Genomic DNA, 57,671 nt, shown 5'->3' with positions numbered 1-57,671 from the left:
ATCTGCATTTCCCACACCGTCCATCGTATATTCTCCAAAGCGTTTTACACTGGCACCGGCAATTCCGTTTAGTTCCGGTAACCTTCCGGCTTTGGCCTTTCGCAAGTCCGCATGGGCTATTTTGATTCGCTCCAGCGTTTTTTGGACCTCTTGGTTGTTTTCCAGGGCGATTTGGATCAGGTGCCGGAGTTTTTCGTCCTCAAAAAACAATTCCCAGTTGGTCGATGCCAGGCTATTGCTGGTGTCGGCATCCACCGTGAAATGCCGGGGCAAATCCAACGTTTGGTTTTCTTGCGTCACTTTACTTGACTTACATGCATTCAAGCCCACAAGGGTCATCAAGCAAAGTATGAATAGTTTGTTATATTTTCTATGTTTTGTCTTCATCATTGGGCCATCTCAGGTTTGGGTTCTTTTTTGTTTTTCAGGTAATCCGACAGGGACTCGAAGGCTACATACAAGCCCGGTATCAAAATAACCCCGATGAGTGTTCCGATTAGCATGCCTCCGGCTGCGGCTGTTCCGATGGTCCGGTTACCGATGGCTCCTGCACCTGAAGCGATGGTTAAGGGAATCAGTCCACAGATAAAAGCAAAGGAAGTCATTAAGATCGGACGGAGCCGCTCTACCCCTGCATGGGTGGCAGATTCCACGATACCCATGCCTTTGTCTCTGTTTTGAATGGCAATTTCAATAATCAGAATGGCATTTTTCCCGAGTAGTCCGATGAGCATGACCAGTGATACCTGGGCGAAAATATTGTTTTCTAACCCTAGCAACTTTAAGAATAGAAAAGAGCCAAATATTCCGGCCGGCAAGGAAAGGATCACCGGTAACGGCAAGAAGTAACTCTCGTATTGGGCCGCCAAGATTAAATACACAAAAAAGAGACAAACCAAGAAGATATAAATCGCCTGATTACCCGATTCGATTTGTTCACGGGTCATACCCGACCATTCAATCTGGTATCCCCGGGGCAAAACTTTCAGGGCTGTTTCCTCTACGGCTGCAATGGCATCCCCACTACTGAATCCTTCAGCGGCTTCCCCATTGATCATGGCTGAAGTAAACATATTGTACCGGGTCAACTGCTCCGGGCCGTAAACCCGTTCTAAATGCACAAAGTTGGAGTAGGGAACCATGTCGCCCGAATTACTTTTGGCATACATACTCAATAAAGATTCGGGATGTGCCCGGTAATGAGGAGCAGCCTGTACCATGACTTTGTACATTTGCCCGTAACGGATAAAGTTAGAAGCATAGAAACTTCCGATATAGCTTTGAAGCGTTTGCATGGCTACATCCACCGCAATCCCTAATTTGGCGGCTTTGTCGTGATCTACATGCAGAATGTATTGAGGGAAGTTCGGGTTAAAGTTGGTAAAAACTTCCTTGAGCTCTTCCCGTTCATTCAGGGCTTTTACAAACTCCTGGGTGGTTTGTGCGGTAAGTTCCAGGTTACCTCCGGTTTTGTCTTGCAGGCGTAGTTCAAAACCGCTGGCATTACCAAATCCGGGAACCGTAGGCGGAGAGAAAAATTGAATTTCCGCATCCGAAATATGAGCTACCTTCTCTTGGTATTTTTGAATCAATTGTTCCACACTTTCTTCCCGGCTTCCCCAATTGACCAAGTTGATCATCCCCATGCCATAGGAAGCGCCTGCGGTTTCCGTTAAAAGACTATATCCTGCCAAAGTGGAAACCGTTTCGACTTCTTCGTAAGGCAATAAAGCACTTTGAACTTCATCCAACACCGTTTTGGTTCGCTCTACGGTGGCTCCGGGAGGGGTAGTGACATTTACATAAATCATCCCTTGGTCTTCCGTTGGAATAAAGCCCGTAGGCAAAATGTAGGAAATACCATAGGTTCCGAAAAAGAATACGCCCAGTATTCCGAAAGTAACGGCTTTTCGTCCGACAATCTTTTTTAAGATTCTGGCATACCTGAATGACAGGTTATCATACCAATTGTTAAAGCCATCAAAGAATCTCTGAATAAAGCTCTTTTTCCCTCCTGTATGGTGGGGAGGCTTTAGCATGATGCTACAAAGTGCCGGAGATAAGGTGAGTGCATTGACTCCCGAAATGACAATGGCGATGGCCAGGGTCAAGGAGAATTGGCGATAGAAAATCCCTACGGGGCCTGACAAAAAACTCACCGGAACAAATACTGCTGACATGACCAAGGTAATGGCGATAATGGCTCCGCCAATTTCTTTCATGGCTGCCAAAGTTGCTTCTTTGGCTCCCATTTTTAAGTCGTGCATTTTCACATGCACTGCTTCTACCACCACAATGGCATTGTCCACTACGATTCCAATGGCCAATACCAAGGCAAACAGCGTGAGCAAGTTGATAGAGAAGCCAAAGAGCTGCATAAAGAAAAATGTACCGATCAATGAAACGGGTACCGCAATGGCCGGTATCAAGGTGGACCTGAAGTCTTGTAAGAAGATAAAAACCACAATGGATACCAGTATAAAGGCTTCGAGCAGGGTTTTTAAAACCTCGTAAATAGAAGCATCCAAAAAGCGGGAAACGTCATACGAAATATTGTACTCCATGCCGGGAGGAAAAGAGGTCCTCTCTAATTCTTCCATTTTGGATTTGATGTTGGAGATTACTTCTCTGGCATTGGAGCCTGGCCGCTGTTTGATCATGATCGAAGCGGAGGGCTTACCATCGGTGATGGACACCATGTTGTAATCTTCCGAATCAAACTCTACCGTGGCAACATCTTTAATTTTGAGCAAGGAACCATCAGGCAATGCTTTGATGGTAATGTTTTCGTAATCCTCTTCCGCATTGAATTTACCCGTATAGCGCAGTACATATTGCAGCATTTGAGGGGATTGGTCAGAACTGATTCCCGACTTCCCCGGAGCGGCTTCTACGTTTTGCCGGTTGATGGCTTCGATGATGTCCTGAGGAGAAAGGTTATAAGCAGCCAAGCGGTTAGGGTTGAGCCAGACCCGCATGGCGTAATCCCTCGAACCCATGATTTCCGCAAATCCAACCCCGTCAATCCGTTTGAGTTCTTTAAGGATATTGATATCGGAAAAGTTGTATACAAACTTCTCATCCTGGGTACTGTCGCTACTCATCAGGTTGAGGTAGAGCAACATACTGTTTACCTCCTTTTCCGTCATCACCCCGGCCCGGATTACCTCTTCGGGTAGTTCGTCCACGACCATGGCTACCCGGTTCTGTACGTTTACGGCTGCCTGATCAGGATCCGTGCCTACCTGGAAAACCACCGTAATGACCATGACCCCGTCATTGGTGTTGACCGATGACATATAAGTCATCCCCGGCACACCATTGATGGCCCGTTCCAATGGAGTGGCCACACTTTTGGCCAATACTTCGGCATTCGCTCCCCTGTACTGGGCCGTAACGGTAACAGAAGGTGGAACAATTTCAGGAAATTGGGTAATAGGTAAAGAGGTCAGAGCCAGGATACCTATAAAGGTGATTAATACGGATATTACAGTGGATAATATGGGTCTCTTTATAAATAACTCAAGCATGATAGATCAGTCGGTTCAATGTGGTTTTGATTGTGTTTAGCTAAATTGTCATAGGCTTCTTCATCCGTGACCGGAGTAGGGTTTACCTCAACTCCGTCTCTGACTTGTTGGATGCCTTCAAAGATGATCCGGTCACCGGACTGGAATCCATCGACCACATAGTACACATCAAACCGCTTGATAGGTTTAAAGCTTTCTACCTTTACTTTATTCTCATTATTTAAGAGATATACATAATTGTAATCCTGTACTTCAAAAGTAGATTTTTGAGGGATCAGGAATACATCTTTCAATTCATTGGTCATTTCTATCTTACCGGTTGCCCCGTGTTTGAGCAGGCCGTTAGGGTTGGGAAAACGCACCCTGAAGGCAATAGAGCCCGTTCCTCTTTCGAAATCGGCTTCCATGGTTTCCAGCACGCCCTTAAAGGGATAGTACTTTCCATCCGACAAAATCAGGCTCAACTCGGTGATATCTTTGTCTTCCCCCCCTTTATCGATCTTTTCCCTCATATAGCGCAGGTACTCGTTTTCATTTACTTTGTAATAAGCAAATACTTCAGAGATGTCTGTAATATTGGTCATCAAATCACCTGCGGTCACCAAACTTCCGGTTTTGAAAGGAATCCGGTCCACAATACCGTCAAAAGGAGCTTTGATCGTGGTATAAGAGAGCATGTTTTGGGCATTCTTCAACAAAGACTCTGTCTCAGTAATATTGGCTTCTGCCACGGCAAGTTTTGATTTGGCCAATTCCAGTTCCGAAGATGTGATGATATCTTTATCCACCAATACCTTGAGGCGTTCTACTTCCAGGCTGGCTGCTTTGGCTTCGGCTTTGGCCTGATACAGGGTGGCATTGGCCCGGTTCACCATTTCTTTCAGTTCGAATGAACTTAATTGAAATAACGCTTGGCCTTTTTTAACAAATTGGCCTTCGTCTACAAAAATATTGTCCACATAGCCTTCCACTTTGGCCCGTACTTCTACAAACTGTACTGCCTGAATATCGCAGATGTACGTTTGAGGAAGGTGGATGGATTTGCTTTTTAATTGGAGAACAGGTACCGTTACAGGTTTACTGTTATCGGTGATATTTTTACGGCCCTCTTCATTACAAGATGTCAATATACTCGTAATGACCAGAGAGAAATACAATAGAATAAGCCGGTAGTTAATCATTGATAGTTTACGTTAAATCATTTAATAAATTTACTTAAAAGAGGATTGAAATTTTGACTTGGAAAATGAGCAATGAACCTGAAGTATTGTTAAAATCCAGTACTTCAAAGGGTTGCATCTCACTAAGTAACCAGTAGCTCAACTAATATGTTTTGATGTTGTTTTTCCTTCTGTAAGTGGCTTTTACAAAGAAGATCAACTGAAAACGTAGTTGTTTTGGAGAACATCTCTTTCAACGAAATATCCTTGTGTGGCAAAATGTACTGATGAATTACTTAGTATGTACCGTTACGTCAAAATGTATTTGAATTTGAAAAGGTGATATCAGAAAATCAAGGGGCATTCGGGCACGCGATAAAACGCCTTTTGATCAAAAGCAATGGATATACATTGTTAATGTTTGCTGTGGAACAAGAGGAAGGATGCATACTTGAAACGTACACACCATGATGCCCGGAAAGCATAAACTTGAATTGGAGTCTATGTATTCTACGGGAAATAACAACAGGTTCTGCGCGTAGGCTGTTAGAAATAAAATCTAGGGAATCATTGGTAAAGACCAACTCTTCATCATTGAGTGGCCCAGGGGAATTTATTTCTATGTTGCTAGTAAAAATAGATAGTACTAATAAAGTATATAAATATACCATGTGCATTAACAAGTTCTCAAGGAAATAGCGATTCAGTTATAAGTTCTAGCCCTAAAGTTATATAAAAATTATAAATTTCTTAATCGACTTTTTGCTTGAAAATTTGATTTTTCTTTGACTCATTATGAGGAACTAAGCGGTAAAAGGTAGGGGGGAGGAAGATAGAAAGCCCCGAAGTATGTCTGAACATACCCCAGGGCGTATTTTTTATACTGAAATTACGACTTTGCCTACGGTGCGGCCACTTTCGATTTGCCGGTGGGCTTCTGCCATTTCTTCGAAAGCAAAACTATTAGAAACATGCGCTTTGATAATTCCTTTTTCCAAAAGATGCGCAATCACGTTCATATCCTTGCCGTTGGAATACACCGCCATAAAAAAGCAAGCTTTGATATTTTTGCGTTTGGATTTTTCTTTGGCTGTTTCGCTTAAGCCGGATGGCAAATTGATAATGGTTCCGAAAGGTCTGACCACTTCAACCGTCCGCTCAAAGTTTTCTCCACCTATCGACTCCAAACAGAAATCGATCTCTGATAATACATCTTCAAACCGTTGTTTTCTGTAATCTACATGTTCATCGGCTCCAAGTCCCAACACAAATTCTTTGTTTTGTGCGGAAGAGGTACCGATTACATAAGCTTTTAAATATTTGGCGATTTGTACGGCAAAATGACCCACACCACCTGAAGCAGCATGAATCAGTACTTTGTCGCCAGCTTTCAAATGTCCGAATTCCGTAAAGGCTTGCCAGGCAGTTAATGCCGCAAGCGTACTGGCCGCAGCTTCTTCATGGCTAATGTTGGACGGCTTACGGGCTATCTGTGAGGCCGGTACCGCAACGTACTCTGCATAGGCTTTGCCATGACCCACAAAATTCACCATGCCGAATACATCTTCTCCTACAGAAAAATCCGTTACCTGATGGCCCGTTTTTTCGATGGTTCCAGAGATATCCCAACCCAAGACCAGTGGGTCGTGCTTTTTCAACTTGTTGGCCAAGGCTTCCCCTTTCCTGGTTTTGATATCCACAGGGTTAATACTGATGGCTTTTACTTTTATCAGTACCTCATCTTCTGAAATAGAGGGAATAGGTAGTTCTTTGATTTGGAGGTTTTCGACATCTCCAAATTGGTTTAATACAATAGTTTTCATGTTTAGTTTTTTTTGGATTACTAAGTAAAGGCCCCAAAGGTATAGAGCAACGGTTAAAAAAAAGAAAGAACAAACAGGCCTTTCCTACCACTGTTCCCTCTTGTGATATTGGCCTTTCATCCCCATTATTTTATGCGCTTGGCAATAGTAATGATACACTCCGGCTTCTTTAAAAGTAGATGTGAAAACTTCCCCTTTTTGTAGAATTTTGCTTTTGAACCTTCCGGTTTTTTGACACTACATCGTGTATGCCGTTACTTTCATTGATCCATTTTACTGTGCTCCCCACTTCCACATTCAATGACTTTGGGATGAAACTGCATCCCTTTCATCTTTACAATACTGAAAGATGTCTCTTGTATGTTGGAGTGAAAACTTGATGTGAAAATGAAAACAATGCTAAATGCCATGATAATTTTTGCTATATAGTTGGGTTCAGTTGATTTTAAAAGGTATTTTGTTATCAGCTCGGTCAACGGATGAGGATCAACGAAGCCTTGGCAAGCCCTGAGGAGGGTATTTCAAAGTGGGTGCATGAGTGCTTAAACAAGCAATAGCGACTAAAATGATCGTGATGATAGAGGCGATGGTCCGTAGGGTGTTTAATTGATTCCAAGAACCTTCGAATGCGAGCCTTCACTAGGGAAGAATGATGGAGTGAAGGAAGGCGTGAAAAGAGTTTTTCTTCTTCTCACTCTTCAGGAAGTACTTACTTATCTGCAACGTACTCTTTTGTGGTTTTTACAGTTGCATAGTAGTAGTTTAATGCCGCTAAAAAGGAGTTATGTACATCTTGAGCCTGTATAAGTTGGCCCTGTATTTTAAGGCTTTTTGTGGCACAGGCATCAGCAATAACTGTACAGGCAAAGCCAAAATCTTTGGCGGCCCGGGTGGTGGAATCCACACACATATGCGTCATCATCCCACATATGACCAAATCTGTAATTCTGGATTCTTGTAAATAGGTCAATAATTCAGTTCCTTGAAAGCTGTTGGGAGAATGCTTGACAATAATTTTTTCATTGGCTCCGGGTTGTACGTTCCGATGGATTTCCGCTCCGGATGTACCGGGTAAGAAAAAACCGGCTTCCGGCCGGGTGGCGATATGTTGAATATGCACAATGGGTAGGCTTTCTTTTCTGAATTGCTGTAGGAGTTGTTGGGCTTTTTCGCTTGCTTTTTCCGCATGAGCCAATTCCATTGCTCCTCCTTCAAAATAGTCATTTTGAAGGTCAATAAGGATTAGTGCTTTCATATTTAGTTTTCCTGTTTTTGTAAAGGATAATAGCAGACTTAACGTATTTTGCGTGGGAGTTTGTTTCATTTTTTAAGCGGGAAAAAATGAAGTGGTTTACACTTATAGTTTTTGATTCCATTTTTTAGGAAAAAGAAAAAGTTAACTCACTCTATATCTGTCAAGTTTCCCCGGATAAAATTGAAAGGGCATCACGTCTTCTTTTTCCGTATTTCACTTAAATACTCAGGAGTAAACCCTAAAAAAGAGGCTAGCATATATTGCGGAACCCGTTGAACAAACTCCGGGAAAGAAGTGCTGAAGTGGTGATAGAGCTCTTCGCGTGACAAGTTGTACATATGCATGATCCGGTATTGGGAGGCGGCATTTGCCCTTTGGGAAACCAATCGAAAATACCGTTCTAATTGTGGCAGTTTTGCAAACAGCTCGTTCTGTGAGTGATGAAATAGGCAATAGACCGTAGACTTTTCAATGGCCTGGATATAAAAGGAAGAAGGAGCTTGGTGAAGAAAACTCATATAATCAGCCATCCACCAGTTTTCGATAGCAAAATCCGTAATTTGTTCCGTGCCTTTTTCATTTATAAAAAACATCCGTAAACAGCCTTTTTCCACAAAAAAGTTGGATTTACAAACCTGTCCTTCTTGCAACAAAAAATCTTTCTTTTTGGCTGCCAAAGGCTTAATGTAGTCCCATAAAATATCCGTTTCCGCTTCCCGGATATTCACATACTTTCGGATATGTTGGATGAGATTCGGATGCATTGTTGTAGAAAGTTTACTTGTTATGTCATTCGATTAACCAAGAAGCAATCCCCACCGGATCATTTGTCGGGGTTCGGATTAATGTGTCGCTTTCAATGCCATGTGTAATAACGGATAAGGTTTTCCCGCTCCATCCAACTCCGAACGGCCAACCGTCTGAAAACCCATATGTTCATAAAAACCAATGGCTTGTCCGTTGTCCTCATTGACATCCACCTTGGTTACTTGCATTTGTCTGATGGCATGTTGAGTGAGGGTTTTTCCAATGCCTTTCCCCCGGGCATCCGGATGAATAAACAACATTTCGAGATTGCCCTCGGCTACCCCCATAAACCCTAGAATTTTGCCGGATTGATTGCGAATGCATGCCAGATCAACGGCTTTCAAATATTCCTTCAAAATCAAAGGTTTGAAAAATAGAATATCTTCTTCTTTCAAGAAATGATGTGTTGCCCGTACAGAGGCTTCCCAGACTTCCACTACTTCAGGAAATTCGACCGGATCTATTTTATCGATTGTATTTATCATGATATTGATTGTCCTGTTACTACATTTCAAAATTATCAAATTCCTTATGGATCGCACAAAGAATAAATTTAATTCAAGGGGAGAATCGTTTTGCTGTCTCGATAACCTTGCTTAACGTTTGTAGTCCTAACAATAAAATAATTTTCCTATACAAACGGATTAAAGCCATAGGCAAGTTGGTTGTGTTGCTGAATAGAAAATTAACCGGTTATTGGGATAATATGCCGATCTGTATATCTTTAAACTATATTAATATTTTATGGAGAATGATCAGACTGTATACTAACCAAGACCGGGAGGCACTCATTGAGCTATTGCGGCTTAATACACCTGAGTTTTTTGATGCTTCGGAAGAGAAGGATTTTATAGAATACCTTGAATTGTATTCCCGACATTATTTTGTGATGGAAGAAGGGAGGAAGATTGTAGGAGCAGGCGGAGTCAATTATATGGACGATGGCAAAACTGCCAGGATCTCCTGGGATATGGTGCACCCGGAGGCGATGGGTAAGGGCCTGGGTAGCCGGCTTACCCGATACAGAATCGAGCAAATAAAGAAACATCCGGAGATTCAAGTGATTGCCGTAAGAACTTCTCAGTTTGCATTTCAATTTTATCAAAAATTTAACTTCAGATTGATTGAAATTGTAGAGGACTTTTGGGCGGAGGGGATTGATTTATACCACATGGAATTACCTTTAAAGTAAGGCTACATACGAGTGACATAAAAATGTTTCTTGCCCGATTTACTTGGCAGTTAAAACTCTATATTGAACCAGAATGAATATACTAATTGTACTTGGCCACCCTGACAGTGGCAGTTTCAACCATGCTATTGCGGAAGCTTGTAAAGAACGCTTACTGGAAAACGGACATACGGTAATCTTTCATGATCTGCATAAGGAAACGTTCGATCCCATCTTGGAAAAGGAAGAAATTTCCAGAGACGGATTGGCGGATCCGGTAATCAAAAGACATTGCGAAGAATTGCTGAGTAGTGATGGAATCATTGTGATTCATCCGAATTGGTGGGGACAACCTCCTGCCATTCTGAAAGGATGGATTGACAGGGTAATCCGGCCGGGGATTGCCTATAAATTTGAAGAAGGAGATAGTGGGGAAGGTGTACCTGTTGGCTTGTTAAAAGCGAAAACCGGACTGGTATTTAATACTTCCAATACGAATGCGGAAAGGGAAAACTTACTATTTAAAGATCCTCTGGAAACGATTTGGAAGAATTGTATTTTTGACTTCTGTGGAGTGAAACAATTTGACAGAAGAATGTTCCGGATCATCGTGACGAGCGATTTACAACAAAGGAAAATCTGGTTAGAAGAAGTAAAAGAGATGATGGACCAGTATTTTCCGAAAGCTGTAAAAGAAGGTATACCTGAAGGGAAATTGTTTGAGTAAAACACCTCCTCTGTGTTTCTTTTTTCAACAATAGCTTTGGCTACTCTCTTCAATAAGTGTCTTGATGAGCCGGTTTTTGATTCCATTTTCGGTCAAAACTATAAGTTTAAACCACTTCTTTATTTATTATCGATCGTACCGGATGAAAATGAAAGAAATAAAAAATGTGACCATAGAAAAGCTGGATGGTCATGAACTGGACAAGTTCGAAGCCTTGATCAAGGTATTTGAAGAGGTTTTTGAAATGCAGAACTTTTCAATTCCCAGTCGGAAACATTTACAAGGGGTTTTGGAAAAGGACGGGTTTATGGTTTTCGTAGCACGTTGGAAAGGAAATGTGATTGGTGGACTAACGGCATATAAAATGGATCAATATTACTCCGAAAAACCACTGGCCTATATTTTTGATCTGGCTGTTTTGAGGTCATTTCAACGACAGGGGCTTGGTAAGCAACTGATTCAAGCCATTACAGAGTATTGTCAAGAAAACGGGTTTGAAGAAGCATATGTCCAAGCGGACAAAGTAGATGACCATGCCTTGGACTTTTACCGTTCAACCCCAATTACAACTGAAGAACAAGTGGTACATTTTAGCTATACAATGGAAAACAAACACCGGTGATGGAAGCAGTAAAAACAAATTAGGGAAGAGGGAATCAGAAGAAATATGTAGCGTTCAATTGTTTCAATCCGGGAAGAAAGCCGAAGCTTTCGAATATGAAAAAGACCTTAAGAGGACCTCCCTTTGAAGGTCTTTTTTATTGCTATAAAACAGATTCTTTCTATTTCATAATATTCGCTTTGAATAGCATAACTGTAGAAATGGTGAAAGCGCTAATTTAGCTTTTATCGAAGTTGGCCAAACTTAAACGACTGAATGTAATACAGAGGCTTCATAATGAGTGAGGTATGGCAATAAATAGACTGCGGACTTCCACTTCTTACTTATAATCTGATGGTGCTTTGCTCACTTAAAGTATCAGTTGATTTTCAATACATGCACCTTGGAAAAACATTCCGAAAAATCATTATCTCATTTAAAAATTGTGTCAAAAATGCGGTTTCAATTGCTATTATTAAGTTGTGTAGCACTGTTAAACATAGATGGGCTAGCACAACAAATTACCCATGGATTTGCCATGCCGGAAAGTGTGATCTCGGATGGCAAGCGCTTTTTTGTTTCCAATCAGGGACAAGATCCTTTTAACAAAGATGGTGATGGTTTTATCAGTGAAATTTCAGTGGAAGGGAAACTGTTGACAAGAAAGTTTCTTCCTTTAAAAGGGAAATTGCATGCCCCCAAAGGAATGGCTATCACCAACAATATTCTCTATGTGGCCGATTTGGATCGGGTGTTGGGCTATGACCTTGATTCAAGAAAAACCGTTTTTGAGTTAAGCATTCCGAAAACAAAAGTTTTGAATGATATATGCCTTTTGGAAAAGGGATATATTGCCGTCACCGAAACCGTATTCGGTGATATCTATAAAGTGGATATCCGGAATAAATCTTTTGATATCATTGGAAACATTCCTACTGTCAATGGCATTTCTTTCAATGAAAAAACCGGACAATTAGTAGCTTGTTCGAATGGCAAAACCTTTGGAGAAGGTTCGGTATACTTACAGTCCGGGAAAGGAACCTTTTCCAAATTGCCTAATATTGGCAGCGGTTTTTTTGACGGTGTCGAATGGATGGATGATGAACATTTGCTAATTTCTGACTGGGTCACTTTTCCTGTAAAAGACTTTGGAAAATTGTGGATATACGATCTGGCATCCAATCAAACCGAATCGTTGTTTACCGGAGAAAGTGTCGCCGATATATATTATGACCGCTCGAGCCAGAAGATCTATTTGCCCCAGATGTTTCACAACAAGGTTATTATCACCAATAGAGCGGAGCTGGAAAAAGCCCCCCATGACAAGTACAATAAACTATATAACTATGGCGTAATTGATGCTTTTATCAGCGGTTTGTACAGAGGGACGCTACCGGTCCGTGAGGTTAAGTTTAAAGGAGATTTTGGCATAGGTGCTCCCGATATGCTGGATGGCGAACTGACCATGTTGGGAGGGAAATTTTATCAGACCAAAGTCACCGGGGAAACCGTAGAAGTGGATAACGCGCATAAAACATCTTTTGCTACGGTTACTTTTTTCAAAGCCGATACCACTTTGTACCTTCAAGAAAAAGTGAATAAAGAGAAGGCTTTGGAAAGGGTTCGAAGCTATTTATCAAGTCTAAATGAACCGTATGCTATTAAAATTTCCGGATCGTTTCAGTCTATGAAAACAAGAGCCTTTCCTCCCTTTCAAAAAGAACCCTTTCCTCCCTTGACATCGATTATGGACCGGCAACAGATATTTGAATATTCTCAAACTAAAGGAACTTTGGTGGGCTATCATTTGCCAGAGTATTTGAATGGGATTAATATGAAGGGGTTTCATTTCCACTTCTTGTCAAAAGATAAAAAGCAAGGAGGGCATGTATTGGACTTTAACGGTGAAAATCTAAAAATTGAAATTGCCCGCTTGAAAAGTTTTGAATTGGAAGTACCGACTGATGCCCCCTTTCGAAATTTTAAATTTGAGGAGCTGGAAAGTGAAGCTTTGGAAAGGGTAGAACAAGGGAAGTAAGGATATTGAAATCAAGGGTAAATAGCGAAACCGAAAACGGTTTGAGTGTTCACTCAAGCCGTTTTTTATTATTTTGTGAGGAATGGGAACAGAATTGTTTCGTAACAGTACTTGTTGGTCAATCTTTGTTCAGTTTTTTGAATGCAAATAAGATGTTGCTACATTTGCGCTTATACGTTATATTATTGATAAGTAATTCGATTTAAAAAAATAATGATGGAGGTTTCAAAGTACGTTACGGCAAATTTTAAATCCATATTAAGAGCCAAGCTTTATAACTTTTTTCAAAGAAGTTTGTGGAGATACATCCTTGCGGTGATGATTATTGCTTATGTGATCCCCGAAACTTTTGGCTCCTTTGTTCAAACGTTTATGGGTTTGTTGAGCATATTGCTCTCTGTGGTGTTCTTATTGATCGTTATCAGCAGTAAGATCTTTTCAAAAAAGATGTATTTCGATGCGGTGATTGTCTTTACAGAGACTTCGATTATTTTGAACCATCAAAATTCTTCAAAAGAAAAGGAGGAAAAAGATTGGAGTTGGATCAAAAAAATCAGCGAAAACGCCAAGCATTTTTGGCTTAAAACCAACGAATATCCTCCGTTTTATATATATCTGGACAAGGAGAAGCTGACTGATCAGGAAATCGAATTTTTCAAGTCAAAAGCCTGACTTTTAATACCGGAAGTTAGCTTTTTATGTTTATAATAATCCATTAAGTTTTTTAAACATAGGTGAAAAATGAAAAAAATAATTTATGTCATTATTTCTCTGATTAGCTTAATTTCCTGCCAACCCGATTCACAAAAGTCTGAAGGAGAAAGAAAAGAACTTGTGACAGCCAAGAAAGAAACCCAACCCAACTTGCCCGATGAGCAAGTTTCCGGAACTGCCGGCTTGTATAAGGTGGAGTTATTCCATCCGGTGAGTGAGGAGATCTATGACACCACAGTTACTTTGAGTTATTTAGAGGAACATCTTTATACTTTTGCAAAGTTTAATTATCCAAAATTGACTTCCCGAATTGAGGAGGAAAAGACATTGATTCTTTCAAAAAATAAAATTCAATTCAAGATGGACGTTTTGGCATTTGATTCCTCAAGCCACGAATTAACCTACTCCACAGGTGGGTTTTTGGAAAAAATTGATGGGAAAAGCTTTTGGGGAACGGATGGAAACATACCGGAAAAAGCAATTTCCAAAATGGTGTTGACGATAGAGGGAGAGTCGAAGGGAATCCCTAAAGAGTATTATAGAGATTTATTCGAACCCACGATTGATTGCCATTCATCAGGTGACGGAACGTTTTGCTATACCAATGGCTACCTTACAGACAAAAATGAAATCATCGTTACGATGTTGAATGGAGACGGTGCAGGTGCTTATATCGCCATTATGATTTTTGATCAAAAGAAGGGATTTAAAGAAAGAATAATAGGCTTGGGATTTTAAAAAGAAGAACCGGACTCAACTGGATAACATATTCATCGTATCCAATCCGTTAGTTAATCATAAGTACAAATACGTTTAACCATACATACTATCTATGAAAGTACAGCTATTTCTTTTACTATTTTCTCTATTCGTTTCTGCATGTACAGATCAAAAGACGTCTTCCGGCACAGAACAGCCCTCTGAACAAATATCCGCATTGTCAACTGAAGTGGAACAGGAGGGGAAGGTGGATGAGAAACCTATCGAACAAGTTGAGGCATTGGAAGAGGAGGATGCTGATAGGCAACCAGTAACCCCTGATGAGTTGGATCTGCCAAGGCTTGACGAAGGTTCCGGAGTGAATATTTTACCTGTCGGACTATTTCACGAAGACGAAGTACAGCCCGATGCTGATCAAAAAGAATGGGTGGGTCTTTTTCAAAAAGGAGATAGTACTTATCTAAAACGGGTTCAGGTCAACCTTTCCAGGGAAAACGATCCGATTTTAGACGAAGAGGGCCAAAAAACCGGCTGGTATGTTTCTGTGGAAAATGAAGAAGATTGTATTTTATTAATTTCCGGGGTAGAGCTAAGCAAAGGTGAGGTCCCATCATTGGAATTTAGCAAAAAGTCTCCGGTTCCTGGCGATACCCTTACGTTTACATTTGGCTCCAAACAGATGAATATTTATGTAACAGGAACAAAGGAGAAAGTCTCTGATGACTGGTATGAGGTGGAAAATTACAAAATGATAGTAGCCTCTGAAGTGAATGAAAAAACAATCGAGCAAACGATTGTGGCCAAGGCGAATTTTGAGGATGCGATCATCACGATGCTATGGGCAGGAGATTTGGATGGAGACAATCAAATGGATTTCATAATTGATACTTCCCGGCACTATAATATGAGTGTTCCTACATTGTTTTTATCCTCCGGGGCAAAGGAAGGGAACTTAGTGGAGTGTGTCGCCAAACACGTATCTGTGGGATGTTAAAAAAGAGTTGGCCCATTTTGCACTGAACATTGGTAAAAGCATGAAGGAAAGAAAACAACATTAACAATGAAATTACCGACAAGAATTAATAAGATATCTCCGGCTTATGACTTGGAAGTCGGGGTGTATCCACCCAGTGGATTTTTGCAGTTTGATGAGGCTAATCTGGGGAATGGGGATTATTTTGGTCTCTATTGGGAGTTTGGAAAAGAGATGCAAGAACCTGTTGTCTGTGAAATGATTCACGATGAAGGACGCATAGTTCCTTGTTTTTCCAGTCTTGATAAGTTTTTAGAGTGGTATGAATTAAACGATTTTGACTGGGGAGAAAAAGAAATTGTAGACCAGGACTTTGTGTATCATTACATCAATAAAGGAAATGACTATCTCAAGCAAAATAAACCTGAACAGGCAATCGAAAAATATAAGAAAAGTGTACAAAGCTTAGGAGAAATTAGTGAAAACTGGTTCAAACTGGCAACCCAACAAAAACGAATAGGGAATGAGGTAGACTTCCAACAGAGTATTCTCAATGCTATTTTATCAAATTGGGCAATTGAGTTCCCCTCTCAAAATGCCATTAGATTGTTCAAGGGTTTAAAACCGGTGAGTGAGTTAAATGACCATCCTTTGATTAGAAACCGGGAAAAACTGGAATTTAGTTTTGGTGGCAAAAAGGAAAACAATGATTACCGGGTTTTGAGAGACATCATCGATGAGTTAGGTGAAAGGGAAGATTTTAGAAGCACATTATTGCTGGAGCAAAACTATGCTACGATGATGTATTGGGAGACTTCTGCTTTTCAGGAGAGATATGGTTTTCACTTGGAAGAATGGAAAGCGAAGTTTAAATCCGATACAGAAGAAAGGCTCAATAGGAAGTTGGTGTAGATCAGTCGAATTAAGAAAGTTGATATGGCCATAAATGAAATAAAAGTTCGCAAGGATACACAAGACAGAGATAGCCTTGCTTGGAACAAATTATTACATTTAATTGAAGAAGCAATTGCCGATGGTCGCGAAGAATTCCATCCGGCAAAAGCGCTTGGGCTTGAATATTGGAAGGATATCAGGACGTTGCCTAAGGAAATTAGCGGGCTAAAAAAAGTCAAACACCTGATGTTGTATGGCAGTAACCTGACTAGACTTCCTCAGGAAATAGGCGAAATGGAATCTCTGGAAAAGTTTACCCCTTACACCTCTTACGGATTAAGATGGTTTCCATATGAATTGATGTATTGTGAAAAATTAAGAGAAAGCACCGTTAGTACAAGAGCACTCTTTGGAAATTTTAAAAATAAAAAACCTTTTCCCGACTTAGAAAAGAACCCTGTAAAGTATTATGCTGGTAATAAGTGTAGTGTATGTGGCAAAGCAGAAAATCAGGTAAGTTTTGAACAGTATTGGATTTCAGTAAAGGTTGCTACCGATGTACTTCCGTTATTGGCGATTGTCTGTTCAAAGGAATGTTTAGAGGAGTTACCTGAACCGGCACAAAACTATTATCCCAAAGCCCATAAGGGAGGAGTCTTTGGTTGACATATGAAAACTTCTGACCTGACCAAACAAAAAAGCCCTCGAAATTCGAATTTCAAGGGCTTTTTTAACGATTATGTGGAGTCGCAGGAATTGTAACTGTTGATTTGTAATTGTACTTTATAAATGCTAAATGTATCATAGAGGGTAAATATTTGGGTTTTAAGTTGTATTTAAGTATTGTTAAATTTTATAAAAGTGTATAAACTTGCCCTTAATTATGCCTATATATAGGCAATTAATTTACCTCTAATAATGATACATCCACCATGAAAATTAATTATTACCTGAACACTCCTAATAAAAAGGATCAGGCCAAAATAGCTCTAGTAATTACCTTAGAAGGCCAACGTTTAAGAATGTCCACAAAGTTAGATGCTAATATCAAAGCATGGGACAAAAAGAAACAAAGGGAAAGGGGCAATATTCCCTTAAATAAAATTCTGACTGACTTAGAAAAGAAAGTTTTAGATGTGTATTATAAGCATTACAAAATAGGTGTTTTTTATGATATAGACACATTTGAGGAAGAAGTAAGAGGGTTATTCCAACCTGTAAAGAAAAAGGGCTTTTTTGAGGTACTAGAAAGTTTTATTGATGATCAAGGGAAAACAGCAAGTAGAGCACAAGTAAAAAAATTTGAAGCACTTAGAAACAAACTAAAAAAATTTCAACAAGAAACAGGTTTTAAGATAGAGTTTAAGACAATGGGTTTGGAGTTTGGGGATAAGTTTAAATCCTATATGATTGAAAAGGGTTATCTTAATTCTTCTATCACTAAAGAAATAAAATTTCTAAAAACGTTTCTTTTGTATGCTTATGATCGGGACTACCACAAAAACGAAAAGTTTAAGTTAATCAAAACCCTACCTGCACCCAAAAACAAACCCATAGCCCTTACAGAAGTAGAGTTATTGAACATCTACAATTATCCATTTGAAAAAGGTGGTAGGCTTGATAAGGCAAGGGACTTGTTTTGTTTTGCTTGTTTCACCGGGCAAAGATATTCGGACATTAAGAAGTTTGATAAGAAGCAATTGCGGATAATGCAAGATGGTGGGTATATATGGGCATTCCAAGCGCAAAAAACCAAGAAGGAAACAGAAGTACCATTAATAGGTGAGTTTGCGGAACATGCCTTAAGAATTTTGCAAAAGTATGATTACAAACTGCCTATTATCAGTTCACAAAAGCTGGTAGATTATGCTAAAGAGGTGTGCAAAGCTGCTGAGGTAGACCAATATATAAAACAAGTAAAGATGTCCGGAAGTAATGAGGTGGTGATTGAAGGGCCGAAATATGAGTTTATAGGCACGCATACCGGAAGGCGTACATGTGCAACCTTGTTGGTCATCAAAGGGGTTCCCCTGCCAGTAGTACAAGAAATAACTAAACATTCCTCTATTCCTCAACTTATGGACTATATAGACATTCCCAAAGAGGATATTAAGAAATATTACCAGGCGATTGATTTTGGTAATACAGGTTTAAAGGTTGGACATAAAAAAGAAGCGTAAATTTGTAATGCAAAATATTGAAATTCATTACCACTACTGGAAGGCCATAGAGGAAGTTTTAGAGGATAAAGGAAGGATAAGTATAAAAGACCTTAAAAGGCTTTATTTACAAGATGGTACATTGTATAGGAAAATTATACATGCAATCTTAGAAGAGGATAAAGAGGCTTATATATATACTGTAATAAACAATAGATTATGCTCTGATGTATTGATATTGGATGGAGAACAAAAGGTAAAACGGGTGTTTTTTATGCCTTTTTTGTCTGAAAGTAAAAAGGTTACTTATTATATATCCGGGATAAAAAACAAACCGGAAGCCATTGCAGAAGTAGAGGACGAAACCGCAAATAAGTTACTGGCTTTAGAGTCTGAAATGATAAACCAAATGTATCAAGCAAGGTATATAAAAAATTGGGAATCTGAAGAAGTGAAAAAGCGGATAAAAGAAATGCAGAACACTTTTTATAAATATCAATACTGTATGTTTTTTGAGGTGTTTATGGGTGAGGAAATTATAGGGAGTATTGAGAGATTTGCTTTACACTTCAACTATCAAATTGTCAAAACAAAAATAGCCTGTTCTGAGCATTCAATAAGGTTAAATGACTTCCTAAATAAAAAAAACTTTATTCCGCCTAATGAGAAGGATATTATTAATCATTGGATCTTAGAAAAAAAAGGGCTTAAAAGGGTAGAAGAAGGAATACCCACATACAAAAGAATGGAAGAGACTGATTATCTGAAGTTGGCAAAAGTGAAAACAGAACTAATAGAAAAAGAGTTAGAGGAAACCACAACTAACGGATTGATTACTAACTTTACTATTAATGATTATTTGACCCCGGAATTTGGAACAGTGGATATTTACGGAGTATTGAGAGAAGAGGGAATAATTGATCATACTAACGAAGTTATTGACCCCCGCAAGTACCCAAAGGAGTTTTTTAGAGGTGTGTTAGATGAATTAAAGGGAGATATAATAAAAGCGAAATTGAAAGAAGTAGAAGGCAAGTTTTATTTATCTATTGGATATTCAGAATATAAAGTAACTCCTAATGCTAAATCTAGCAAGCATGGAAAGAAATCGAGTTTTGAATTAGGAAAGGAGTTTGTAAAAGAACATATCAAAAAAATTACATAGGGTAAAGTGGCACTTGTAATAAATTGAATATAACCCACAAAGGGAGTGTTTTTTTGAATGAAATTCTCATAGTTATTTTATTGTTGAATAGAGTCTTAAATGGCCTTTTTGATACCTAAACAAAACCCACAAAGCCCAGCTTAAACCGCTGGGTTTTGTGGGTTACATTTCATGCAAGCTTAGTTATCAATCAACCTCAACTTTTAAGTCTTTGATATGATAGGAACTGTCCTGTTCATTATATTCAAAGGTTGTTAAACATCTCATTCCTTGTATGATTTCAAACCCATCAAATGAATTAATACAAGGGTTTTCATCTTCATTAAAGAAACTAAAAACCCTTTCATGAAACTCATGTTCTACTGTTTTTTCAAAACTATACTCTTCTCCCAGTAAAGTGATTTCATAAATGGGCTTCTCATTACTTTGCCACATCATTATTCTATAATTTGATCCCAGCCCATTTATCTCCAAAAGATAAATGTCATGCCCCTTTTTAAAGGTTAAGTTTTCCTTAGATATAACCTCCAACACTCTCTTCCTATACTCGTAATGTTGAATACCAGCTAAAGGAGAAGTTAGGTTGGGTAAAGAAGGACATTTTGAAAAAGCTTTATATGTAAGATTATCCCATTCTTGTACATTATGATAGGTAAAAGGTACAGGCGGTTGTGTACAGCCTTGGGAAAAGGCTATTACAAGCAAAGTAATAATTGCAAAGAGCATTGCATTTTTATAAGAAGCTTTCAATTTTATCTAATTATAGCTTTTATGCTTTTGATATGATAGGAATCACTCTTATCATCATATTCAAAGGTTGTCAAACAACTCATACCCTTTATAATTTCTACACCGTCATTGTCATTAGTACAAGGGTTTTTATTCTCATAAAGTGAAAGTAACTGACTATGAAATTCGGGATCTAGTACCTTTTCAAAATCAGCTTTCTCACCAAATAAAGAGATTTTATAATAATGATCTTCATTTTTTTGCCACATTTTTATTCTATAGTGGGTACCCATTCCATCTATTTCCAATACATAAACATTGCTTCCTTTTTTAAATGCCAAATTCTTATTGGCTATAACTTCCAATACTTTTTCTCTACTTTCTTCATCACGTATATCAAGAAAAGGGATAAATAAATTGGGAGGGCCAGAACATTTTTTTAAAACTTGAACTGTGGTACTATCCCACTCCTGAAAATTCTGATAGGTAAAAGGTATAGATGGTTGTGTACAGCCTTGGGAAAAGGCTATTACAAGCAAAGTAATAATTGTAAAGAGTATTCTATTTATATGATTGTTTTTCATCGTCATTTTATCTTTGAATAGAGTCTTAAATATCCATGTTTTTCATTAGTTATATCTTCTCCTCTAAATCCAAAAGTCTTGTTCGTTTTATACTTAGCAAGCTTTATTCCTGAGTGTTCAAACCATAAACCCACCTCACTGGTTTTATTTTCCCCATTTTGAAGGTTGTTTTCCAGGCTTAAAACGGTATTGTTTTCGGCCTCTTTCATATAATCATAAGGTTTGGTAGGAGTCAAAAGATACCCGTTTCTTCCAATGGTTTGTATTCGGCCATATCTTTTTATTTTTTTTGTAAAAGTTTTCTCTTGATTTGACACCTTTCTATTGAAAACATACACTCCGTAATAATGTGTTCTTAATTTATCTTCCCCAAATCCTGATTCTGCTCGTACAATGTTTTCATAATGTACTGCATTTGTTTCCGAACCAGGGACAGTATTTGCTATATAATTAGTGATCCCTGTATCAGAATCATATTGTTCTCTTATCGGTTTATCTGTATTAATAAAGTCCTTATATTCTTTTCCATTACAATAATCTATAAAGTGATTTAACTCATGGGCCATAGAAATATAGAGAGGATGTTCTAACCTTGCTGTTCCTCCTCTAGCATTTGAAGGTTCTAACTCTTGTTTAGCGTCAAGATTAAAAATCATTCGGGCCTTTGGGCCAGTCCTTTTGCCAACTTCATTATTTTCATTTGGAAAAGCTGTAATAACTAATAGAAAATCGGACTCAATGGCTTCCTTCAGTAGTTTTCTTCCTGTTTTCGATTTACTGGCTAATGTGTAAATCACATCCAAAACTCCATTTTGATATGCTTCATCCCCTACGATAACAAGCCCTCCATAAGGGTCTTTTTCTCGCTCTTCTTCCTTCTTTTCAACCTCCGAATCTTCCACTGCCGGCCCCAATATATTTCCGGCTCCTGCGGTCAAATTATCGTAGGAATCGGTTAAAGGAGTCGGCTCCGTCTTCACGCTCAAATCCGTTTCTTTCCAATAGTGTTCCAGGATTTTCACCCCTCCATCGTAGAGAATGGCCGGAGAGAGTTTGACTTGGGTGGTCATGGGTTCCCCGTTCACTCCGTTGAAGTGGTTTTTGAAAAAGACACAGTGTACATCGTAGAGTTCAAACACCCGGCTTTTGCTGTCCTGTGTCACCGGGGAGACGACAATCTTTACCTTTTTCACCATATCCATGCCCACCGACCAGGCAAAAAAGCTTTGATCCGAGGTCGTTTCAAAAGTAATGTCAAAGATTGTCCCGTTAGGTTTTCCCATGGGTTTGCCGTGCTCGTCTACCGAGCGGGTAAAGCGGAATTTGAAGTCGAGGATATTCACTACTTTATCCTCAACATAGAGTTTTGCAATCAAACTCATATTATTCAAGGTTTTGGTTTGTACTACAAAGGTTTTAATTAAATAGGTAGTTGTCTTGGGAGGGGGTAGATTGTGATAGTTGGGCAAATGTATAAAATTTTATTTTAAAGTAATTACGCAATAAAAGGTAGTTTTATTAGGGTGGCTTTATTTGACAAAAAGAAATAGCACGGCAAGTTTTAATTTATTGGTAGTAATGAGAAGAAGTATTATTGGGAAATAGATTTTATAAAAACACCTCAAAAAACATCCGTCATAAAAAAAACGGATTCCGTTTTTTTACATGGAAAATTGCCTTAAACGTGCTATAAGGCGGTTTTTAGTCCGTTATTTTTTTTAACGGATTTCTTATGATCTCTAAACATCCCAATTTTGAACTATCGAAAACAAAAAAATAGTTCAAGAATGAAAACAGTAAACATTAACGAAGCAAAAGCACCGATACAGGTTATTACCATTACTGTAGCGGAGTTGGAAAAACTCTTTGAAGAAAAGGTGCAACAAGCCCTTAGGCAAGTAACCCCATCCAAAGAACCTAAAAAAGAAGTTATAAGCCGGAAGGACTTGTGTAAGCGTTTAGGTGTGGCGTATTCCACTTTAAGAATATGGGAGATAAAGGGACATATCAAGCCAATACGGTTAGGTAGACGGGTTTATTTTGACTATAAGGAAGTATTAGACTATGCAACCAGTAGAGGCGCTTAGCCAACAAATCAGGGCTTTGTATGATGAACTGGTTATTATCCCCTACCTGCCTGTAAAGGAAGCTAGGCATACATTTAAAGACTGTTTAAAAGCTCTTCAAACATTGATTAACCAGCAACCTTGCCCACAAGTGAACAACGCATTGCAAAGCCTTTATAATTCTTGCAAAGGGGTGGAGCCAAGTACAGGCGCAAAAAAACTATTTGAAAATTTAGGAAACATTATAGAAGGATGAAAGGAAGGCGGGAAATATCCAAGGATCAAATAAAACGCTACTACCTATTGGGCTTATCCAATGAAGAAATAGGTTTATTAACAGGCCGTTCAGCTTCAGCGGTAAAAATATTAGTGTGGCGTGAAGGCTGGAAAAGGGAACCTGTTCAAAAAACGGCCCTTACCCAATTGGTAAAAAAATACATGGATAAAAAGTATAGTATAAGGCAGACAGCCAAAGAGTTAGGAGTAAGTTACTCTACGGTCTACCGACACAAACGAAAATTAAAATCAACCTAAAATATATATGAAGGAATTTGTAAAAGTCAAAGTAAAAAGTGGGCTTGGTATGCCTGTGTACCAAACACCGGGGGCGGTTGGTCTTGATCTTTCGGCCCACTTAACAGAAGAAAAATTAACCTTGGCACCTATGCAAAGGGCATTGATTCCGACCGGGATTTATTTAGAGATGCCCAGCCATTTAGAGGCACAAGTAAGAGCAAGAAGCGGTTTAGCCCTCAAACAAGGTCTTACAGTCCTTAACGGAGTAGGCACTATAGATAGCGATTACAGGGGGGAAATAGGTGTAATAATGGTTAATCTTTCCCAGGAAGAACAAACCCTTTACAAAGGGGATAGGATAGCGCAATTAGTATTTAATAGAGTGGCTAAGCCTTCTTTATTAAAAGCAAAACGATTGTGCGAAACAGTAAGAAATAAAGGCGGTTTTGGTTCCACTGGTAAAGTTTGAATATACGTATGCGCTAAAAGGTTATCTATTGGGAAGAATAGTTAACCCCACCAAAACCACCGAAAAAGACATTTTATTATTAATCACCTGCAAAAATTAAAAAATGAAAGAACTTGTAAGTATCCAAGGAGAAAAAGTTTTAACCACCTCTAAAAAAGTAGCTGAAAAATTCGGGAAGTACCATAAGAATATTTTAAGGAAGATTGAAGGGCTACATTGTTCCTCGGAATTTAAACGGCTTAATTATGAGCTGAGCGAATACACCGATGTGAGAGGCCGAAAACAGAAAGAGTATGTATTGACAAAAGATGGTTTTGTATTTCTGGTAATGGGTTTTAAAGGAGAACAGGCCGCGGAATTTAAAGAAGAATACATAAGGGCCTTTAATCACTTGGAAGAAGAAATAAAATATTTATATGAGGCTGAAAGTAATAAGAAAATTGTTAATGCCCTTAAACTGCTTGGAGAGTCCTCTAATCCCATAAAGGAAGTTTACAAACCCGTTGAATTTACAATAAAAGGCTATGCTACTTACTATGGTATTAAAGGGTTGTCGATTAGTAATGCAACCAGATTAGGCAAGAAGGCTACTAAGGAGTGTAAGAATAAAGGATTACAAATAAAACATATGCCAGATCCGCGTTTTGGTCTTGTAAATGTGTATCCTGTTGAAGTGTTAGAACCGATTTTTGAAGAGTTTGACAAAACCCCCCGGTTTTAAATTTGTTTATCCCCAAGCCATATTCTAACTTTGGAGTGCTAAAATATAACAACTATGAAAGACATTAGAAGAAATCCCGTACTATGGTTTCCGGTTCCTGAAAGGGCGGAGGGCTGTTATATGCCTAGCAAACCTACTGTACGGGTCTTTTTTTTAATATCATTATGGTAAAATTAAACAAAGACTCCTTGGTTATTGAAATCCCTACGTATGGCACACCTATCAATGATTGGGTAAGGTTGTTAAAATCGTTAACGGAAATTGCTAATACACTTGCAATTGTTGACAAAGGGCACCTAATACATCAAATCAGTGAAATTGACCAATTTTACTATTTACTTGAAAACACAATGCCCACCTCAGATCAACTGAGTTACTTACTGGAAAAAGAAATAAACAACGGGTTTAGAGAATTTAATAACAAAGTATAAAGTATCTAAGGGGATACGGGTTGGTGTCCCCTACTTTTCTCCTATTTAGTGCCCGTTTCAAAAGGCAATCAATTTTATGTACGATGGAATAAAAGTAAATTATTCCTATGTCCTTATTGATGATTGGGTAGGACACCCTATGCTTGAATTTTGTGGAGTACACAGCCAGAAAACAGGCGAAATAAAAGGGAATAAGGCATTTACCAAGGATCGGGGTTTGCTTTGGCGGTTAGCCCAGAGTCAAAAGGATAAAGGAGTATTCAGATTAAGTATACAGGGTGCGCTACCGCGTTTCCTGAATGGAGGCAAAATTGGGTACGAGGATTTAAGTATTTCCGGTATCCGGCAAGCAGTTGCCCTGTTAGAAGAGTATGGCGTTAAAGCGGAAAAGGCCATATTAGAAGGTTTAGAGTTTGGTTTTAATATATCCTTACCTTACAGTGCGAGTAAGGTAATAAAGGGGTTTATAGCCTTAGAAAATAGAGGCTTTGCTTCATTACTTGACCAGCGTAAAAAGGTTGGTGTAGTATGTGCCGGATGTGAATATGATGTAAAAGTGTATGATAAATCTAAAGTTTGGAATTTGACAGATAATAACCTGCTGAGAGTGGAGATAAAAGTAAAGAAAATGCGGGTTGTGCAAAAGTACGGTGTTCGTTGCCTGGATGATTTGACCAAAGAGGAAACAGCCAGGAAACTGTTAGGATGGTATTTTGATACCCTGAACAAGGTTTTGCATTTTGATTCCTCATTTAAACTAAACGGTTTACTTCCTTTGCAAATAGCCAAGTTGGAACGGTGGAAAAACCCTAACTATTGGGCGGGGATAGACAAGCATCAAAGGTACTACCAAAGGAAAAGATTTGATGAATTTAAGGTAGGCTTTGGAGGCGGAGATGAATACACAATGATACTAGAAAAGTTAAGAGAAAAAGGTAGTGAAAAAGGCTTTTTGTGTTCACTTAAAAATACGACCATTTCACCGGAAAATAACACATTGAGTGTTCAGCAAAATTGCGACCATTTCACAGTTAAGATAAAGGGTGAAAACGTAGCACAAGCCCTATCAGGTTCCAGGCGGGAAGTTAAAACCCAAAAAGGGAGTTGCCATCACTGTAAAAAGGAGCTTGTTAGTTTGAAACAAAGGGCAAAGTTTTGTAACCCGAAATGCAGGCGGAAACACTACTACCTAAAGTACAAAGCCAAACAAAGAAAAGAGGTAGAAATTGAAAAGGGAAATTTATTAAAAGTCAAGAAATGGAAGTTTGAAAATATCTTACTAAAGGCATGGGTTGAAGTAAAAAGGGAACCGTTACAAATAGCTGCCATAGATGCAAGAATGAGTAAAGGGGAAATATGGAGAGTGAAGAAAGTAGAAGTTTATAGGAAAAGAGGAAAAACGTCTATTGTCTTACACACTTTGCGAGCAAAAGATTTGCTAAGATGGGTACAGGAAGAAATTGGAAGGAGAAAGAAAAGATTCAAAAATCAACAAGAAAAAGAAAGGCTTATACCCAGTATTATTTCTAATATGTTGTATACAATTAGATAAGACTGTACAAGTTAGTAGGAGGGGTGTAGGAAAAATTACATGTTAAAGAAAAAGGAAAAAAGCTTAAAATGTGTAAATACTACACAAAATGCATGTTTTTCTTTCCTTTATTCATTGGGAGTTGATAAAGATAAAAGTCACTTTAAGACGCATTTGTGTCTATTTTTTCTAATAAAAAGCTGGAAAAATGTAAATTTATGTCGTTTAATTGTCCTTTAAAAAGGATCTAATAGATCATTTAAAGCAAATATTGAATAGGCTTAGTAGTGAGCTTATACATTTATTCACCCTTTACTTTAAAATCCTTTTCTCTATCCCTTAGCAGAAAAAAGCTTTTTATAGAAAGTGCCCTTAAAAATGCTATTAGTCAAAGAAAGACCCTCTGTATATTGCTGATACACAGAGGGTCTTGTGTTTTAGTTGTGGAGTCGCAGGGACTCGAACCCTGGTCCAGAGAAGGTAAAAACCGTGCCTTCTACATGCTTAGCTACGCCTTAATTGTCGGGAAAGGGTAGGTCGGTAGCAAACCAGTACCTCTCCTTAGTTGCTTAAGTTTCGCCAGTGCACCACAACTTTGCTCTGGCTAGTCTCGCGTTATGACACCCCTATATCAAAGCCGGCAAGACGAAGGCTTTGAGGGATGTGGCCGGGGATCCGTTGGATCAACCCTAAGCGTGTAAATTCAGCATTCAGCTAAATTACGCAGCCATGGCGTAGTTATTTTCGCCAATTATGGTTTAGGACTAGTGATCAAGGCTCGCATCCTATGAGCCTGCATGCTTATACACGTCATCACTCAACCTGTCAATACCAGTCGACCCCAATAAGAAAAAGAACTTGAATCATCTTGTAGATAATTCCATTCTAGAACACGCAAAATTGCAAAAGAAAGTTCACTTACGCTAAAAAATCTGAAAATAATACGAAAATTCCTTTTGATATAGTGGTAATCTCTCTTTTTATCAATGTAAAACATGACTGGGTAAGTGACCAACCCTTCAAATAGAAGCTGCAGGAAAAGCTATGAAGTTTGTGTAATTTTATGCAACTATTTTGTGAGTCGCCAAGAGTGGTGGACAATATTGAAATGGAATATTCAGAGACATGACGGCTATTTTTGTTTAGTTTGTGAAATTAAGTTGTATAGCCAACTTAATTTTCGTATTTGAAATAATATAAACTTTATAAACAACATGAGAAAACGAATGATCAAAGTGGCGTGTTTGTTATTGGGTGTTTGCCAACTGGCTTTTGCTCAAGACAAAGACAAGAAATGGGATGTCAACAATCCCCCGGGTGATTTTAAAGAAATCGAGTTTACCACAGACGAAGGGACTTGGATGAGTTTGGATGTGAGTCCGGATGGTAAAGAGGTGGTTTTTGATATGATGGGGGATATTTACAGCATTCCGATCAAGGGGGGAGAGGCCAACGTATTGCGGCAAGGGCATGCTTTTGAAGTACAACCGAGCTATAGCCCGGATGGCTCGCAAATTATGTTTACTAGTGATGCCGGAGGGGGAGATAATATCTGGATGATGAACCGGGATGGCTCGGAAGCCAAACAGATAACCAAAGAAAATTTCCGCTTATTGAACAATGCCGATTGGGCACCTGACGGTCAATATTTCGTAGCCAGAAAACACTTTACTTCCGGGCGTTCGTTGGGAGCGGGAGAGCTATGGATGTATCATATCAGCGGAGGCTCGGGAGTACAACTGACTCAGCGCAAAAACGATCAACAAGATGTAGGAGAACCGTGTTTTTCTCCGGACGGTCGTTATATTTACTACAGTGAAGACATGTATCCCGGTGGAGCTTTTGAGTATAACAAAGATCCCAACAGTCAGATTTATGTGATCAAACGCTATGACCGGGAAACCGGAGAAATTGAAACCATTACCGGAGGACCGGGTGGAGCCATCACTCCTCAAATTTCTCACAATGGTAAACTCATGGCTTTTATCAAGCGGGTACGGACAAAATCCGTTTTGTATTTGCACGATTTGACTACCGGACAAGAATGGCCTATTTATGAAGATCTTTCAAAAGATCAACAAGAGGCCTGGGCGATTTTCGGACCGTATACAGGCTATAGTTGGACGCCCGATGACCAGCATATCGTTATTTGGGCAAAAGGAAAACTCCGGAAAATCAATGTGGATAACGGGAGTGCGGAGATGATTCCGTTTGAGGTGAATGCCAAACATAAAATTTACCATGCATTGCGCTTTAAGCAAGAAGTTGCTCCTGAGAAGTTTACAGCAAAAGCCATTCGGCATCTGGCGACTTCACCGGATGGAAATACGGTGGTATTCAATGCCGTAGGGTATTTGTGGAAGAAAAAATTACCGAACGGTAAACCTCAAAGGCTGACCAACCATCAAACATTTGAGTACGAACCCACTTTTTCCAAAGATGGGAAAACCCTGGCATATGTCACTTGGGACGATGAAGAGTTGGGCGCCATTTATACCTTGGATCTGACGGCTAAGAAAGCACAGCCTGTAAAAGTGACCCGGGAAAAGGGCATTTACCGTGCTCCGGATTTTTCTCCGGAGGGAAAAACCTTGGTGTTTCAAAAAGAAGTTGGAAATTACGATTTAGGCTTTGATTTTTCTAAAAAACCCGGAATTTATACCATGCCTGCACAAGGGGGAGAAATGACTTTGGTAGGGAAAGAAGGCGCTTACCCCCAATTTGATAAAGAAGGAAAACGGATCTTCTATCAAACGGGAGGTTACTTTTTCGGAAGTTTAAAAAAAGAGTTGAAAAGTGTGAAAGTAGATGGCTCGGATGAAAAGACGCATTTTATCGGAGATCATGCCAACCGCTTTCTTGCCAGCCCGGACAACCAATGGGTGGCCTTTATGGAGCTGCACAAGGTATATATCGCGCCAATGCATCTCAATGGCAAACCTTTCGAACTAAAGGCCGGCACCCAGGCGATACCGGTATCACAAGTGACAAAAGATGCGGGAATTAACTTACATTGGTCGGCAGACAGCAAAAAATTACATTGGACCTTAGGAGGTGAATATTTTACCACTGAGGTTAAGAAGCGTTTTACCTTTTTGGAAGGCTCTCCCGATAGTGTGCCTCCACCGGATACTACCGGAGTTGCATTGGGTTTGGAAGTGGAGTTGGATAAACCGGAGAAAAAATTGGTTTTGAGTGGTGCGAAAATCATCACGATGAAGGGTGATGAAGTAATAGAGAATGGAGTAATCGTCATCAATGAAAACCGCATCGAAGCCATTGGGAAAGCCGGAGAAGTAAATGTACCTGCCAATGCAAAAGTGGTGGACGTGACTGGCAAAACGATCATGCCCGGTATTGTAGATGTACACGCTCATTTGAGAGGGTTTCGCTATGGCTTGAGTCCTAAGCAACATTGGGCCTATTATGCCAACCTGGCTTATGGAGTCACTACCACCCACGATCCTTCTGCCAATACGGAAATGGTGTTTTCTCAATCGGAAATGGTGAAGGCGGGACAAATGGTAGGACCGAGGATTTTTTCTACGGGAACCATTTTATACGGTGCGGACGGAGATTTTAAAGCTGTAGTGAATAACCTGGACGATGCCCGTTCTGCGATCAGCCGTACCAAAGCTTTTGGGGCCTTTTCCGTGAAAAGTTATAATCAACCCCGAAGAGAGCAACGCCAACAAATCATCACGGCTGCAAAAGAACAAGGAGTGATGGTGGTACCGGAAGGCGGTTCTACCTTTTTTCACAATATGAGTATGATTCTGGATGGGCATACGGGAATAGAACATAATATTCCTATTTTCCCGGCTTACAAAGATGTACAAACAGTATGGTCTGAAAGTCAAACAGGTTATACACCTACGCTTATCGTTAATTACGGAAGCATCACCGGGGAGTACTATTGGTACCAAACCACCAATGTATGGGAGAAAGAACGTTTACTCAACTTTACTCCCCGGGCAGTTGTTGATGCACGTTCACGTCACCGTACCATGGTGCCAATGGAAGAGTATGAAAACGGACATATCCTGAGCTCCCAGCTCTGTAAAGAGTTAACAGATAAAGGGGTGAAGGTGAATTTAGGTGCTCATGGGCAAATTCAGGGAATTGGAGCTCATTGGGAATTATGGATGCTTGCGCAGGGAGGGATGTCTAATCTGGAAGCGATCCGGGCGGCTACTTGGAATGGGGCCCACTACATCGGTATGGATCATGAAATAGGTTCATTGGAAGCAGGAAAGCTGGCTGACTTAATCGTGCTGGACAAAGATCCTTTGGAGAATATCCGGAATACCGAGTTTGTGCGGTACACTATGATCAATGGGCGTTTATTTGAGGCTGAAAGCATGAAGGAAGTAGGTAACGTAGAGCGCAAAAGAAGTAAGTTCTACTGGGAAAACGGTAAATTTAGCCAGCATTTTCCTTGGCATTTCAAAACGCGTTCCTTTATGCGCCCCACTTGTAGTTGTGGCATCAACTAAGCAAGTTCTTTGAATGATTTGATAAGAACACTTATTACATCTCCATTGATAAAAAAACACCTTGGTGGAAGCACCAAGGTGTTTTTTATTCCATGCTCTTAGATCTTTATTATAAGTAGGTTTCGCTTAACGCTTCATCAAAGACGTCCAGTATTAAAGATTTATACTTTGGTCCGTACTTGGCAATACACCAGTTTTTTAATTTGTGTATTTCTTGGTCAGACAATTGTCTTACGGCTTTGCGCAATTCTTTTTCAAACAAAATGCGATTAAAGCTCACTTTGTCCAGGATTAATTTGCTGTAGTCAAGCATAGTTTTCGTATGGTTTAAAGTTGCTAATTTAGGTTTATGTATTGGTCTTGCATGCATTCGATTTATTGCAGATTTAACCATTTGCCAGTCTTTGTCAGAGCGATATACGCTCACTTACAAAAGGGACCGGTCAGTTGAAAAAATTACCTTCAAAACAGAAGGTACACCTAAGCATAAGAGCCACACCAAAAAACCGCCATCAGGCAGCAATGTATCCCATTCGATAAAGAATTAGAGATCGCATTTTGAGAAATTAAATTGTTAATTAGGAATGTATCCTTGGGTTGTGGGGCATTCCCTATTCCTAATGATTTCATAGTTTAAGTTTGGTTTTAAATTCTCGAAAAAAACGTTTAAAAAGTAAAAAAAAATTCCATGGTATTGTTTTACGTAATTTTGCTTTGGAATGATATATCTTTCAATTTTCACAGGTTAATTTACAAAAATAAATCCGAAAAACACTGGGAATGGAGGAGGGAGTTTATGCATAACAAAGTAAAAATGCCAAAAATCTGCATCCAATCCCCATAAAACACATATATAAGCCATTAATGTAAAATTGATGTTAAAAAAGGAAGAATGGCGAACTTTGCCTGACGATAAAAGTTAATTCAAAAGTAATATATTGCTTAACATGGATACCTTTGAATAGCATATTGTGATCCCTTTTCAAGGTGGCTTGAAAAGCCGTGATAACGCTTGGGTAAACCCCTTGAATAATAAGCAACATGGCTGAACAGTTAGCGGGGTTCAACCCCTTGCTAGTTTGAATGCCTGAAACCAAATACTTGTATAATCAATGGCATATCGGTGTCAACTATTAGAAACAACTCATGAACAGAATTCTTTTAATTTTATTAATTTCTACCGTACTTTTTTTTGTGGAGTGGAGTATTTTTCAATCCCTTAAACGAAAGCTGCTAAATTCCACTACTTCTAAATTGTTCCCTTGGATTTATTGGGCTGTTTCTGCTTCTGTTTTACTGAGTATCTCGCTGTTTTTTCTTTTTGATATTGAATTCATGGAACGTAGATTATTTTATGTCCTCTTATTTCTGATGGTATTGCTTCTTATAGACTACTATGCCTTTCAAGCGGTCCGGTTAGTCATTCAGGATTTTTCCACCGTCTTCCGCAATATCATTACCTGGTCTTACTGGAGTGTTTCCGCATTGGTATTGGCCGGGGCTTGTTTGTTCTTTTTCTTGGATGCCGAATTCCTGGGGCGCAACACACGCAGTTATTTTATGACAGGTGTATTGATCAACTTGTTACCAAAGTTGTTAATTGTCATATTCTTGTTGTTGGATGATGCGGTTCGTTTGGGGAAGTGGGTGTATGCTCAACTCGCTCCTTCAAACGGAGCGATTGGAGAGGGGGATGCCATTACCCGTTCCGAGTTTTTAGCCAAAACAGGATTGGTGGTAGGTGCCGTTCCGGCTGTAGGCATGGTGTATGGGATCGTTTCGGGAGCACACGATTATCGTATCCGAAAAGTGAAAGTACCTTTGGCCAATTTGCCTTCTGCGTTTCACGGGTTTAAAATCGCTCAGATTTCCGATGTTCACTCCGGAAGTTTTTACAACAAAACGGCTGTGAAAGGCGGGGTAGAACTTTTGATGAAACAAAAACCGGATGCCGTCTTTTTTACGGGAGATTTAGTTAACAACCGTGCCTCCGAGATGAAAGACTATCAGGATATTTTTTCTAAAATATCAGCGCCACTAGGAGTGTATTCCGTATTGGGAAATCACGATTATGGAGATTATGTATCCTGGGCCAGTCCGGAAGCGCAAAAGCAAAACCTTGAGAACTTAAAGAAAACCCATGGGCGTATGGGATGGAACTTATTGATGAATGAACATCGCTTTTTGGAAGTTGATGGAGAAAAAATCGCTCTTTTAGGCATCGAAAATTGGGGTGCAAAGGGGCGCTTTCCTAAATATGGAAAATTAGCGCAAGCGTATAAAGGAACAGAAGAAGCTCCCGTAAAACTGTTGCTTTCGCATGATCCCAGCCATTGGGATGCACAAGTTCGGCCGGAGTATTCCGATATCGATATCATGTTTGCCGGACACACCCATGGGATGCAGTTTGGCGTGGAAATCCCGGGTTTGAAATGGAGTCCGGTGCAATATATGTATGAACAGTGGGGCGGTTTGTACCAAAAAGAAAACCAATATTTATATGTAAACAGAGGCTATGGCTACTTGGGCTTCCCCGGCCGGGTGGGAATGCTTCCTGAAATCACAATTATGGAATTGGTAAAAGCTTAGGTGTTAGGGATTAGTGGTTAAAGGTGGATGTACTGCTTTCCTCTTTTAATGCGGACAAGTGTTATTTCTTCTAACTGCTAATCCCGATTAATAACTGTTATCTGTTTTTTCCCCTCACGGATAACCATGATTTGTATTACCCATTCCTGTTTTTCTTCCCGCTTTTTCCCTGATTTTTACGATTATTTCATAAACTTACTTTTTAAGGTTGAAAAGGCTGTATCGTTCCGGAGTACAGCATTGTAAGGGAAAAGGCCTTGTGTGAAACTATTGCAAACACTATGGAAGTGAAAAGACAGAAAACCAGAAATCCATGGGCTTGGGTGCCTTCTTTGTATTTTGCCGAAGGAATGCCTTATGTGGTCGTTATGACCGTGTCGGTGATCATGTACAAACGCATGGGAATTTCCAATGCCGATATCGCTTTGTACACTAGTTGGCTGTATTTGCCATGGGTGATCAAGCCTTTATGGAGTCCGGTAGTCGACCTGGTAAAAACAAAGCGTTGGTGGATTGTGAGTATGCAAGTGCTGTTAGGGGCCGCTTTTGCCGGAGTGGCCTTTACCATTCCCCTTCCCGGTTTTTTTCAATATACCTTGGCCTTTCTTTGGTTACTTGCCTTTAGTTCGGCCACGCATGATATAGCCGCAGACGGATTTTATATGATAGGCCTGGATGAGCACAAACAGGCCTTTTTTGTCGGGATACGAAGTACTTTTTACCGGTTGGCTATTTTGACAGGGCAAGGCTTGATCGTAATTCTGGCGGGGTATCTGGAAAGTAGTACCGGATTAGCATCGGCCAGTGTATCGGTCAAAGCTATCAATCGAGTAGAGAACCAGGCTATGACGGGTTTTCAGAATTTTCATATTATTCCCGAAGCAGGTCCTTTGCATTTGGTGGCTGGGATGGAAGAACTTGAAATCAGTACAAATGTAGTACTTCCCGCTCAAGCAGATTCCATTTTGCATTTTGTAAAAGAATGGAATACCAAACATAGATTTTATCCCCAGGAAATACCGCAAACAGTTACTAATTCGGAAACGGGAACGGAAGTATCCTGGTGGAGTGAAAACGTATCCGGTCCTTTAGGCCAGATCCTTCAAAAACATTTCGGGCCGACTGTGCCGGTAAAAAAGCTTGAACAAACCGTTGGCAATGTAGGAGTCGTGTATTTTCACTTGTCTGAAAAGCCGAAAGAAACTCCCGTAGCAGTAAATCTTAGCTGGAAAAGTGGGGATAAAAGTATTCAACTGCTGGAAGGAAGTCGGTTCGTATTTGATAAGTTTAATTGGAATCAACCGGCATTGGCCGTTATTCAATTGGATCCTAAACTAAAGAAAGCCTCCGGTGCCGTATTTGAAGCTACTTCCGGGAATATCACTTTTGCCTGGGTCACCGTTTTCTTTATCCTGTCAGGCTTGTTAGTCGGTTTATTTCTTTTTCACCGGTTTGTTCTTCCCCGGCCGGCGGGCGACCGTCCGGCAGTCACGCAAGACGGACGCTCACCGTTTTCAGAGTTTTTCAGAACATTTGCCCTCTTTTTCAAAAAAGAACATATCGGAGTCAGCATCGCTTTTTTATTGCTTTTTCGCTTTGGGGAAGCCCAGTTGGTTAAACTGGCCGCTCCTTTCCTTTTGGATGCCCGGGAGGCCGGGGGCCTGGGTTTGACCACCGGGGAAGTAGGTCTGGTATACGGTACCATCGGGATGATCGCGCTGACGGTAGGGGGAATATTAGGGGGCTGGGTGGCTTCCCGGCAGGGCTTGAAATATTGGTTATGGTGGATGATTCTGGCCGTTAACTTACCGAATGGTGTCTATGTGTTCCTGGCCTATGCCTTACCCGACTCATTCATAACGATTTGTATCGCTGTAGCCATTGAACAGTTCGGATATAGTTTTGGCTTTACCGCTTATATGTTGTACATGATCTATATTTCCGAAGGAGAACATAAAACCGCTCATTTTGCCATTACCACAGGATTTATGGCATTAGGCATGATGCTTCCCGGGATGTTTAGCGGTTGGTTACAAGAGTTGATCGGGTACCAGCACTTCTTTATCTGGGTGGTGGTCTCGGCCATTCCTATATTGGTAGTGGCCTTTTTTGTCAAAATCAAACCGGAATTTGGCAAAAAACTGAAGGAATAGTTAGTGCCTGAGTGTATTCCAAACGGGCTTGAGTAAAGGTAAATCCGATGAAACATAACAGCGGTTTGAACGGATGTCAAAAAGGAGATCTATCAACGGATTGCATTTCAAATTCTGCTTTGAAATTCAATTATTTAAAGATTTGATAAAACTATGAGCCTTATAAAAAAACTCTATTGAAAAAAAGGTAAAAGGAGGCCCTTTTTATAAAAATCAAGCCTCCTTTTATTTGAAAAATCAGACGGTTTAGATGCCTTCAAATACCTTGTCGAGATCTCAAAAAAATATAAGGAACGAAGAGCGTTATTTGAGGTGGTTTTTACGCCAGGTACAAATGAGGTTGAATGGATTTTATACTTTGATAAGCAGAGTTTTATGAGATACTCATCCGGCTGGGAAATACGCTTTCCGAGCTATACCCCTCATGCCAGATGAAAAAGCCTCCTGTACCTATCCAATATTCGTAAATTAATCATTTATAATTGTTTACCCTTCGCGTTATCCTTATTGAAACGGTTTTAAAACCCTTCTTCCGGCCTAAAAAATATTCATTGTAAAATCATTAGTCTCTTTCCGTTTTTTTTGTTTACTTCAGGATTTTGTGGTCCCGAATTACCTATTACGGTCATTTGGCCTTAGTTGGTGCTAAGCTTGGGACGAAGGATTTGTAGTAAAGAAATATTTTTACTATGAGTCTGTGAAATTTTCGTTGAATCAAAATACATATTATGCCAATTAAAGAACAATTTAGTAGCAGATGGGGATTAATTCTGGCCTCTTTAGGGATGGCCATTGGAGCTGGAAACTTATGGCGCTTTCCCCGGCTTGCCGGACAGTACGGAGGCACCTTTATTATTCTTTGGATTCTTTTTTTACTGATATGGTCGATTCCGATATTACTGGCTGAGTTTTCGATCGGAAAGCGCTACCGCTTGGGAGTAATTGGCTCCTTCGCAAGCGCAGCCGGAAAGAAATATACCTGGATGGGTTTTTTTATAGCCGGGTGTACTTTGTGTATCACCTTTTATTATTCCGTAGTGACAGCCTGGGCGATGAATTACCTGGGCTTTTCTATTGAAAATGCCTACCATGCCCTTACCGGGGGAACGACCATTAGCCAAAAACTAGTGGAAGACCCGGAGTTTTTAAAAGCCCATTGGACGGGAATCTCCAGTAGCAGCATGACCACCGTTGTGTTACATGTGGTTGCGGTGATTATCGGAGCGGTTTTTTTGTACAGAGGTATTCAAAATGGCTTGGAAAAGGTAAACAAAGTCTTGATCCCTTTACTCTTTGGTTTTTTGATACTCATCAGTGTGCTATCCCTGAATGTTGGAAATGGGATAAAAGGATTTGAATACATGTTTACCATCCGGCCGGAATTATTCAATGACCCGGCAGTATGGCTGGAAGCATTAACGCAATCGGCTTGGTCCACCGGGGCTGGCTGGGGGTTGATGATGACCATCTCCTCCTATTCTCGTGACAATGAAGACGTATCTTTGAATATCTTTATCAGTGGTTTTGGAAATAATACGGCCTCTTTAGTTTCAGGAATGGCCATCTTACCAGCTGTATTTGCCTTAGCACCCTCAGAAGCCGCAGCAGTAAGCCACTTACAAGCAGGAAACCAAGCTCTTACATTTACCATTATTCCCAAGTTGTTTGCCGAAATTCCCGGAGGAGCCTATTTGGCTGTTTTCTTTTTTGCCGCTTTTTTAATTGCTGCCTTTAGCTCCTTGCTGCCTATGATCGAGTTGTTTATCAAACTCATGGGGGATATAGGACTAAGTCGCCATGCTTCGGCTATTCGCGCAGCGTTTTTCTGTATTTTATTCGGCTTCCCTTCTGCATATTCTCTGGATTTCTTCTCCAATCAAGATTGGGTATGGGGTATTGGATTAGTGGTTTCGGGAATGCTGATCATCTTTGCCGCTTTGAAATACGGGTTGACCAAGTTTAAACGGGAATTGATCGATACCGATTCGCAGTTTAGCGTATCTTCAATTTACTTTAAAGTTTGTATGATCATCAATATCTTTTTGGGTATGACCCTGATTTGGTGGTGGATGTCCAGAGGATATGACGAATTCCCCTGGTTCGATGCGGAAGGCAATTGGAACGTATTGAGTGTGTACAGTAATGCGACCATTATCACCCAATGGGGAGCTTTATTGGCCTTGGGATTCTTTTTAAATAAATTTTTATACAAAAAATTCAAAGAGGAGAATCAAAAAGCACTCAACCCTGAAGCCAAAGAGGCTGAAAATGTCGCCTCCCTGAGTGAATAGTAAGTGAATAAAGTAGGGACAAGTAAAGAATTATTGATTTAAGTAATTACCGGCTTTTGTTTTTTGAATGGGAAACAAAAGTTGAAACCATAAAAGACAAAAAGATTATGAGTACGGACAGTATCATCGGAATGATCCTCATTCTGGGTTTTATCATAGGAGGCTTTCTATATTTCCTCAGCAGGGCGATTCGTCAGGAAAGCCATAAGGATTAAGCAGCCTCTTTCAGGATTGAAAGGGAGCTTTTATAATAAACTAAAAAAGAACCCCTCTCTAAAGATATTAGAGAGGGGTTTTGAGTGGTGGTCTCGCTAGGAATCGAACCTAGATCCTGGGTTCCGGAGACCCATATACTATCCATTGTACTACGAGACCGGCTAATTGCAGGCGCTAATTTATAGAAAAAAACTTCTCTTCACAACGAAATTCCCATTACAGGGGAGGAATAAGCCTAAAAAAACAAATCTTGCAGTTTTTCCTCCAATTCTTCGTACGACTCACCCGGCTTTTCCATATTTCTTTGCTATAATCGTAGATGGATTCGTCATCGATATAGATGAGCGCTATGTTAAATTTTTAATTAGAAATTTACGAATGAAAAAAACTAACGTATGCTTACTACTCATGGTCTGGCTGGCGGCCATACAGACAGTAGTGGCACAGAAGCCCCTGGATTGGGAAAATCCGAAAGTGGTGGAGGTGAATAAGGAAGCCGCCCATGCTACTTTGTTCCCTTTTGAAACCCGGGATTTGGCATTGAAAAATGAAAAAGCCGGTTCGGAACACTTTCAAAATCTGAATGGAATTTGGAAATTCAACTGGGTGGACGATCCCTCAAAGCGCCCGGTAGACTTTTATCAAGAAAGCTATAACGACCAACAGTGGGGGACTATTCCGGTTCCTGGTAACTGGGAAGTACACGGATATGGTATTCCGATTTATGTGAACCACCCATACGAATTCAAACCTAAAAATCCGAATCCTCCTGATATCCCGGACGGTTACAACCCTGTAGGATCGTATCGTAAAACCTTTGAAATTCCTGAAAACTGGGATGGGAAGCAAGTGTTTATCCATTTAGGTGCGGTTAAATCAGCCATGTACATTTGGGTGAATGGCAAAAAAGTAGGTTATAGCCAAGGAAGTAAATTACCTGCGGAATTTGACATTACCAATTACATCAGAAAAGGAGAGAATTTATTGGCATTGGAGGTTTATCGCTGGAGTGACGGAAGTTACCTGGAGTGTCAGGACTTTTGGAGAATCAGTGGTATCGAAAGAGATGTATACCTTTGGGCAGCTCCCAAACAGCATATCCGTGATTATTTTGTGGTTGCCGGATTGGATAAGAATTACACCCATGGCCAACTGGATGTAAAAGTGGATTTGCGTAACTACGATCGTAAAACGGCCAAAGGAGTAAAGGTGGGCTTAGAGTTATTGGATGCAGAGGGTAAAGTAGTAATGGAACCCATTCAAAAAACAATTGACCTTCGCGGTAACCGTGAAGAACAACTTGCTTTTGAAACAACTGTTCAGACTCCTCAACAATGGACAGCGGAAACTCCTTATTTATACACACTTTTGTTAACGATAACAAACTCTAAAGGTGAAACACTGGAAGTGATTCGTAACCAAGTGGGATTCAGAACGGTGGAGATCAAAGACGGACAGCTTTGGGTGAATGGCGTGCGTATTTGGGTGAAAGGAGTGAACCGTCACGAACACGATCCGGCCACCGGACATTACATCAGCCGGGAATCTATGATTGAGGATGTGAAGTTGATGAAAGAATACAACATTAATGCGGTACGTACGGCACATTATCCGAACGATCCTTTCTTCTATGAACTTTGTGACCAATACGGTTTGTACGTAGTGGACGAAGCGAACATCGAATCTCATGGAATGGGATATAATCTGGACCGTACCTTGGGGAACAACCCGGCGTGGGAGTTAGCTCATATGGAACGAACCGCTCGTATGGTGGAGCGCGACAAAAACCATCCATCCGTGATCATCTGGGCTTTGGGTAACGAAGCTGGAAACGGGGTAAACTTTTATGCAACATATGACTGGATCAAGTCGAGAGACAAAACCCGTCCGGTACAATATGAGCGGGCTATTTTTGAACGCAATACCGATATCATTTGTCCTCAGTACCCTTGGAAAAAGCGTATGGTGGATGCTGTGGAGAAAAACCCGGACCGTCCTTATATTATGAGTGAATACGCTCATGCGATGGGGAACAGTGTCGGGAATTTCCGTGACTATTGGGAAGAAATCATTCCGAAGTATAAAAACATGCAAGGAGGGTTTATCTGGGATTGGGTAGACCAAGGTTTGTTGAAACGGAATGAGAAAGGCCAGGAGTTTTATGCCTACGGAGGCGACTACGGACCGGAAGGAATTCCGAGTGATAATAACTTCTTGAGCAATGGCATCATTATGCCGGACCGTACTCCAAATCCTTCGCTTTATGAGGTGAAACATGTGTACCAATATGTAAAAGTAAAAGCAGCCGACTTGGCAAAAGGTATGGTAGAAATCGAAAACGGATACGATTTCAAAAACCTGAAAGACCTGCGTTTGGAATGGTCGGTAATGGCGGATGGAAAAGCGATTGAAACCGGTACGATCGAAGATTTGGATGTAAAAGCGCATTCGAAAAAACAGTATCAAATTCCTTTCTCAGCTATTGAAGCGCAAGCAGGAGTAGAGTACTTTTTGAACTTGAGTTTTAAAACCAAAGAACTTAACGGATTAGTAGCGAAAGGGCACGAACAAGCTTTTGAGCAGTTGGCTTTACCTGTTTCAAAAGAAGCTTTCCCATTGGCAAAAGCGGAAATTAAACCGGTGGTGTTAGACGAAACTTCGTATGTAGCTACGGTACGTGGAAAAGGTTTTGCCGTACAGTTTGATAAAAACACCGGAAAACTGATGTCTTTCAAATATTTAGGGACCGAATTGGTGAAAAAAGCTCCTCAAATCAACTTCTGGCGCCCTCCGACAGATAACGATTTTGGCGGTAGATGGCATCAAAAATTGAAAGTTTGGAAAGAAGCAGGGCAAAAAGCCCGTCCTACCAAAATTGAAGTGAAGCAGGTCAACGAAACCGAAGTACAAGTTAGTACTGAGTATTCGATTCCGGCTGATAAATCTACTTGTGCAATTACTTATCGCGTGTTGGGAAGCGGAGATGTAGTGGTGGATTACCAGTTTAATCCCGGAGAAGGGGAATTGCCTATGATACCCAAGGTAGGAATGCAAATGGAATTGCCTAAAGAATTTTCCAATATGAAATGGTATGGCCGTGGTCCGCACGAAAACTATTGGGACCGGAAAGCCGGAGCGGCCGTAGGCTTGTATCAAGGTACGGTAGCGGAGCAGTTCCACCCTTATGTACGTCCGCAGGAAAACGGAAACAAAACCGATGTGCGTTGGATGGCCTTGTCTAACAATTATGGTGTTGGCCTGTTGGTAGTGGGAGAATCTGCTTTGAGTATGAGTGCCTGGCATTATAAAATGGAAGACCTGGATCCGGGAGATGTACGTACTCAAACTCACTCCGGTGAATTGGAAGAACGGGATTTGGTCACATTAAATATCGATCATAAGCAAATGGGAGTAGGTGGTATTGACAGTTGGTATTCTACGGCCTTGCCGGAATATTCATTGAAATACCAGACGTACTCTTACCAATTCCGCTTGCGTCCTTTCTCCCGGTACGACAAAACTCCGGAAGAACTCAGCCGTCAGAAAGTAAGTGAATAACTTTTAGGTTGAAAATTAAAAACAGGCATCCTTGATGAGCATTCCTTTAAATAGCTATCGCCATCAGTATTTAGGGGAAAAATGTGAGTGGAGGTAATTCGCTAAGAAAATATCAAATAATCCTCCATTAGATCGGGGAGGTGAAATATTAGGTATTGAACTAGCTATTCTGTAACTAATTTCAACCGTTTTATAAATGAAAAGCCGGCCATTGGCCGGCTTTTGCATATTGGCTTTCGAAGAGCTATCCGGTCTTACCGGACTGAGTAACTGATACCAAAAAATCCGCGTATACCTTGAAAAGAGGTATACACATAGGTGGTATCAAAGATCAATGCTTTAGGGTTTTCTGAGGTTGCTATCGGATTGCCTGCATTATCAAACTCCACTTGTTTATTAAAAGGATCATGCGGACGGGTAATTGAATAAGAAGGAGGAACGAAGTTGAGTAAGTTCTTCACCCCTCCGTAGATCGTCAAACCGTTGTTAAAATTCTTACTGATTTTAATATTCTGAATCGAATAGGTATCGGAGAATTCGCTACGGTTGTCCCTCTCATTCTGTAAAGGAAGCTTCATAGGGCCGTATATATTGCCGGAATAGTCGATGCTAATTCCCGGTTTGTGGAAGGTATAGCTCAATGCCCAAGTGCCACTGACGGTTTCGGTAAGCAATTGTTTCTCCCGGTGATTTTTGCCTTCATCGTCTTTATCCATTGTATATACATCCATCAACGTTACTCCGAAGTTGGCTGTCAAAGGGAATTCAAAGGACAGGTCTGCGTTCAGCGATACCCCCTGGGATACGGCATAGCCATCCAGGTTGCGGTAAAAGATTTTGGTTTGGCTGGTTTCGTAATCCGGGATGATTTTGTTAAAGAAATAGGTGTAGAATGCACTTGCATCTAAAGTCAGGATTCCTCCGGGAATATCGATGAATTTCTGATAGTTGAGGTTTACATTATAGGAGCGTTCCGGTTTTAAATCTTCTTCCAGTACCACATCCCGGGTTCCCGTAGTAGCTGCATGATCTTCTGTGAATAAGTTGACCACCCGGTAACCGGTTCCGGCACTCAATCGCAAAGTATTGTTGCGGTTAGGAGACCATTTCAGATTAAACCTGGGGGTAAAAATATTTCCGTGATCGGAATTATAATCGTACCGCATCCCCAAGAGGATTTTTAACCTGGAGTCTAAAGTGATTTCATCCTGAACAAACAAACCCGGTAAGTAGGTTTTGTCCGGCTGGTTGGTGTTATTTGCTTCGTCACCGTTTCGCGTGGCAGCCGTATTGTCATCATAGTATTGGTAACGGAAGGCACCTCCCAACAATAAGTCGTGCTTGCCCAATTGTTTGTCCCATAGCAATTGCCCGAAACCGATGCGCTGTTGGGCAATATACGCCTCGTCACCGTATATGGAATTTTGTGAATGTGAATTGAAAGAATAACTGAACATCAGGTTTTCGGAGTCAAGGGGCAATTGATAAGTTCCGACCAACTCATACCGCTCGGTATAGATCGATTCTCCGTAGAGCTCAGTCCCGCCACGGTACGATGAGTTCCAGTCCATTTCAGCCCCCCAACGGTCTTCGTATACATAGCGTCCGGCCAAGGTGGCAACGCGGTTGTTTTTCCGTTCAAAACTCCATTTGTTAAATAAAGAGAGTCTTTTGGCATTGGTCAGATCGGTATAGCCGTCTCCGTTTCTGTCGATGGGGTTGTCATAGTGGAAATAATTAACTCCGGCCATAGCAGTGGCTTTGCCTACTTTGAAGCGTGTCCCAATATCCGTATTGACCTCTTGCCAGTCGGTGGCGAAGACATCCACGGCAAAGCGGGGCGTTTTGTCCGGCTGTTTGGTAATTACATTGATCAATCCGCCCACAGCTTCCGAACCGTACAAAGTAGAGGCAGGACCTTTTACGACTTCAACCCGTTCGATCATACTATTGGGAATTCCGTTGAGTCCATATACGGAAGACAAACCACTGACAATCGGCATCCCATCGATGAGCACCATGGTATAAGGGCCTTCCATTCCGTTGATATGGATATCTCCGGTATTACAAATCGAACAGTTCACTTGCGGACGCACTCCGTTAACGATTTGTAAAGCCTCAAAAAGGGCCGGGGTGGGGTTTTTCTGAAAATACACCGGGTTGTACACCTCTACCGGCACAGGCGATTCCAATTTGGATACTTCTTTCAACGTACCTGAAATCACCACTTCCTCCATCAACTCACTGGACTCTTCCAACGTGTGATTGACAACCAACGGCTCACCGGATTGAATCCTGATCTCTTGCCGGTGTGTTTCGTAACCCACCGCACTGATTTGTAGCGTATATTTTCCATAGGGAATGTTTTTAATCTCATAATGACCTTGCTCATCGGTAATAGCCCCCAGGTTGGCTTTGAGCAAACCTACATGAATAAACTCTGCTGCTTTTCCTTCAAAGGAAATCTTGCCCCGAAGGCTGCCTTTACTTTGTCCATAACTAATGCTTATACAAGAAAGCAGAAACAGCCCCGCAAACATCAAATGAAAAGTAGTGTTTCGAACCATGTTGTAAGTGTGATTATTAAGTATTTTTAATTGTTCTAAATAAATTTTAATGCTAATGTAAATATAAAATTTAGACAAGGCTAAAAATAAGTTTAAAATAATTTAAAAAAAAATAAAAGGTTGGGGGTAACCTATTGATAAATAACAAGTAGGGAGAGAGGTGTGAAAAAGAAGAGGAATATGAATGGAACTGGGGTGTACGGATAGTTGCTGGTAAAATGTCTTTTTAGGCGCTTCTATTTTCAAATTAAAATAGGCGCAGATTTGTTGTAGAAATACTAACGGTTTTTTTATTTCAAACTTCAACACCATGGATGCTATATATTACCAATATTCCGATCAGGCACAGCTTTCCACCAAAACGCTAGAGCTTAAAGACAACCGTTTGTTAGTCATTGAAAATAACCGCATCACAGAAGGTTTTCCCTTGCGAAGGGTAAAAGAAGTGAATCTGGATCATCGCAACCAAAAAGAATCCGGTAATATCTATAGCTGCCGGATGCATTTTGACGATGGTCGAAAGCTGGAAATTGTGGACAATGAAGATATGAGCTATAGCAAATTTATCCTGGCCTTGCACCGGAGATTAATGCCCTATGCCAAAAATGTGAAATTCACGGTGAGTTATCATATGAACCGCTTCCATTTTACCGGAAAAACCATTTTGAAACTCTTACTTACATTAATCATTCTGGTGGTTTTCAGTCCGCTTTGGGCTATGGTGCTATTTTTTGGTGTATTTTTCTTTGGCCCGGCCGCATTTGGAATGTTCCTTCAGTCTTTTTCAGCAATGAGTTATTATTCCAAATTAAAAATTAATAGCTATAAAGTGACGGAGCCTCCCGCACACTTTTTCCCTGCGGCAGCGGACCGGATTGTGCATAATTTCAGTGCGGAAAACGAAGGGGTACGATAAGTTCAGTTGTTAGAAAGGAGGACTAAAAAAGCGAAAGGTAGTTTTACTACCTTTCGCTTTTTTAGTTATAGAGATAAGTATTCAATTAATGGTAAAAAAATGTCCCCTCTTTACAGATACTAAGGGGAACATTTATTTGATTTGAGCAAACTTAATTCCCTGTTATTTCATTTTTCCAAGTGCTTTGATTTCATCGGTCATCGCTTTAAAGCATTCTACCTGGCTGCCTTTTTCATTTGGAGTAGCGTTATTGCCATAGTAATTAGCCAAAAAAGCTTCGGCAGGTGACCATATCGTTTGCATAGCCCCTAAAAAATGTTGTTTCATTTCAGGAGTGGAATTTTCCCGGAAATTATGCATCATCTGCACTTGAGCTTTGGCCACTTCCGGTTTTCTCCAAGGGCAAACGATCACATCAAATCCTTTCATTGCAAAATAAACGGGAGTAGGAACGGCTTTTTCATAATGCCAATCACAAATTACCACTGATTTAGGGATCCTATCAATGGCCCGGGCAGTGTTGTTCATACTGGCTTCCCACATACCGATGCCGGTGGCTTTGCCATCGATCAGGCGGTCGCCCCAAATCCATAAACGGGCACCCCTTCTACTCAAATGTTGACTGAGTTTGCTGACTTCTCCGGCAAATAACGCAGCCGGGTCCATGCCTTTGCAGCGGGGACATTGATCATCGGCCAAGTAGAATACTTCGTCCATTCCCGCATGAAAGGCTTTGGCCTCAAATACCTCTATGATTTCATCCATCAAGTCAAAAACAACCTTGTGGACTTCCGGATGCTGCGGGCAATAGCTTTTGCAGTACAAACCATCCTCATTCGGCCATTCGTATTTTTCGGGCATTTTTACATGAGGTGTTTCGTCAAATTCAGGATACACCTCGAGTAATTTATTGGTTTTCTCGGCCCAAGACTGATGCCCCAGCAAGTTGACTTGAGGGATGATATCGATTTGATGTTTCTGGCAGGCTTTTACCAACTGCTTAACCTGTTCTTTGGAAAGAGGATTATTACCCCTGAGCTCCGGCCGGGATTCATAAGTGTAATTAAAATCCACCCGTAAGACCAGCGTATTTACCCCACGAGGGGCCAATTCGTTTTCAATAAACTTCACAAATTCATCCACCTTGTTAGCGGAAGGGGCCGCAATACAAAAGCCATTCACCGGCAGAGTCGATTGCGCAAAGGCCAGCAAGGATGTTAAGAACGGTACCAGGAGTGTTAATATAATTTTTTTCATTTTTAATGAGATGTAATTAAGTGGATAGTTAAAGTTAAGAAAAAGTAAGTAGAAAGACTCAGTAAGGAGAACCGTATTAAAAAAACAAAGCCTGCTTGAAGTAGACAAGCAGGCTTATACAAAAAGCGTATTGTATTCGGATATTAATCCTGAATTTTCTTTTTAAGCTCCTCAATTTCCTTTTGTTGAGCTTCTAATTTTTTGTTTTGCTCGATGATATATAAGGTCAACTCTTCTACTTTTTGAAGGAGTTTGTTATCCATTTCCGCTACATTAAGGTCATTTTTTCTGAACTCCTCTGCGGATGGCATTTCGGGTAAGTGTTTGTTTTCTTTGATAAAAGATTCCACTTCCGAAAGAGGACGTAAATAATAATCCTCTTCAAAAACCCAGTCTGCCGCATCCGCTAAGGAAACCTTCACTTCTTTCGCCCAGATCGTACCGTTGACGGAAAGTTTGTTTTGAGGGTTATCCGTTCCGATGCCTACTTTTCCTTCAAAAAAAGCACTTGCATTTCTGGTGTCAAAGATAATTCCGGCCCTGTTGTTTTGAGTAGATTTAAAGCCGATCCCATACCATGATTCAATCCCGATATTATACCTGCCAAAGGAAGCATCATCAGCAGAACCACTGATGAGAGCTCCTCCTACACCTGCATTGTTTGAGGTGCCTGCGTGGTTTTGTCCGGTGCCCCAAATGAGCAGCCGGGCAGTTTGGTTATCCCCACTGGGAGACTGTATATGGAGGTTACTACTTGGATTCGGTGTGGAAATGCCAATCCCTACTTTTCCATAAATATATGCATCATTGCCCGAACCGGTCCATTGAGCGTATCCGAATTGTGAACATAAAAGTAAAACTACCAGGGTTTTGATGGGAATAATAATGAATGATTTCATTTTTTAATAAAATAATTATTTGAAAAACAATTAAATAACTGAATAAAATATGTATTTAAGTCACTAAATCTATTACTCTAATTATGCATAATAATAGAAACCTGTATGGAAATTTGTTATAATTCTACTTTTTATTCTTTAATTACTTTAATGGTTTTAATTAGACTATCAGGAGAATTGACTTTTACAAAGTATAACCCTGAAGGCTGGTTTGAAAGGTCTACTTTAAAGTTATGCTCATTGGTCTTTTGTTGAAATACTAATCCTCCATAGGCATTAAAAATACTCACCTCATACTGCACTTTTGATAAATTATTTATAGCAATGTTGATGATATCAGTAGTCGGGTTAGGGAAAAGTGATACTTCTGTAGAATAAAAATTGTTCTCTTTCTTATTGAGTAATGTAATACTTGGTTTTGTATTATCATATGTTGTAATAGTATCACGTATGGCAATATTACTTTTTGTAATGAAATTCTTATTCATAATATGCTGACCTGCTAAAGAAGCGCAATCTCCTGAAATAATATTTGCCTTAAAGAGATACGTTTCATCAATCGCTTTAAATCGGAAGCCATCTTTGAAAGATATTTTTTCGGAAGCAGAAGCTGTATAAATTTTACGATTTGTTATATCAGAGTTAAGAGTTATATAAGGAGTAACTCCAGAAACAGTTGATACATACTTATTGACACTTCCTGATTCATTACCTGATGCATCGTATGCTCTGACACTGAAATTATAAGTTGTACAGGATGATAACCCTGTAATAGTTGTAGCTGTTGAAGATGTTCTTGTCTTGTAAACCCCATTTTGGTAGACTTTATAACCGGAAACTCCTTTATTATCCGAAGATGCATTCCATGAAAGTCTCAGGCTATTTGATGTGATATTTGAAGCACTTAGGTTACTAGGAATAGTAGGAGGTTCATTATCAGGATCTGTTTTATTGATATTTATATCAAAATCTTCTTGTACTGTGAATGAACCGATTCCATCAATATAGTAATCATATTTTAGGAACACACTATAATTCGCATTAGTAGAGAGGGTGATCGCAAGGTCATTTACTGTATTGCCAGAAAAGTATTCTATACCGTTTGAAGATGTTTCTTTATTAAAAACTTCAAGTTCACCATTAGTGACCCTAGGATTGTTTTCCTTATCAATAGTTATATTTAAACTTAAAATGGCTATTTCTGACTGTGTATCAAGTTGAATATTACCACCACTTTTATATATTTTTGTGGCACCAGAAGCAATATTAAAATCAAATTTTACATAATTCTTTTGAAGGGTTACACTGGTTTGAGAGAGCCCTTGAAAGCTTATTAATAATAAGGAAATTAGGCTTATTATTCTCATAATAGTATTATTTTCTGTTTTTATAAATCTCTTATTTACTCTTGCCTTTTAAGGCTTTATTTTCCTGTTCCAATTGATCCAGGCGTTGGTTTTGGGCTTCTAATTTTTTGTTTTGTTCAATCAAATAAAGCGTCAACTCCTCTACCTTCTGCAAAAGCTTCCGGTTCATTTCTCCTACAGTGATTCCTTCTTCTTTGACTTTTTTGGCTGAAGGGATTTCCGGTAAATGACCATGGGTTTTGATAAAGGTTTCGGTTTCTTCCAGGCTACGGAGTTTGTAACTGTCACTGAAGACATAGTCGGGCCAGTTAGCATGCAGTTGAACCACTACTTCCTCACAGATAATTTTACCATAAACAGATAATTTGTAGTCCTGTGGAGGGTATAAATCCCCCAAACCTAATCTGCCATCTTTGGTGAAAATACTGTGGGCATGGTTCCCATTTTGTCCAAAATAGATATTGTTTCCTTCGTAATAATTAAAGTACAAATCCTTACCATCTAATACATCGATATGGGCATTACCATCCCCCCATTTTATAAGTCGTAGTTGAGAGTTAGGATAGGAATTGGTGTTGCCATTGATATAAAAATAGCCATGGTCTGTTTCGCTACCTGCTTGGCCAAAACTCAGTTGCCAGCAAAAAACTAAAAATAATAATGCACTAAAGTGTTTGATAGATCGGGTCATTGTATTTTTATTGTTTTAATTTGTTGATTTCCTCTTTTAAAGATTGATTTTCTTTGATAAACTTTTGATTATCTCCATTGATGTGCACCTGAAGTTTGGCTGAGGGGTATAGAAGTGCCAATCCCGCTACTCCCGTTGGGTATAAAAAGAGACTGGCTAAAAACCGTTTGGGCACAAAAGACCCATAATACCATCATTACTAGCTTTTTCATGGAATTGTGTTAATAAGTTTAATTTGGTATAAAAATTACTTTTCGCAAAAGTAATGACTTTGTATAAAATATACCTGTTATAAAGTATCATAAAATAAAATTTTATGATTTTGTAAAATAGCCTTCTTATATATGGTTTGAATTGATTCTTGTAGTATACTTTGTTAGTGTTTAAGATGAACGGTATGTTATGATATTTTTACCCAATGTCACACAGATGTCAGAACCTGTGGATACCCATTCAATATTTGTGTAACTTGCTCTTTTCGATCTCTCTCCCTCCAGTTGTTTATAATTAATCTTAATAAGAAAGAAATGAAAATTATTTAACTTTGCGGAAATCCAAACCTTTAGTTTCTAAGCTATTAGGTTTCCACAGGGATGTGAAGTAATTTCGCCCCTGAATCCTTACCTGAATAAAAATCCATGAAAACGCAATCAATCGGGTAAGAAAGACAAGGTGCCAGGGTGAGGCGCATCCCGGTAGCTTGGCAAAATGTCAGATTGGAAAGATGCATGTCTTTCTCTGTAAAGTAAAATCTGTTTATTCGTACGAAATTTAGTAATCTGCTATGGCGAATGTTAATGAACAAAAAAAGGAGGTAGTAATCCTCTTTGCGGGGGATTCCGGGGACGGTATTCAGCTGACAGGGGGTCAGTTTACGGACACGACCAGCTTGTATGGCAATGATATCAGTACTTTCCCGAACTTTCCGGCTGAAATTAGGGCGCCCAGAGGTACGGTAGCAGGAGTTTCTGGCTTCCAATTAAAATTCGGAAGTGTACAGGTCTTTACTCCCGGCGACCAATACGATGTGTTGGTGGTTATGAATGCCGCTGCCTTGAAAGTCAACTTACTCAACCTGAAAAAAGGAGGAATCATCATTGCCAACACGGATGGGTTTGATAAGAAAAACCTGCGTTTGGCGAAATATCCGGAGGGAGTCAATCCTCTGGAAGACAATTCACTCGACCAATACCATGTACACAAAATAGATGTGACAAAGCTCACCCGGGAGGCTTTGAAGGAGTCCGGAATGGGGGTGAAAGAGATGGACCGATGTAAAAACATGTTTGTGTTGGGGTATATCTATTGGATGTATAACCGCAAGCTGGACAATTCCATCGAGTTTATCGAATCGAAATTTAAGAAAAAACCGGAGTTGGTAGATGCCAACGTGAAGGTGTTGAAAAAAGGGTATCACTTTGGCGATACCAGTGAGGCTTTTACCAGCCGTTTTCAAGTGGAGCCGGCTCCTTTGCCAAAAGGAACTTACCGGAATATCAAAGGAAACCAGGCGGCTGCCTTGGGCTTGATCGCCGCAGCTAAAAAATCGGGCTTGGAGTTGTTTTATGGCACGTATCCGATTACCCCGGCTTCCGATATTCTCCATTTCTTATCCCGGCATAAAAACTTTGGCGTAAAAACGTTCCAGGCAGAAGATGAAATTGCCGCGGTTTGTTCGGCCATCGGAGCCTCTTTTGGCGGGGCTTTAGGTGTAACGGCTTCTTCCGGTCCCGGTATTGCCTTAAAAGGTGAAGCTATCGGATTGGCCACCATCCTGGAAATTCCCTTGGTCATTTGTAATGTGCAACGTGGCGGGCCTTCTACCGGATTGCCCACCAAAACGGAGCAGGCCGATTTGTTACAAGCCATTTACGGTCGTAACGGAGAAGCTCCTGTGCCGGTGATTGCTGCTTCCAGCCCGGCCGATTGTTTTGACATGGCCTATGAAGCTTGCCGTATCGCGATCGAGCATATGACTCCGGTATTCTTTTTATCGGATGGATATATTGCTAATGGAGCGGAACCTTGGGTATTCCCTAAAGCGGCCGACTTGCAAACTATCCAAGCAAAGTTTGTCTCTGATGAAGACAAGGAAGGTGAGTATTTGCCTTATAAACGCGATGAGCGCTTGGTGCGTAAATGGTCTATTCCGGGCATGAAAGGGTTTGAACACCGTATCGGGGGCTTGGAAAAAGAAGACGAAACCGGAAATGTATCTTACGATCCGGCCAACCATGAAAAAATGATTGGGCTACGGGAAGCAAAAGTGGCGAAAATTGCGGACTTCGTACCGGAACAAACGATCGCCAGCGGGGAAGCGCAAGGAGATATTTTGGTGTTAGGTTGGGGATCTACTTACGGAGCTATTCAAACAGCCGTGCGTGAGTTACTGGCAGAAGGGCATAGTGTGGCACATGCTCATGTGAAGTACCTCAATCCTTTCCCTAAAAACTTAGGCGAAGTGCTGAAAAACTATAAAAAGGTGATTATCCCTGAGATGAACAGAGGCCAGTTGCGGAAAATTATCCGTGCCGAGTTTTTGGTTGATGCCAAAGGCTTGAATAAGGTGCAAGGCTTGCCTTTTACCGTGCATGAAGTTAAAGAGGCGGTACTGAAGGAAGTAGTGCAATTGGAGACTGTTTAATTAAACTTATTAGGGATTGATTTTTCATTCAAACGTTGGATTGTAAAATGAGCACAAATGTTCAAAATAATCATACAGCGGCCAAGCTAACGGCCAAAGACTTTGCTACGGATCAGGATGTGCGCTGGTGCCCGGGTTGCGGGGATTATTCCATCCTGAAACAAGTACAGTCGGTATTACCGGAAATCGGGGTAGCAAGAGAGGATACGGTCTTTATTTCAGGGATTGGTTGTTCTTCGCGCTTTCCTTATTATATGAATACGTATGGAATGCATAGTATTCACGGTCGTGCCCCTGCTGTGGCCAGTGGATTGAAAGCAGTAAATCCGGATCTGAGTGTCTGGGTCATTACTGGTGACGGGGATGCGCTTTCCATCGGAGGAAATCACCTGATTCATACCTTGCGGAGAAACTTCGATATGAATGTCTTATTGTTTAACAATGAGATTTACGGATTGACCAAAGGGCAGTATTCGCCAACCTCTCCAAGAGGAAAAGTTTCTTCTTCTACACCTATGGGATCTTTGGACCATCCATTTAATCCGCTTGCATTGGTGCTGGGAGCAGAAGGGACATTCATTGCCCGGACCATGGACCGTGACCCGAAACACTTACGGCAAATCCTGTTAAGAGCCAATCAACACAAAGGAACCTCTTTTGTGGAGATTTATCAAAACTGTAATGTGTTTAACGATGGTGCCTTTTTCTCTATGACAGAGAAGAACGTGAAAAAGGAGCACACGGTCTTTTTGGAACATGGAAAGCCGCTTGTATTTGGTGAAAACCAAGACAAAGGTTTGAAACTGGACGGCTTTACACCGGTAGTAGTGAACCTGGCGGATTATTCGGAAGAGGAACTCTGGGTGCATGACGAAACCGATAAAATGAAGGCTTCTATTTTGACGCAATTGTTTGAAGATCCGCAGTTAGAGGGTGCCTACCCTCGTCCGTTTGGCGTATTTTATGCCGCAGACCGCTTCAATTATGAAAATTTGTTTAACGAACAAATCGACCAGGCCATCGAGGCGAATGGCGAAGGAGATCTGGATGCCTTACTAAGTGGAAATAATACATGGGAGATTAAATAAATCCATTGTATATAAAAAAGTAAAGTCAATGCTTTTACAAGTCCGGTCTTGATCAAGGCCGGGCTTTTTTTATTTTTAATACGAAGGTATTTGTATAAAGTGAAGGTTTGATGGATATGAAGTTAGTGAGTCGAAAATGAGTTGATGAAAGTTGGAATTGGTATTCTTATTAAATTGAAGAGATGGATTCTGAGGGCTATTGCATCTGATTTAGTGCCTTATTTTGGTTATTTATTACTGCTTCTTAACTTTGGCCCCGAATTATTCCTCTAATTAACAATGAAAAAAAGTATACTATTATTCTTAAGCTTAATCACTACTTTAGTCAATTAACTTATGCTCAAACAAAAGTAGCTGAGCTTCCCCTGAACTTTTTTAAGAACAGCGCAGCCCCCTATTCAATTTATAATAAGACCACAGGCAATACTTTATTACTGTTTCATTCCGGACAAGAATTGCAAGCTCTGTTAATGAATGAAAACATGGAACCGGTCAATTATTTGATTTATGAAGATATAGAATGGCAAAGGGCAGAAGTTTTGGGAATATCGTGTGTAGAAGGGGCATATGATGTATATATTGCCAAACGCACTAGCCAAAAAGTTTATATTCGAAAACTCACCTTTGATTTTCATTCAGAAAGTGTTGCTCTTTTGCCGGAGTATTATGTCTTGCCTGAGTTAAAGCTAATACAAGGGTTTCACAGGGATGGAGAGTTTTATCTAATTGGAGTCGTAAACGGCTCTTCAAAAATCCAAGTATATCGCTTTCATGAAAAGGGATATCAAATGATCCCCTTTGATTTGAGTGGGCATTCGTTTAATCCTGAAACCTCAATAAGCAGTTCACAAACACTTGATTACAATCTGGAAAAGATTGGTAGAAATTGGTTGCCTTATAAAGCGGCATTGATATATGAGGGCCAAGTAGCAGATCCCCATTTGGCAAAAGCAAAGAGTAAAGTATATGTAGCCAATCATGAAGTGAGCCTCGTATTGAATTATTTGAAGGGTATGACCATCGTGGTAACATTAGACCTGGAAAGCCAAGTGTATGAATATCGTAAGTACGTTATGCCCCCGGTTAGTTCAGGCATCTCAAAAGGAAATGCTTTTGTATATAATGGGTTTTTATACCAGTTAATAACATCCAATAAACAACTATGGCTCACGGTGACAGAGATGGCAACTAATCAAATCGTTACTCGGCTGACTGCTTCCGGAAAGAAACAAATACCTTTTAAAAATCAAAGAGTGAGGGAAAAAGCGGAGCCAATTATTAATGGCCTAGGCTTGAAGCCTTATAAAGAGAAAAAGGCAGATGTATTTATCAAAATGGTCCGGAAGATGAAATTGTTTATTTCAGCGTACCCGCGCCAAGACGGTACAATCGGAATTGCTGTTGGAGGTATTAAGACTCGGAAAAAACGTAAAGATAACCGAGTGGCAGTTCCAGTCACTAACCCTGTATCGCTTGCAAGTGCAGGCAGTGTGGAGTTTTACGGGGCTTTGGGCGTGGGAGTAGGCAATGTAATTGATGTAACTTACGATGATTTCTTATACTTCAATACAGTACTTGACCAAGAATGGAAACATGATAAAGCCGCTGTACCTCAACCTGCTTTTCAACAGTTTTATCAATATTTTCAAAAATACGACCAGTTAGATTTAACGACTTCAATGTATTTTCAAGCCAATCAGAAATACTATTACGGAGTATATGATTTGCGTGAAAAAGTCTATACGGTTTTTGAAGCAAAAGAGTAAACCCCTTCCTGTTGACCATTGAATTACACACTCTATTTTAAAGTGAGAGTAGATAAGGGGCTTTTGATCGTGAGGTGTGTCTATATAGTCGCCCCTGAAAAAGGCAATAAAGGCTAAAAGTATTCCCAGTAGGGTCTTCGATCGTAACCATAAAAACGACTTATTTAAAATAAGATTGACCAGCTTAATCAACCCCGCTCATGAGTTAGTTCTCTTATACGAATAGGTGGACTGGGAAGCTCTGGAAAACGAGCTAAAAGGGTATTATTCGAAGGGTCGGGGGCATCCGGCAAAACCGACCTGCCTGATGTGCGATTTATTGATCATGAAGCAGATATTCAATCTATCGGATAAAAAGGTGGTAGAACAATCTGTTCAAAACCCCTACTATCAATATTTCTGTGGTCACACTTTTTGGAATGGAAGCTTCCTTGTGACCCTAGCGAGTTGATAAAGTTTCGCATATGACGTTTTCAGTGTCGACTACTTAGAAAACCGGGACAAGCTACAATCACTGCTACTTTCTGTTTTAGAAATGCCCTATTTGCTAAAGGATACAGCAATATTGTATTGGGTTGAGAAGTAATGTTGACAGGAAAATTGCAAGATATAAAATCGTAACATTATACAAGGGGTATTTATACCTTTTTATAAGTACTTAAAATCTTTGGATCTAATGTAATTATTAAGGTGAATTTCCATTTGTTAGTACTGTCCTTTCTCTTGAAGTTTGCGCCTTATTTCACACCATAAACATTTAACTAATCACTATCATGAAATTTAAACTTACTTTATGGGTAATAGGAGTGTTTTCCTATTGCGGACTAATGGCACAAGAGATAAGTGAGGTACAACATTTTAATGCTCCTAATCAAAAAGGTGAAAAAGCATCCCTCTCCTCTATAGAGGTCAAAGGTGGAATGCTAAACCTTTGGTTTGTTCAAGGGAATACGAAAACGTATCAGGCACTTCTGTATGCAGCTCCATCCACAGGAATAGTACAAAAAACAGATGAATTTACGCTGTCTTTAGGTTATGATAATGGAAAGTTGAAAGAAAATTTGACGAATAATTCAGAGGCATTTCGGTTTGTGGAAGATCAAGGCAGAAGAAATCAAACCATTTATCAGTATGGTCACAAATTGAAATTGGGAAGTATTAAATTAGATTTTTCACCTGAAGCTCACTGTTATCAAGAGAAGTTGGAAGTAAAAGACTTTGAAGTGAACACGCCAAGTGAAGAGAAAGGAAAATTTTATTTTACACCCAAAAACGTGAATATCCCATCTCAAGGGATTGTAGTAATTGATGGTTTTGTGGATAAAAAAGGAAAGGAATTCAAGCATTACCAGTATTTGAATCATTATCTTCTGACGTATAATCAAGAAGGTGAACTGGTTAACCAAAAACAGATTCAATTTGATTATCCCAAAGTACTAGGATATGCTTTTCCTTTAAGAGATCCTGCTATTTCCGATACATTAAAAAATATTAATGGAGCTGTATTTGTTTATACGAAGCCTCCATATATGGGGAAAAAATCAGCTGACCCGGAACATACGTTACATATTTACACTTTTGACAAGGAAGGAAAACCTGAAGACTCTTTTGATGTAGTGAACCCGATTGAAAATCGGAAAAATTCTGAAATCATGTATGCACACCGTATAAATGATGAGGTTCGACTGTTGCTTTATAATTATGTGGGAGATTACCGGTATTCATTAATTAAATTAAAGAAAGGGGGAGAGGCAAAAGTAATTACTTTTAATAATGGAGCGCTTAATGAAAATACAAGTAACGATGGAAAACCATATCATCTAAATCGCATTACAGGACATTATCAATCACCTGATGGGTCTGTTGTCTATTATGGAACGAGTACCGGATTGAGTATACCTGATTCTCAGAACTCACCCAATGGCATGAATACTCAAGAAGGGAAGTTTTTCAAATACTTCCATTTTATACAAACCAACCCGGAGGGTGAGTTTGTGCACCGGTATATATTCAATAAAGGTTGGGGGTATGTGAGAGGCCCTGGAGATATCGTGCCTGTCGCTTCTCAAGATAATAAGCTCATCCTTACAGCTAGTATCTCAAATCTGTTGCCTCAGCCTAATAATTTCATGAATGCACAAGCAAGTAGTGGGGTAATGAAAACACCTTTTGGTAAATTGGCTAATGCCTTAAATAAAGATATGGTTGAAAGTCAAATGTCAAATATTCAGTCAGGCAAGATCGGTTTGAATAAGTCCTTTGGAAGAAAGCTCAACCGGTATGCGCAACCGCTTGTGATTACGATAGATTTAAACGAAAAGAAATTAACGTCTATAAATTTTCAAGAGGAAAAAAACTGGTTTTATAATTTAGCTTATAAGACCGATTA

Annotated in this window: 47 protein-coding genes, 1 tRNA gene, 1 other RNA gene and 1 pseudogene (2 of these 50 running past the window's edge); 30 read left to right on the top strand and 20 right to left on the bottom strand. The window is 40.0% G+C overall.

The annotated features are described in order from the left end of the window. From AAG747_RS06615 to AAG747_RS06585, 8 genes are all read right to left on the bottom strand, one after another. Positions 1-390 carry the 5' portion of a TolC family protein gene (locus AAG747_RS06615; protein WP_346820357.1) on the bottom strand. The gene continues 1,077 nt to the left of window position 1, outside the view, so only the first 390 of its 1,467 coding nucleotides appear in the window; the start codon lies at positions 388-390; its stop codon lies off the left edge, out of view. Further along, positions 387-3,530, bottom strand: coding sequence for an efflux RND transporter permease subunit (locus AAG747_RS06610; protein ID WP_346820356.1), 3,144 nt, complete (start codon positions 3,528-3,530; stop codon positions 387-389). Before AAG747_RS06610 ends, AAG747_RS06615 begins: the two co-directional genes overlap by 4 nt. Continuing rightward, positions 3,512-4,711 carry an efflux RND transporter periplasmic adaptor subunit gene (locus AAG747_RS06605; protein WP_346820355.1) on the bottom strand — a complete coding sequence of 400 codons (1,200 nt, stop codon included), beginning with the start codon at positions 4,709-4,711 and terminating at the stop codon, positions 3,512-3,514. Before AAG747_RS06605 ends, AAG747_RS06610 begins: the two co-directional genes overlap by 19 nt. 857 nt (positions 4,712-5,568) lie before the next feature. After that, positions 5,569-6,513 (bottom strand): NADP-dependent oxidoreductase, encoded by a 945-nt coding sequence (locus tag AAG747_RS06600; RefSeq protein ID WP_346820354.1) that lies wholly within the window; start codon positions 6,511-6,513, stop codon positions 5,569-5,571. 84 nt (positions 6,514-6,597) lie between these two features. Next, positions 6,598-6,720 carry a plastocyanin/azurin family copper-binding protein gene (locus AAG747_RS29195; RefSeq protein ID WP_430300560.1) on the bottom strand — a complete coding sequence of 41 codons (123 nt, stop codon included), beginning with the start codon at positions 6,718-6,720 and terminating at the stop codon, positions 6,598-6,600. Positions 6,721-7,222: 502 nt separating this feature from the next. Continuing rightward, the gene (locus tag AAG747_RS06595) at positions 7,223-7,768 is read right to left on the bottom strand and encodes a cysteine hydrolase family protein (protein ID WP_346820353.1); all 546 of its coding nucleotides are present in this window, start codon (positions 7,766-7,768) and stop codon (positions 7,223-7,225) included. A 191-nt stretch (positions 7,769-7,959) separates the two neighbouring features. Next, complete coding sequence (locus AAG747_RS06590; RefSeq protein ID WP_346820352.1) at positions 7,960-8,532, bottom strand: Crp/Fnr family transcriptional regulator; 573 nt, start codon at positions 8,530-8,532, stop codon at positions 7,960-7,962. A gap of 78 nt (positions 8,533-8,610) precedes the next feature. Further along, positions 8,611-9,060 (bottom strand): acetyltransferase, encoded by a 450-nt coding sequence (locus AAG747_RS06585; protein WP_346820351.1) that lies wholly within the window; start codon positions 9,058-9,060, stop codon positions 8,611-8,613. A gap of 266 nt (positions 9,061-9,326) precedes the next feature. Here AAG747_RS06585 and AAG747_RS06580 point away from each other — a divergent pair, with 266 nt between their 5' ends. The 11 genes from AAG747_RS06580 to AAG747_RS06530 all read left to right on the top strand — a co-directional run bounded on the left by AAG747_RS06580 (position 9,327) and on the right by AAG747_RS06530 (position 19,737). After that, positions 9,327-9,767 (top strand): GNAT family N-acetyltransferase, encoded by a 441-nt coding sequence (locus tag AAG747_RS06580; RefSeq protein WP_346820350.1) that lies wholly within the window; start codon positions 9,327-9,329, stop codon positions 9,765-9,767. 73 nt (positions 9,768-9,840) lie between these two features. Beyond that, complete coding sequence (locus AAG747_RS06575) at positions 9,841-10,473, top strand: NAD(P)H-dependent oxidoreductase (protein ID WP_346820349.1); 633 nt, start codon at positions 9,841-9,843, stop codon at positions 10,471-10,473. A gap of 148 nt (positions 10,474-10,621) precedes the next feature. Further along, positions 10,622-11,095 (top strand): GNAT family N-acetyltransferase, encoded by a 474-nt coding sequence (locus AAG747_RS06570; protein WP_346820348.1) that lies wholly within the window; start codon positions 10,622-10,624, stop codon positions 11,093-11,095. Between the two features lie 433 nt (positions 11,096-11,528). Then, positions 11,529-13,112 carry an acetolactate decarboxylase gene (budA, locus tag AAG747_RS06565; protein ID WP_346820347.1) on the top strand — a complete coding sequence of 528 codons (1,584 nt, stop codon included), beginning with the start codon at positions 11,529-11,531 and terminating at the stop codon, positions 13,110-13,112. Between the two features lie 213 nt (positions 13,113-13,325). Then, positions 13,326-13,784, top strand: a complete 459-nt coding sequence (locus tag AAG747_RS06560; protein ID WP_346820346.1) for a hypothetical protein — start codon at positions 13,326-13,328, stop codon at positions 13,782-13,784. Between the two features lie 69 nt (positions 13,785-13,853). After that, positions 13,854-14,564 carry a hypothetical protein gene (locus AAG747_RS06555; RefSeq protein WP_346820345.1) on the top strand — a complete coding sequence of 237 codons (711 nt, stop codon included), beginning with the start codon at positions 13,854-13,856 and terminating at the stop codon, positions 14,562-14,564. Positions 14,565-14,658: 94 nt separating this feature from the next. Next, the gene (locus tag AAG747_RS06550; protein ID WP_346820344.1) at positions 14,659-15,540 is read left to right on the top strand and encodes a hypothetical protein; all 882 of its coding nucleotides are present in this window, start codon (positions 14,659-14,661) and stop codon (positions 15,538-15,540) included. A gap of 66 nt (positions 15,541-15,606) precedes the next feature. Further along, positions 15,607-16,431, top strand: a complete 825-nt coding sequence (locus tag AAG747_RS06545; RefSeq protein WP_346820343.1) for a tetratricopeptide repeat-containing protein — start codon at positions 15,607-15,609, stop codon at positions 16,429-16,431. A 24-nt stretch (positions 16,432-16,455) separates the two neighbouring features. Then, entirely contained in the window at positions 16,456-17,079 is a 624-nt protein-coding gene (locus tag AAG747_RS06540; RefSeq protein ID WP_346820342.1) for a leucine-rich repeat domain-containing protein, read from the top strand. Positions 17,080-17,345: 266 nt separating this feature from the next. Further along, positions 17,346-18,593, top strand: a complete 1,248-nt coding sequence (locus AAG747_RS06535) for a site-specific integrase (protein WP_346820341.1) — start codon at positions 17,346-17,348, stop codon at positions 18,591-18,593. Between the two features lie 7 nt (positions 18,594-18,600). Further along, positions 18,601-19,737, top strand: coding sequence for a hypothetical protein (locus tag AAG747_RS06530; protein ID WP_346820340.1), 1,137 nt, complete (start codon positions 18,601-18,603; stop codon positions 19,735-19,737). Positions 19,738-19,923: 186 nt separating this feature from the next. Here AAG747_RS06530 and AAG747_RS06525 read toward each other — a convergent pair whose 3' ends face one another. From AAG747_RS06525 to tssD, 3 genes are read right to left on the bottom strand one after another with little or no spacing between them, the layout of a single operon-like run. Then, complete coding sequence (locus tag AAG747_RS06525) at positions 19,924-20,487, bottom strand: hypothetical protein (protein ID WP_346820339.1); 564 nt, start codon at positions 20,485-20,487, stop codon at positions 19,924-19,926. 2 nt (positions 20,488-20,489) lie between these two features. After that, on the bottom strand, positions 20,490-21,050 hold the full coding sequence (locus tag AAG747_RS06520; RefSeq protein WP_346820338.1) for a hypothetical protein: 561 nt from the start codon (positions 21,048-21,050) through the stop codon (positions 20,490-20,492). Positions 21,051-21,052: 2 nt separating this feature from the next. Further along, positions 21,053-22,432: a type VI secretion system tube protein TssD gene (gene tssD, locus AAG747_RS06515; RefSeq protein ID WP_346820337.1), complete on the bottom strand. Its 1,380-nt coding sequence runs from the start codon at positions 22,430-22,432 to the stop codon at positions 21,053-21,055. Positions 22,433-22,837: 405 nt separating this feature from the next. Here tssD and AAG747_RS06510 point away from each other — a divergent pair, with 405 nt between their 5' ends. The 7 genes from AAG747_RS06510 to AAG747_RS06480 all read left to right on the top strand — a co-directional run bounded on the left by AAG747_RS06510 (position 22,838) and on the right by AAG747_RS06480 (position 26,805). Then, positions 22,838-23,137 carry a helix-turn-helix transcriptional regulator gene (locus AAG747_RS06510; protein ID WP_346820336.1) on the top strand — a complete coding sequence of 100 codons (300 nt, stop codon included), beginning with the start codon at positions 22,838-22,840 and terminating at the stop codon, positions 23,135-23,137. Beyond that, a complete protein-coding gene (locus AAG747_RS06505; protein ID WP_346820580.1) occupies positions 23,115-23,372 on the top strand; it encodes a hypothetical protein in 258 nt (85 codons plus the stop codon). The genes AAG747_RS06510 and AAG747_RS06505 overlap by 23 nt, the downstream gene beginning before the upstream one ends. Then, positions 23,369-23,650, top strand: a complete 282-nt coding sequence (locus AAG747_RS06500) for a helix-turn-helix domain-containing protein (RefSeq protein WP_346820335.1) — start codon at positions 23,369-23,371, stop codon at positions 23,648-23,650. Before AAG747_RS06505 ends, AAG747_RS06500 begins: the two co-directional genes overlap by 4 nt. A gap of 7 nt (positions 23,651-23,657) precedes the next feature. Then, positions 23,658-24,101, top strand: coding sequence for a dUTP diphosphatase (gene dut / locus AAG747_RS06495; RefSeq protein ID WP_346820334.1), 444 nt, complete (start codon positions 23,658-23,660; stop codon positions 24,099-24,101). 103 nt (positions 24,102-24,204) lie between these two features. Then, positions 24,205-24,822 carry a Rha family transcriptional regulator gene (locus tag AAG747_RS06490; RefSeq protein WP_346820333.1) on the top strand — a complete coding sequence of 206 codons (618 nt, stop codon included), beginning with the start codon at positions 24,205-24,207 and terminating at the stop codon, positions 24,820-24,822. Between the two features lie 164 nt (positions 24,823-24,986). Next, the gene (locus AAG747_RS06485; RefSeq protein ID WP_346820332.1) at positions 24,987-25,253 is read left to right on the top strand and encodes a hypothetical protein; all 267 of its coding nucleotides are present in this window, start codon (positions 24,987-24,989) and stop codon (positions 25,251-25,253) included. 76 nt (positions 25,254-25,329) lie between these two features. Further along, on the top strand, positions 25,330-26,805 hold the full coding sequence (locus tag AAG747_RS06480) for a hypothetical protein (protein ID WP_346820331.1): 1,476 nt from the start codon (positions 25,330-25,332) through the stop codon (positions 26,803-26,805). A gap of 420 nt (positions 26,806-27,225) precedes the next feature. On the opposite strand, the gene ssrA is transcribed toward AAG747_RS06480, so the two are convergent. Then, positions 27,226-27,627, bottom strand: a transfer-messenger RNA (tmRNA) gene (gene ssrA, locus AAG747_RS06475). Between the two features lie 371 nt (positions 27,628-27,998). On the opposite strand from ssrA, the gene AAG747_RS06470 reads away from it, so the two are divergent. Further along, positions 27,999-31,280 (top strand): amidohydrolase family protein, encoded by a 3,282-nt coding sequence (locus AAG747_RS06470; protein WP_346820330.1) that lies wholly within the window; start codon positions 27,999-28,001, stop codon positions 31,278-31,280. Positions 31,281-31,389: 109 nt separating this feature from the next. Here AAG747_RS06470 and AAG747_RS06465 read toward each other — a convergent pair whose 3' ends face one another. Next, positions 31,390-31,593, bottom strand: a complete 204-nt coding sequence (locus tag AAG747_RS06465; RefSeq protein ID WP_346820329.1) for a hypothetical protein — start codon at positions 31,591-31,593, stop codon at positions 31,390-31,392. Positions 31,594-32,615: 1,022 nt separating this feature from the next. On the opposite strand from AAG747_RS06465, the gene AAG747_RS06460 reads away from it, so the two are divergent. The 4 genes from AAG747_RS06460 to AAG747_RS06445 all read left to right on the top strand — a co-directional run bounded on the left by AAG747_RS06460 (position 32,616) and on the right by AAG747_RS06445 (position 38,528). After that, positions 32,616-33,869, top strand: coding sequence for a metallophosphoesterase (locus AAG747_RS06460; RefSeq protein ID WP_346820328.1), 1,254 nt, complete (start codon positions 32,616-32,618; stop codon positions 33,867-33,869). Positions 33,870-34,150: 281 nt separating this feature from the next. After that, positions 34,151-36,022 (top strand): MFS transporter, encoded by a 1,872-nt coding sequence (locus tag AAG747_RS06455; protein ID WP_346820327.1) that lies wholly within the window; start codon positions 34,151-34,153, stop codon positions 36,020-36,022. A gap of 728 nt (positions 36,023-36,750) precedes the next feature. Then, positions 36,751-38,313, top strand: a complete 1,563-nt coding sequence (locus AAG747_RS06450) for a sodium-dependent transporter (protein ID WP_346820326.1) — start codon at positions 36,751-36,753, stop codon at positions 38,311-38,313. A 107-nt stretch (positions 38,314-38,420) separates the two neighbouring features. After that, complete coding sequence (locus tag AAG747_RS06445) at positions 38,421-38,528, top strand: MetS family NSS transporter small subunit (RefSeq protein WP_346820325.1); 108 nt, start codon at positions 38,421-38,423, stop codon at positions 38,526-38,528. Between the two features lie 85 nt (positions 38,529-38,613). Here the strand turns inward: AAG747_RS06445 and AAG747_RS06440 are convergent. Then, positions 38,614-38,688, bottom strand: a tRNA-Arg gene (locus AAG747_RS06440). A 219-nt stretch (positions 38,689-38,907) separates the two neighbouring features. Between AAG747_RS06440 and lacZ the strand changes: the two genes are divergently transcribed. Next, positions 38,908-42,087, top strand: a complete 3,180-nt coding sequence (gene lacZ, locus AAG747_RS06435) for a beta-galactosidase, LacZ type (protein ID WP_346820324.1) — start codon at positions 38,908-38,910, stop codon at positions 42,085-42,087. A 254-nt stretch (positions 42,088-42,341) separates the two neighbouring features. Here the strand turns inward: lacZ and AAG747_RS06430 are convergent, their stop codons facing one another. Continuing rightward, positions 42,342-44,654: a TonB-dependent receptor gene (locus AAG747_RS06430; protein WP_346820323.1), complete on the bottom strand. Its 2,313-nt coding sequence runs from the start codon at positions 44,652-44,654 to the stop codon at positions 42,342-42,344. Between the two features lie 310 nt (positions 44,655-44,964). Between AAG747_RS06430 and AAG747_RS06425 the strand changes: the two genes are divergently transcribed. Beyond that, positions 44,965-45,570, top strand: a complete 606-nt coding sequence (locus tag AAG747_RS06425; protein WP_346820322.1) for a hypothetical protein — start codon at positions 44,965-44,967, stop codon at positions 45,568-45,570. Between the two features lie 162 nt (positions 45,571-45,732). Here AAG747_RS06425 and AAG747_RS06420 read toward each other — a convergent pair whose 3' ends face one another. The 5 genes from AAG747_RS06420 to AAG747_RS06400 all read right to left on the bottom strand — a co-directional run bounded on the left by AAG747_RS06420 (position 45,733) and on the right by AAG747_RS06400 (position 49,996). Beyond that, the gene (locus tag AAG747_RS06420; RefSeq protein ID WP_346820321.1) at positions 45,733-46,827 is read right to left on the bottom strand and encodes a family 20 glycosylhydrolase; all 1,095 of its coding nucleotides are present in this window, start codon (positions 46,825-46,827) and stop codon (positions 45,733-45,735) included. 143 nt (positions 46,828-46,970) lie between these two features. Further along, entirely contained in the window at positions 46,971-47,726 is a 756-nt protein-coding gene (locus AAG747_RS06415) for a tail fiber protein (protein ID WP_346820320.1), read from the bottom strand. Between the two features lie 131 nt (positions 47,727-47,857). Next, positions 47,858-49,093, bottom strand: coding sequence for a T9SS type A sorting domain-containing protein (locus AAG747_RS06410; protein ID WP_346820319.1), 1,236 nt, complete (start codon positions 49,091-49,093; stop codon positions 47,858-47,860). A 31-nt stretch (positions 49,094-49,124) separates the two neighbouring features. Beyond that, complete coding sequence (locus tag AAG747_RS06405; protein WP_346820318.1) at positions 49,125-49,784, bottom strand: hypothetical protein; 660 nt, start codon at positions 49,782-49,784, stop codon at positions 49,125-49,127. Between the two features lie 68 nt (positions 49,785-49,852). Beyond that, positions 49,853-49,996 carry a hypothetical protein gene (locus AAG747_RS06400; protein WP_346820317.1) on the bottom strand — a complete coding sequence of 48 codons (144 nt, stop codon included), beginning with the start codon at positions 49,994-49,996 and terminating at the stop codon, positions 49,853-49,855. A 572-nt stretch (positions 49,997-50,568) separates the two neighbouring features. Between AAG747_RS06400 and AAG747_RS06395 the strand changes: the two genes are divergently transcribed. From AAG747_RS06395 to AAG747_RS06380, 5 genes and pseudogenes are all read left to right on the top strand, one after another. Next, positions 50,569-52,428 (top strand): 2-oxoacid:acceptor oxidoreductase subunit alpha, encoded by a 1,860-nt coding sequence (locus tag AAG747_RS06395; RefSeq protein ID WP_346820316.1) that lies wholly within the window; start codon positions 50,569-50,571, stop codon positions 52,426-52,428. Between the two features lie 47 nt (positions 52,429-52,475). Continuing rightward, the gene (locus tag AAG747_RS06390) at positions 52,476-53,516 is read left to right on the top strand and encodes a 2-oxoacid:ferredoxin oxidoreductase subunit beta (RefSeq protein ID WP_346820315.1); all 1,041 of its coding nucleotides are present in this window, start codon (positions 52,476-52,478) and stop codon (positions 53,514-53,516) included. Between the two features lie 482 nt (positions 53,517-53,998). Next, positions 53,999-55,282 (top strand): hypothetical protein, encoded by a 1,284-nt coding sequence (locus AAG747_RS06385; RefSeq protein ID WP_346820314.1) that lies wholly within the window; start codon positions 53,999-54,001, stop codon positions 55,280-55,282. Between the two features lie 280 nt (positions 55,283-55,562). Beyond that, positions 55,563-55,744, top strand: a pseudogene (locus AAG747_RS29190) (transposase); the annotation flags it as partial. Between the two features lie 587 nt (positions 55,745-56,331). Continuing rightward, on the top strand, positions 56,332-57,671 hold the 5' portion of the coding sequence (locus AAG747_RS06380; RefSeq protein ID WP_346820313.1) for a hypothetical protein. The gene runs 91 nt beyond the window's last position; 1,340 of the gene's 1,431 nt are visible here — the first part of the coding sequence; its start codon is at positions 56,332-56,334; the stop codon falls past the right edge of the window.

The organism is Rapidithrix thailandica (assembly GCF_039710355.1).
Taxonomy (GTDB): domain Bacteria; phylum Bacteroidota; class Bacteroidia; order Cytophagales; family Flammeovirgaceae; genus Rapidithrix; species Rapidithrix thailandica.
The sequence above is the reverse complement of the archived record's forward strand: the minus strand, read 5'-3'. Positions and strand labels throughout refer to the sequence as shown.

Excerpts from the sequence above, each read along its gene's own strand:
- AAG747_RS06610 (WP_346820356.1), bottom strand. The coding sequence starts at position 3,530 with ATGCTTGAGTTATTTATAAAGAGACCCATATTATCCACTGTAATATCC.
- dut (WP_346820334.1), top strand. The coding sequence starts at position 23,658 with ATGAAGGAATTTGTAAAAGTCAAAGTAAAAAGTGGGCTTGGTATGCCT.
- AAG747_RS06445 (WP_346820325.1), top strand. The coding sequence starts at position 38,421 with ATGAGTACGGACAGTATCATCGGAATGATCCTCATTCTGGGTTTTATC.
- AAG747_RS06570 (WP_346820348.1), top strand. The coding sequence starts at position 10,622 with ATGAAAGAAATAAAAAATGTGACCATAGAAAAGCTGGATGGTCATGAA.
- budA (WP_346820347.1), top strand. The coding sequence starts at position 11,529 with ATGCGGTTTCAATTGCTATTATTAAGTTGTGTAGCACTGTTAAACATA.
- AAG747_RS06555 (WP_346820345.1), top strand. The coding sequence starts at position 13,854 with ATGAAAAAAATAATTTATGTCATTATTTCTCTGATTAGCTTAATTTCC.
- AAG747_RS06480 (WP_346820331.1), top strand. The coding sequence starts at position 25,330 with ATGTACGATGGAATAAAAGTAAATTATTCCTATGTCCTTATTGATGAT.
- AAG747_RS06510 (WP_346820336.1), top strand. The coding sequence starts at position 22,838 with ATGAAAACAGTAAACATTAACGAAGCAAAAGCACCGATACAGGTTATT.
- AAG747_RS06545 (WP_346820343.1), top strand. The coding sequence starts at position 15,607 with ATGAAATTACCGACAAGAATTAATAAGATATCTCCGGCTTATGACTTG.
- AAG747_RS06390 (WP_346820315.1), top strand. The coding sequence starts at position 52,476 with ATGAGCACAAATGTTCAAAATAATCATACAGCGGCCAAGCTAACGGCC.
- AAG747_RS06605 (WP_346820355.1), bottom strand. The coding sequence starts at position 4,711 with ATGATTAACTACCGGCTTATTCTATTGTATTTCTCTCTGGTCATTACG.
- AAG747_RS06405 (WP_346820318.1), bottom strand. The coding sequence starts at position 49,784 with ATGACCCGATCTATCAAACACTTTAGTGCATTATTATTTTTAGTTTTT.
- lacZ (WP_346820324.1), top strand. The coding sequence starts at position 38,908 with ATGAAAAAAACTAACGTATGCTTACTACTCATGGTCTGGCTGGCGGCC.
- AAG747_RS06410 (WP_346820319.1), bottom strand. The coding sequence starts at position 49,093 with ATGAGAATAATAAGCCTAATTTCCTTATTATTAATAAGCTTTCAAGGG.
- AAG747_RS06395 (WP_346820316.1), top strand. The coding sequence starts at position 50,569 with ATGGCGAATGTTAATGAACAAAAAAAGGAGGTAGTAATCCTCTTTGCG.
- AAG747_RS06600 (WP_346820354.1), bottom strand. The coding sequence starts at position 6,513 with ATGAAAACTATTGTATTAAACCAATTTGGAGATGTCGAAAACCTCCAA.
- AAG747_RS06400 (WP_346820317.1), bottom strand. The coding sequence starts at position 49,996 with ATGAAAAAGCTAGTAATGATGGTATTATGGGTCTTTTGTGCCCAAACG.
- AAG747_RS06520 (WP_346820338.1), bottom strand. The coding sequence starts at position 21,050 with ATGAAAAACAATCATATAAATAGAATACTCTTTACAATTATTACTTTG.
- AAG747_RS06505 (WP_346820580.1), top strand. The coding sequence starts at position 23,115 with ATGCAACCAGTAGAGGCGCTTAGCCAACAAATCAGGGCTTTGTATGAT.
- AAG747_RS06500 (WP_346820335.1), top strand. The coding sequence starts at position 23,369 with ATGAAAGGAAGGCGGGAAATATCCAAGGATCAAATAAAACGCTACTAC.
- tssD (WP_346820337.1), bottom strand. The coding sequence starts at position 22,432 with ATGAGTTTGATTGCAAAACTCTATGTTGAGGATAAAGTAGTGAATATC.
- AAG747_RS06580 (WP_346820350.1), top strand. The coding sequence starts at position 9,327 with ATGATCAGACTGTATACTAACCAAGACCGGGAGGCACTCATTGAGCTA.
- AAG747_RS06575 (WP_346820349.1), top strand. The coding sequence starts at position 9,841 with ATGAATATACTAATTGTACTTGGCCACCCTGACAGTGGCAGTTTCAAC.
- AAG747_RS06540 (WP_346820342.1), top strand. The coding sequence starts at position 16,456 with ATGGCCATAAATGAAATAAAAGTTCGCAAGGATACACAAGACAGAGAT.
- AAG747_RS06490 (WP_346820333.1), top strand. The coding sequence starts at position 24,205 with ATGAAAGAACTTGTAAGTATCCAAGGAGAAAAAGTTTTAACCACCTCT.
- AAG747_RS06485 (WP_346820332.1), top strand. The coding sequence starts at position 24,987 with ATGGTAAAATTAAACAAAGACTCCTTGGTTATTGAAATCCCTACGTAT.
- AAG747_RS06530 (WP_346820340.1), top strand. The coding sequence starts at position 18,601 with ATGCAAAATATTGAAATTCATTACCACTACTGGAAGGCCATAGAGGAA.
- AAG747_RS06535 (WP_346820341.1), top strand. The coding sequence starts at position 17,346 with ATGAAAATTAATTATTACCTGAACACTCCTAATAAAAAGGATCAGGCC.
- AAG747_RS06590 (WP_346820352.1), bottom strand. The coding sequence starts at position 8,532 with ATGCATCCGAATCTCATCCAACATATCCGAAAGTATGTGAATATCCGG.
- AAG747_RS06460 (WP_346820328.1), top strand. The coding sequence starts at position 32,616 with ATGGAACGTAGATTATTTTATGTCCTCTTATTTCTGATGGTATTGCTT.
- AAG747_RS06585 (WP_346820351.1), bottom strand. The coding sequence starts at position 9,060 with ATGATAAATACAATCGATAAAATAGATCCGGTCGAATTTCCTGAAGTA.
- AAG747_RS06385 (WP_346820314.1), top strand. The coding sequence starts at position 53,999 with ATGGAACCGGTCAATTATTTGATTTATGAAGATATAGAATGGCAAAGG.
- AAG747_RS06550 (WP_346820344.1), top strand. The coding sequence starts at position 14,659 with ATGAAAGTACAGCTATTTCTTTTACTATTTTCTCTATTCGTTTCTGCA.
- AAG747_RS06420 (WP_346820321.1), bottom strand. The coding sequence starts at position 46,827 with ATGAAAAAAATTATATTAACACTCCTGGTACCGTTCTTAACATCCTTG.
- AAG747_RS06430 (WP_346820323.1), bottom strand. The coding sequence starts at position 44,654 with ATGGTTCGAAACACTACTTTTCATTTGATGTTTGCGGGGCTGTTTCTG.
- AAG747_RS06455 (WP_346820327.1), top strand. The coding sequence starts at position 34,151 with ATGGAAGTGAAAAGACAGAAAACCAGAAATCCATGGGCTTGGGTGCCT.
- AAG747_RS06560 (WP_346820346.1), top strand. The coding sequence starts at position 13,326 with ATGATGGAGGTTTCAAAGTACGTTACGGCAAATTTTAAATCCATATTA.
- AAG747_RS06450 (WP_346820326.1), top strand. The coding sequence starts at position 36,751 with ATGCCAATTAAAGAACAATTTAGTAGCAGATGGGGATTAATTCTGGCC.
- AAG747_RS06425 (WP_346820322.1), top strand. The coding sequence starts at position 44,965 with ATGGATGCTATATATTACCAATATTCCGATCAGGCACAGCTTTCCACC.
- AAG747_RS06470 (WP_346820330.1), top strand. The coding sequence starts at position 27,999 with ATGAGAAAACGAATGATCAAAGTGGCGTGTTTGTTATTGGGTGTTTGC.
- AAG747_RS06465 (WP_346820329.1), bottom strand. The coding sequence starts at position 31,593 with ATGCTTGACTACAGCAAATTAATCCTGGACAAAGTGAGCTTTAATCGC.
- AAG747_RS06595 (WP_346820353.1), bottom strand. The coding sequence starts at position 7,768 with ATGAAAGCACTAATCCTTATTGACCTTCAAAATGACTATTTTGAAGGA.
- AAG747_RS06415 (WP_346820320.1), bottom strand. The coding sequence starts at position 47,726 with ATGAAATCATTCATTATTATTCCCATCAAAACCCTGGTAGTTTTACTT.